A 57049-nucleotide genomic window follows, 5' to 3' on the forward strand; every position below is an offset into this window, starting at 1 on the left:
CGCGACCGACATCGACCGTGCGGTGCGCGCCGCCCGCAAGGCCTTCGACGACGGTCCCTGGACGCGCATGAAAGCGAATGAGCGCGAACGGCTCATCTGGCGCGTCGGCGATCTGCTCACCGAGCGGGCAGCCGACTTCGGTCAGCTCGAGGCGCTCGACAACGGCAAGGCAGCCACCATCGCCACCGCCGTCGACACCGCGTGGTCGGCCGACATCTTCCGCTACAACGCCGGGCTGGCCACCAAGATCACCGGCAGCACCGTCAATGTGTCCATGCCGTTCGTCCCCGACGGGCAGTTCCACGCGTACACGCTCCGCCAGCCCGTCGGCGTGTGCGGACTCATCGTGCCCTGGAATTTCCCGCTGCTGATGGCGGCGTTCAAGCTGGCGCCGGCGCTGGCCGCGGGCAACACGGTGATTCTCAAGCCCGCCGAGCAGACACCGCTCACCGCGCTGATGCTCGGTGAGATCTTCGAGGAAGCGGGCTTCCCGCCCGGTGTCGTCAACATCGTCACCGGATTCGGCGATGCGGGTGCCGCTCTCTCCGCACACGACGACGTCGACAAGATCGCGTTCACCGGATCGACCGAGGTCGGCAAGAAGATCGTCGACTCCGCCAAGGGCAACCTGAAGAAGGTGTCGCTGGAGCTGGGCGGCAAGAGCCCCAACATCGTGTTCGCCGACGCCGATTTCGAGAAGGCCGTCGCGGGATCGGTGGCCGCCTGGATGTTCAATCACGGACAGTGCTGCGTCGCCGGTACCCGGCTGTACGTCGAGCGCCCGATCTTCGACGACTTCACCGCGGCGGTCGCCGAGGCGGCGTCGCAGGCAAAAATCGGTCCGGGGCTCGATCCCGCCACCGAACTCGGCCCACTGGTGAGCCAGGAACAGTTCGACCGGGTGTCCGGCTACCTGTCCGCGGGCCTCGCCGACGGCGCGCGGGCACTCACCGGCGGAAAGCGTTGGGGCGATGAGGGTTTCTTCATCGAGCCGACCGTCTTCGTCGACGTGGAACCGGACTTCTCGATCGTCCGCGAAGAGATCTTCGGACCGGTCGTCGCGGCGATGCCGTTCGACGCCGAGACCGGTGTCACGGCCGCGGCCAACGACTCCATCTACGGTCTGGCCGCCGGCATCTGGACCACGGATCTGTCCAAGGCCCACAAGACCGCCCGCGACCTGAAGGCGGGTTCGGTGTGGGTCAATCAATACAACGGCTTCGACACCGCGATGCCCTTCGGCGGTTTCAAGCAATCCGGGTGGGGCCGTGAACTCGGCAGCGCCGCAATCGATCTGTACACCGAGACCAAGGCCGTCAACATCGCTCTCTGAGCACCCACCCCCGATAGGAGCACACATATGTCGATCACCACCAAGGCCGCCGTCCTCACCGGACCCGGCAAGGAATTCGAGATCATCGAACTCGAACTCGACGAGCCCCGCGAGGGCGAGGTCCTCATCAAGTACACCGCGGCCGGATTGTGTCATTCCGACCTGCACCTCACCGACGGCGATCTGCCGCCGCGCTATCCGATCGTCGGCGGCCACGAGGGCTCCGGCATCATCGAGGCCGTCGGCCCCGGCGTCACCAAGGTCAAGCCCGGCGACCACGTCGTCTGCAGCTTCATCCCCAACTGCGGCATCTGCCGCTACTGTTCGACCGGCCGACAGAACCTGTGTGACATGGGTGCGACCATCCTCGAGGGGTCGATGCCCGACGGCACGTTCCGGTTCCACGCCGACGGACAGGACTTCGGCGCGATGTGCATGCTCGGCACCTTCTCCGAGCGCGCCACCATCAGTCAGCACTCGGTTGTCAAGGTCGACGACTGGCTTCCCCTGGAGACCGCGGTCCTCGTCGGCTGCGGCGTACCGTCCGGCTGGGGCACCGCTGTCAACGCCGGCAACCTGCGCGCCGGTGACACCGCGGTCATCTACGGCATCGGCGGCCTCGGCATCAACGCCGTACAAGGTGCCGTGTCGGCGGGGTGCAAGTACGTGGTGGTCGTCGATCCGGTCGAGATGAAGCGCGATGCGGCACTCAAGATGGGTGCGACGCATGCGTTCGCCACCGCCGAGGAGGCCGCGACGAAGGTCAACGAGCTGACCTGGGGCCAGGGCGCCGATGCCGCACTCATCCTCATCGGCACCGTCGACGCCGAGACCGTTGCGTCCGCCACCGCGGTGATCGGCAAGGGCGGCACGGTGGTCATCACCGGGTTGGCCGACCCGACCAAGCTCACGGTGCAGGTGTCGGGCACCGATCTCACCCTGAATCAGAAGACGATCAAGGGTTCGCTGTTCGGATCGATGAACCCGCAGTACGACATCGTCAAACTGCTGCGACTCTATGATGCGGGTGAACTCAAGCTCGACGAGCTCATCACCAAGCAGTACACCCTCGATCAGGTCAATGACGGCTACCAGGATCTTCGCGACGGCAAGAACATTCGTGGCGTGATCATTCACGACAGCTGATCCTCGACACTCACGGCCGCCCTCCATTGCTCCCCTTCTGGAGGGCGGCCGGTCCGTGCGATCTAGTCGTTCAGCGCGTAGGTGAGGACCGCGTTCCCCTTCGGGGTCACCGTCGAGTCGACCAGCTTCAGCCTCGTGATGGGCACCGACTCGTCGAAGAGTCGACGACCCTCGCCGATGGCCGGGTGTGTGGTCAGGGTCAGGGTGTCGATCACGCCGGCCAGGAAGAGGCTGCGTACCGTCTCGACACCGCCCGCCACGGTGATGTCACCGTCAGTGCCGTTGTCGCGCAACGCCTTCACATAGTCGATGGGGTCACCGTCGATGGCCACGCTGTTCCAGTCCAGTTCGCCGCTGCGCGTCGACGACACCACATGCTTGCGCACCGGATTGATGAACTGGCCGAATTCGTCGTCGCTGGTCGGCCAGTACTCCGACCACTCCTCCCAGAGCTTGCGACCGATGATGACGTCGGTGACGCCACCGATCGTGGCATCCATCATCTCGCCCTCCTCCGGGCCGAAGCTGTCGAACTGCCAGAGGTGCGGGGACTCGACGACCCCGTTGATCGAATTGAACAGGTGTGCGACGACCTTGCGTGCCATGATGGCGCCTTTCTCCTTATGTGCTGGACAACAAGTACGACTCACCGCCGCGGTGAAACTCATCGCTGACGGGGAGTGTGCAGGTGGACGTCATCAGATCGCAGTTGCATCTCGTTTTCTCGATCCTGCTGTGTCCCACGGTAGCCCGGGGGTCCGACAAACCCGTTCGGCCCTGCGCTCCGCCCGGTTCTGTCATACCGCCGCGGTATGGTGAAACCAGGCAGGATCAGACGATGGAAGTCGCACCGCATCAACCGTATTGACCACCGTCATACGAGTGACGCGGGCCGGAACGATGACGAACGCCTTGTTGCACCGAGCACCGTTCACCGACCGGAGATGCCATGTCCACCGTCACCACACTCGAATCGATCATCGACCACCTCCACGCCCTGGATCCCGCATCCGACGTCACCCCGAGCGAATCCTCCTCGTTTCCCGATCTCACCGCGATGCTCCGCTCTATCGCCCTGGCCCGCAACCTCATCGAGCATCACGCGACAACTGTGATCGGTCACATCGACCGCCACGGTATGGCACGGCAACACGGCATGGCCACGCGGGAGCTGGTGATCTCTCTCGGATTCGCTCCCGCCGTTGCGAATCGCTTGATCCGAATCGCGACCGCCGATCTTCCCGCCCTACGCGATCATGCCCGCGATGGCGCTGTCAGCTCCGAGCACGCCGATGCCATCGGCCGCGGAATGTCGCACCTCGCCCACAGATCGGCGGAACCGATGGACGAGTCCGTGCGTCTCAATCACATGACAAACCTTCTCGCCCAACATTTCTCCGGAGCCACCCCGGCCGAGATCACCACTCATGCGCGTGTTCTGGGCAACCGGCACGCGGCCGATACCGGCGGTCTGCCCGCCGCCGAGGACCGCAACCTCAACGCGCTGAACCACACCATCACGACCGACGGCCGGCTGCAGGTGCGCGCCGATCTCGACATCGAAGTCGGCGAAAAGCTCACTGCGGCCATCGAATCACTATCCGCACCACGTGCGGAACCGGATGGTTCCGCTGACGTCCGATCAGTTGATCGACGCCGGGCCGACGCCCTCGAGGCCGTGCTGGACATCGCTGCGCGTGCCACCGACGTCGCGGCGAGCCCACCACGCACCCAGGTACTTCTGACGGTCCCGGCCGACACACCGGACCTGGCTTCCCTGCAGTTCATGGGGTCGGTGACCGCAGCCACGTTGCAGGCACTCACCTGCGACTCCTCCGTGGCGATGATGATCGTCGATGATGAGCGGGTACCCATCGACATCGGCCGCGACAAGAGGTTGTTCCCCGCTCACCTGCGCCGGGCCCTCTACGTCCGCGACGGAGGCTGCATCAAATGCGGGGCGCCTGCCCATCGCACTCACGCCCACCACATCGTCCACTGGGCGGAAGGAGGTGATACACGCCTGTCGAATGGATGTTTGCTCTGCCCCGCCTGCCACGCCGACATCCACCACAACGGTTGGGATGTCACCATCGGTTTCGACGGCCATCCCTGGCTCATCCCGCCCGCGACGGTCGACTCCAGGCGTCGGCCACGGCCCGCCTATAACCGGCGCACGCTTACCGCCGACACCGTCGCAGCCTGACGCCCGCCAGGGTTCTGTTCGCGTTCCTTGACAATTCCACAGTGTGTGAGACCGGTGCGGCTCCGGCCCACGCGACCGAGATCAGTCGCGACCACCCGAATCCAGTGCTGCGGTCATCAATTCGGTCCACGTCGCCACGACCTGGGCACGTCGTTTGGAATCGTCCGACAAGGTGTCGGCGAGACCGAGACCGCGCGCGAGGTCGAGCGTGACCTGGGCGATGCGATGCGCATCCGGGTTGGTGCCGTTCGGGTCGAGCGCCTGGACCGCCATCCGGTGAGCAGCGCGGGCGAACTTCGCCTCCATGGGCAGGATGAGTTCACGCAAGGCCGGATCCGACGCGGCCGCCGCCCACACCTGAAGGGCTGCCTTGAACTCGGTACCGGTATAGACCGCGACCGCACGTTCGATGGTCGCGGCGACCCGATCACCCTCACCGGGTTGCTCCGCGATCCTCGCCGAGACCGTCATGTCCTCGAAGATCTGCTCCAGGACTGCCGTGATCAGGGCCTCGCGCGTGGGAAAGTGGTGCTGCGCAGCGCCTCTGGATACACCCGCGCGCTCGGCAACCGCTGCCACGGTGGCCGCCGCCCAGCCGTCCTTGGCAAGGGCCTCGATCGCCGACGCCAGCAGCCGGTCCCGGGTCATACGGGACCGTTCCTGCTGCGGCTCCCGGGTGACGCCCGTCTTGCGCGTGCTCGCCGTCACCGCGAATCCTCGGTCAGGTCCCAGGCGGGGCGTCGCCTCGACAAGAAGGCCGTCATGCCTTCGCGAGCCTCGTCGGTACCGAACAGGGCCGCCGATTCGGCTGCGCGGCGAGTGGCGAGCTCATCGAAGGAGGACAGCAGGCTTGTGGTTGTGAGTTCCTTGGACGCCGCGAGCCCCTGCGGCGAGGCCCGGCGGATGCCGTGCAGCACCGTGTCCACGGCGTCGGCGAGGTCCTCGGACGACTCGAAAGCCTGTGTCACCAGGCCGATCTCGACGGCGGTTGCCGGATCGAAGGTTTCGCCCGTCAGGAAGTACCGTCCCGCCGCACGGGCGGTCATCGTGGGTACCAGCACCAGCGAGATCACCGACGGTGCCAGGCCGAGCCGCGCCTCGGTGAGCGCGAAGGTGCACGACGGCCCGGAGAGCACGATGTCGGCGGCTCCGATCAGACCGAACCCGCCCGCGCGTACATGTCCGTCGATGCGTGCGATGACCGGTTTCGGCATCTCGATGATGGTGCGCATCAATTCGATCATCGAGCCGGTGCCCTGGGCCGAGGCGTCCTCGACGGACATCCCCGACGCCAGGGCCTCGCTGAGATCCGCACCGGCACAGAAGGTACCGCCGGAATGGGTGAGCACCACGGCGCGCACGTCGGGATCGTCGGCGGCCGAGCGCAACCCGCCGAGCAGCTGCTCGACGAGTGTGCGGCCCAGCGCGTTCCGGTTCTTCGGCGAGTCCAGCTCGATGGTCGCCACCCCGGCGTCGACGGTGACGTGGACGAGTTCGGTCATCTTCTACCTCACTGGCTCTCGGACCTCGGACGGTGCTGTCTGCGCGACTCAGTAGGACTTGGGCAGGCCGAGGCTGGTCTGGGCCACGAAGTTCAGGATCATCTCGCGGCTGACCGGTGCGATGCGGGCGATCCGGGCGAGGCTGAGCATCGGTGCCAGGCCGTACTCGGTGGTCAGACCGTTGCCACCCATCGAATGCACCGCCTGGTCGACGATCTTGACCGCGGCCTCGGCACCCGCGTACTTGGCCATGTTGGCGGGCTCCGCGGCGCCCCAGTCGTCTCCGGCGTCGTACAGGCTGGCGGCCTTCTGCATCATCAACTTCGCCATCTCCATCTGCACCTTGCCCTCCGCGAGCGGGTGCGCGATCGCCTGGTGCGCGCCGATCGGGGTTTTCCAGACGGTCCGCTCGTTGACGTAGGCGACCGCCTTGTCCAGAGCGAAGCGCGCCATGCCGACGGCGGATGCGGCAGCCATGATGCGCTCGGGATTCAGGCCGGCGAACAACTGGCTGAGGGCGGCATCCTCGGAGCCGACGAGAGCATCGGCAGGCAGTCGCACGTCATCGAGGAAGAGCTGGAACTGCTTCTCCGGGTTCTGCAGTTCCATGTCGATCATCGTGTACTCGAAGCCGGGTGCGTCGGTCGGCACGATGAACAGCGCGGGCTTCAGCTTGCCGGTCTTCGCGTCCTCGGTCCGGGCAACGATGAGCACGGCCTGCGCCTGATCGACACCCGAGATGTAGACCTTCTGTCCGCTGAGCAGCCACTCGTCGCCGTCCCGGCGAGCGGTCGTGGTGATCTGGTGCGAGTTGGACCCGGCATCGGGTTCGGTGATGCCGAAGGCCATGGTGATCGTTCCGTCGGCGAGACCCGGGATCCAGCGTTCCTTCTGTTCGTCGGTGCCGAACCGCGCGATGATGTTGCCGCAGATGGCCGGCGACACCACGAGCATCAGGAGTCCGGTTCCCGCGGCGGCGATCTCCTCCATCACGATCGCCAGTTCGTACATGCCCGCGCCACCGCCGCCGTACTCCTCCGGCAGGTTCACACCGATGAATCCGAGTTTGCCCGCCTCGGACCACATTTCGTCGGTCTTACGGCCTTCGCGAGCGCAGTCCGCGAAGTACTTCTGTCCGTACTTCCCGGCAAAAGCCGCCACGGCGGCCCGCAGATCGGCGCGTTCCTGGGTTTCCACAAATGGATTGACGGTATCGGTCATATCGGTTCACCTCGTAGTCGGTTGAGAATTGGTCATTCGGATTCGGCGGCGTCGTCGTCCGCGGTGATCACCGCGAGGACATCGCCGACGGAAAGCTGTTGTCCCGGTTGGACGGCGAGGGTCGCCACCACCCCGTCGGCCGGGGCTGCGATGGTGTGTTCCATCTTCATGGCCTCCAGCCACAGCAGCGGCTGGCCCGCACTGACCCGGTCCCCCTCGGTCACCGCGACCCGGATCACCGCTCCCGGCATCGGTGCCAACAGCGATCCGGGGCGCTGCACCGAGGCGGGATCGACGAACCGGGGGACACGTCGCAGGGCGACCGACGTGCCCGGCCCGTCGACGAACACCTCGTCGCCGTGCCGGGAGACCGACAGCGTGGTGCGAACACCGTTCTCTTCGAGCGTCACACTGCCGGGCTCGACGTCCACGACGGTGAGTGTGGGATCGTCGGCCACGTCGAATCCGTTGCGGCCAAGGCGATAACGGATGTCGATCTCATCTCCCGCGCCACCGTTCCCGACGAACCTGCGCGTCAGATAACCGGACGGCAGATTGCGCCACCCGCCCGGCAGACCCGCCTGAACGCGTGCTCCGCGGCGTGTGTGAGCGGCGTCCGCCAGCGCCGCGGCGACTGCCGCCGCACGCGTTTCCCTCTCCCCTGCGAGAGGGGCGGCCAGTTCGCCGAGTCCGATCGAGTCGATGAAAGCGGTATCGGTCTCGCCGGACAGGAAGACCGGGTGTCGCAGGGTCCGCACCAGCATGTCGCGGTTGGTCGTCGGACCGTGGATGTGCGCGTCGGCCAATGACCGGGCGAGCATCGCGGCGGCGCGCGTCCGGTCCGGCGCCCACGCGATCACCTTGGCGAGCATGGGGTCGTAGAACGTGGAGATCTCGCTGCCGTCCTCGATACCGGAATCCACCCGGATGCCGGGACGATCCAGCAGACCGAACGAGACGTCCTCGTCGAGATCGATGGCATGCACGGTGCCGGACTGCGGCTGCCAGTCGGCGGCAGGATCCTCCGCATAGAGGCGGACTTCGATCGCGTGCCCCTGCGCTTGCGGCTCGGTCACGTCGAGGTGGTCGCCCATGGCAACGCGCAGCTGCCAGGCAACGAGATCCTCGCCGGTGGTCAGCTCGGTGACCGGATGCTCCACCTGGAGACGGGTATTCGTCTCCAGGAAGTAGAAGCGGCCGGAGTCGTCGGCCAGGAACTCGACGGTTCCGGCCCCGGTGTAGCCGATGGCGCCCACCGCAGTGCGAGCGGCGGCGTACAGGCGCTCACGCAGATCGCCGCCCAGACGCTCGACGAGTGGCGCGGGCGCTTCCTCGACGACCTTCTGGTGGCGGCGCTGAATGGAGCATTCGCGTTCGCCGACGGCCCAGATCGCACCGTGCCGATCGGCCATCACCTGCACCTCGATGTGGTGTCCGCGTTCCACATAGGGCTCGCAGAACACCGTGGCATCACCGAACGCCGATTCCGCCTCGCGACGCGCACCGGTCACCGCGTCGTCGAGTTCGTCGAGCGTCCGCACGATGCGCATACCGCGTCCACCACCACCGGCGGAGGCCTTGATGAGCAGCGGCAGGTCGTCGGCGGTGACCGCCGCCGGATCGATGTCGCCGAGGACGGGGACACCGGCGTCGGCCATGAGTTCCTTGGCGTTGACCTTGGAGCCCATCGCGGTGATCGCGGACGGCGGCGGCCCGATCCAGGTCAGACCGGCATCGATCACGGCCTGCGCGAATTCGGCGTTCTCCGAGAGGAATCCGTAGCCGGGGTGAATGGCGTCGGCACCCGCCGCACGGGCCGCCTCGATGATGGAGTCACCGCGCAGATAGGTTTCCGCGGAGGTCGATCCGGGCAATCGGACGGCCGCGTCGGCCATCCGGACGTGCGGCGCGTGCTGGTCGGGATCGGAGAACACGGCGACGGTGCGCATGCCCATCGCGCGGGCCGTGGTGAACACACGGCAGGCGATCTCGCCGCGGTTGGCGACGAGAACCGATGTGACAGGTGTGGGGGTTGCAGTGGTCATATCCGCCTCACATCCGGAAGACGCCGTAGTTGGTGGTGCCCTCGACCGGACCGCTGTGAATGGCCGACAGACACAGCCCGAGAACCGTTCTGGTGTCGCGCGGATCGATGACGCCGTCGTCGTAGAGCATCCCCGAGAGGAATGCCGGCACCGACTCGGCCTCGATCTGCGCCTCGATCATCTGTTTCATCCCGGCATCGGCTTCCTCGTCCACGGTGCCGCCGCGCGCTTCGGTGGCGGCACGCGACACCAGCGAGATGACACCGGCGAGCTGCGCGGCACCCATCACCGCCGACTTGGCGCTGGGCCAGGCGAACAGGAAGCGCGGGTCGTAGGCGCGGCCACACATTCCGTAGTGCCCGGCACCGTAGCTCGCGCCGACGAGCACCGAGATGTGCGGCACCGTCGAGTTGGATACCGCGTTGATCATCATCGAGCCGTGTTTGATGATGCCGTTCTGCTCGTACTCCTTGCCGACCATGTAGCCGGTGGTGTTGTGCAGGAACAACAGTGGCGTGTCGCTGCGGTTGGCCAGCTGGATGAACTGGGTGGCCTTCTGCGATTCCTCACTGAACAGGACGCCCTGCGCGTTAGCCAGGATGCCGATCGGATAACCGTGGATACGGGCCCATCCGGTGCAGAGCGAACTGCCGTACTCGGGTTTGAACTCGTCGAAATCGCTGTCGTCGACGATCCGGGCGATCACATCACGCGGGTTGAACGGGATCTTCAGATCGGAGGGCACGATGCCGAGGAGTTCTTCGGAGTCGTACCGGGGTTCGAGAACCTCGGCGACCGGTCCGGGACCCTTTTTGCGCCAGTTCAATCGGGACACGATGCGGCGACCCAACCGGATGGCGTCCTGCTCGTCGGCGGCGTAGTAGTCGGCGAGACCGGACTGGCGTGCGTGCATCTGTGCGCCGCCGAGCGACTCGTCGTCGCTCTCCTCGCCGGTCGCCATCTTGACCAGTGGCGGACCACCGAGGAAGACCTTGGACTGATTCTCGATCATCACGACGTGATCGCTCATGCCCGGGACATACGCGCCGCCCGCGGTGGAGTTGCCGAAGACCAGTGCGACGGTGGGGATTCCGGCGGCCGACAGTCGGGTCAGATCCCGGAACATGCGGCCGCCCGGGATGAAGACCTCTTTCTGGGTCGGCAGGTCGGCGCCTCCGGACTCCACCAGCGAGACCACCGGCAGCCGGTTCTGCAGGGCGATGTCGTTGCAGCGCAAGATCTTCCGCAGGGTCCACGGATTGGAGGTGCCGCCCTTGACGGTGGGATCGTTGGCGACGATCAGGCATTCGACGCCCTCGATGACGCCGATACCGGTGACAACGGACGCGCCGACCTGGAAGTTCGACCCGTACGCGGCGAGCGGGCACAGCTCGAGGAACGCGGAGTCCTCGTCGATGATGAGTTCGATGCGTTCGCGGGCGGTCATCTTGCCGCGCTTGCGATGCCGTTCGACGTACTTCTCGCCGCCGCCGGCGAGCGCCTTGTCGAATTCGGTCTGTAGTTCGGCGAGTTTGGTGGTCATCGCCTCGGCGGCCGCGGTGTAGTCGGCGCCCGCCGGGTCGATGGTGGAGCGGATCGTGGTCATGCCTGGTACCCCAATCGCTTGGCGGCCAGTCCCGTGAGGATCTCGGTGGTGCCGCCGCCGATACCGAGGATGCGCATGTCGCGGTACTGGCGCTCCACCTCGGTGCCGGTCATGTAGCCGAGACCACCGAAGAGCTGAACGGCCTTGTTGGCCACCCATTCACCGGTCTCGACGGCGGTGTTCTTGGCGAAGCAGACCTCGGCGATCAAGTCGTCACCGGAGGTGAGACGGCGCTCGACGAGTGCGCGGGTGTAGGTGCGCGCGATGTCGATACGACGAGCCATCTCGGTGACGGTGTCCTGCACCGACTGCCGGGCGATCAGCGGCTTGCCGAAGGTCTCGCGGTCGCGCGCCCAGGCGAGGGTGAGGTCGAGGCAGCGTTGCGCGCTGCCGTAGGCCTGCACGGCGAGGCCGACGCGTTCGGTGACGAAGGCCGCGGCGATCTGCGCGAATCCCGAGTTTTCCGGGCCGACCAGGTTGGTGACCGGTACGCGCGCGTCGGCGAAGGACAGCTCCGCGGTATCCGAACTGCGCCAGCCCATTTTGTCGAGGCGGCGGGTGACGGTGAAACCGGGTGTGTCCTTCTCGATGACGAGCAGGGAGACACCGGACGCGCCGCTTCCCCCGGTGCGTACCGCGGTGACCACGAAGTCCGCGCGGACCGCCGAGGTGATGTAGGTCTTCGAACCGTTGACGACGAATTCGTCGCCGTCGCGGACCGCGGTGGTGCGCAGATGTCCGACGTCGCTGCCACCGCCGGGTTCGGTGATCGCGAGGCTGCCGATCTTCTCCCCGGCCAGTGTCGGGCGCACCCAGCGGTCGATCTGGTCGGGGTCTCCGGCGCCGATGAGATGCGGCAGCGCGATGCCGTGGGTGAAGAGCGACGCGAACACGCCACCCGCGCCGCCCGCGTAGTGGAATTCCTCGCCCATGATGGTGCTGTCGATCAGGTCACCGCCGGAACCGCCGATGTCCTCCGGGATACCGAGTCCGAACAGGCCGAGGTCGGCGGCCTGCTTGTGCAGTTCACGGGGCAGCAGACCGTCGCGTTCCCAGTCGTCCTGATCCGGCAGCACGTGCCGGTCGACGAATCCACGGACCGTCGAACGCAATTCGGTGCGCTCCGGCGAATCCCATACGGAACTGATGATCGGCACTGAAGGTCTCCTGTCGGTCGAGTCTGGCGAGGGTGGTCAGGCGGGCAGGTAGGACGTGGGGATCGGGAGATGACGCGATCGCAGCCACTCCCCCATCCCCTTGGCCTGCGGGTCGAAGCGGACGTTCTCGGCGACCCCACGGCCGAGGACGCCCTCGATGACGAAGTTGACGGCCGAGAGATTCGGCAGGCGGTGTCGCCGCACCGTCAGGTCCGCCACCTCGGGAAGGAGTTCCTTGAGCAGTGCGACGTCGAGAGTGGCGTCAAGCCAGTCGAAATGCTCCGGATTCCGCACCCACACACCGATATTCGCGCTACCGCCCTTGTCGCCGCTCCGGGCACCCGCGATGGCGCCGAGAGGCGCGGAGGTCGTCGGCCCCCAGTCACCGGTGGACGTCGAGGGTTCGTCGGTGGCGTCGACGGGCACCTCGGTGCGCAGCGGGCTGGGCTCGACGGATTCGACGACGCCGGTCTGCAACGCGACACGGTGATCCACGGCGGTGGCATCGACATACCCGGGCTCGAAGACCCCGTAGGGCGTTCCGTTCCCGGGGGGCGCGGTCATGGTGAAGCCGGGATACGAGGCGAGCGCCAATTCGACTGCGGCTGAGGAGAAGGCACGCCCGACGACCGCCGGATCGGGATCGCGGACCACGCATCGCAGCAGCGCACTCGCCTGCTCCTCGGTGACGGCGTCGGGGCGGTCGAGCCGGGAGAGATCCCAGGTCATCTCGGCGGGCTCGGTACGGAGCGCCTCGGTGAACTGGCGCCGGAAGAGGTCTGCCTTCTCCTCGATGTCGAGTCCGGTCAGGATCAGCGTGATCTCGTTGCGCGTGCCCGCCAGATGGTTGAGCGAGACCTTGGTCGTCGCGGGCGGCGCCTCGCCGCGGACGCCGGAGATGGCGACCCGGTCGGTGCCGTCCTGTGTGAGCTCGATGGTGTCGAGCCGGGTGGTCACGTCGGGGCCGAGATAGCGCGGTCCGCCGACCTCGTACAGCAACTGCGCGGTCACCGTGCCGACGGTCACCGCGCCGCCGGTGCCGTCGTGCTTGGTGATGACGCTCGACCCGTCGGAGGCGACTTCGGCGATCGGGAAGCCGAGGTGACCCATCTGCGGGAGTTCGGTGAAGAACGAATAGTTGCCGCCGGTCGCCTGGGCGCCGCATTCGATGACATGTCCGGCGACGACCGCACCGGCGAGGGCGTCGAGATCGTCGTAGTCCCAGTCGAAAGCGCTCGCCGCGGGACCGACGGTGAGCGATGCGTCGGTGACACGTCCGGTGACCACGATCTCTGCTCCGGCGTCGAGGGCGCGTTTGATGCCGAAGCCACCGAGGTAGGCGTTCGCGGTGAGCGGGGTGCCGAGTCCGAGTTCGGCGGCGCGGTCAACGAGGTCGTCGCCGTGTACGAAGGCCACGTCGGCGGCGACGCCGAGCTTGTCGGCGAGTTCACGCAGGGCGACGGCGAGACCGTGCGGATTGAGGCCACCGGCGTTGGTGACGATTCTGACGCCCTTGTCCATCGCCAGTCCGAGCGTGTCCTCCATCTGACGCAGGAAGGTCTTGGCGTAGCCCAGCTTCGGGTCCTTCATGCGGTCGCGCCCGAGGATGAGCATGGTGAGCTCGGCCAGATAGTCGCCGGTGAGGTAATCGAGTTCGCCACCCTCGAGCATCTCGCGAACGGCCGCGAACCGGTCCCCGTAGAAGCCGGACGCGTTGCCGATACGGATGATCCGGCCGGTGTCGGCGGTGGTCATGCGGTTCCTTTCGCGCCCTGCTGATCGGCGGACTCGGTGGCACTCGGACGGCCGGATCCGGGTGGGCCGGCGAAACATTGGGCGATGGCCGACCATGCGCGGGCGTCGTCGCCGACGAATTCGAGCACGAGATCGGAGACCGCACGACGCTGGGTGACGAGCTCACAGAAGTCGAGCGCGGGCCCGCGCACGATGTCGGTGGCGTCGTCGGGGCCCCACGTCCACACCTCACCGGACGGCGCGGTGATCTCGAACCGGAACGGCGCCGCGGGTGGCGTCAGCCCGTTCACCATGTAGGCGAAATCCCTTGTGCGGACTCCGATGTGGACGACGCCACGGATGCGGTCGGTGGGCTCGAGGGTGACGCCGAGGGCATCGGCGACGTCCAGGCCGTGCGCCCACGTCTCCATCAGGCGCGCGGTCGCCATGGAGGCCGCGGACATAGGAGGTCCGAACCACGGGATCTTGGTGCCGTCCGGGACCGCGCGCAATGCCTCCCCCAGCCGTGCGCGGGCGGCCCGCCAGTCCTCGAGGATGCGGGCGGGCGGCAATTGCGCCCCCGCCTCGGCCGCCTCGTCGACGAACGTCGCGGCGCGCGGCGCCGCCTCGGCGGCCATGCGGCCGAACTCCGCCGGGTCGGTGCACGCCAGGGCCGCGACGCCGTCCGTCCAGGACAGGTGCGCGATCTGATGCGCGACGGTCCATCCGGCCGCAGGCGTGGGCGTAGCCCATCCCGCGTCGTCCAGACCGGCGACGAGATCGTCGAGTTCTGCTGACTGCGCTTCGAGGTCGCCGACGACCCCATCCACGATCGACATGCCGCCCAGGGTCACACACGACGCCAGAAAAAGCAATCACGCATGATTGTTTTTAACCGGGACGCCTGCCGGCCACCCCGTCGTCACCGGCCGTCAGTCGTAATACGTATCCGCAGAAGCGCTGCTGAGCACCGCCCCCTCCGCGGAGCGCATGGTCGCGCGGAACGACCCGATCCGACGGCCCACCTTCACCGGCTCGACCTCGACGACCACGTCGTCGCCGTTCACCGCGGGCGAGCGCAGGAAGGCGATCGCGAGATCGCCGAGCCGATGCCCGGCGCGTGAACCGTCCGGACGTGGCGCCGCGTTGGCGACACCGGCCAGCGCGCACGCCTGCGCGGTGATCGCGGCGATCACTCCCCCGTGCATGGTGCCGAAGAAGTTCGCCATCCACGGCACCGTCCGTGCGGAGAACCGCACGGCCACACCAAGCGGATGGTCGACCAGTTCGACCCGCCCGTTGAGCATGTCGGTGAGCGGCCCCGCGTCGAGGGAGCCGTCCACGATGCGGTCGACGATGGTACGAGCGTCCAGGTCGTCGGGAAGCGGGGCTGGCACGGTGACGTCGGGCAGGTCGACGAGACCGGTGCGTCCCGCCGACGGCGCACGGGTGGCGCTGCGTCCCACGGCCACGCTGCGCGCGGTGCCGGTGCAGAAGAGCCGGCCGTCGGCGGCCCGCAGATCGACACGCGTCGTCGCGTAATCCCCCTCGTGCATCAGCAATTCCGCGGTGCCGGTGACAAGTTCGTCGACGGATACGTCGCCCTGGAACGCCATGGACAGTCGCGCCTGCACACAGGGCGAACCGTCCGGCCCGTAACGGAAGAAGGGCAGCCCGCCGAGATGATCGAAGAGGACGGTGAGCGCCGGCAGGTCGATTCGACCGCGATGGTCCGTCAGACCCGCGAAGATCTGCTGATCGGCCGTGATGATGCCGGGACCGGCCTCGGCGACGTTGAAGATGCCGAAGGCCGCGGCAGGATCGGCAGGTACGTGAGCCATGCATTACGTAGTATCAGCCGACCCGCGTTTCGGACGAATCGACCACGGGCGGCTATTCTGGGGAATCGTCTCGGACGCACGGCAATGCGTGTCACAGCACGGATTCATAACAGTGCGATTCGAGACCTTCACGTACGGCACTCGTTCGGCGACGCTGGACACTTCGAGACCGTGCACCGAACAGATCGAGAAGGGGACTCTTGATGTCTGACCGACGGACCACCATCGCGCGCCGCACCACCGCGGGCGCCCTCCTGGCCGCAGCCGGAATCGCCGGCGCGCTCGTCGCCGCGCCCGCCCATGCCGCTCCCGCCAAGAATCTGGCCGTCAGCCAGGTCCCCAACGCAGGCATCACCGTCACGAGCAGCGGCCTGCACGGCGGCTTCACCGCGACGCTCGCCGCGGCTGCGGTCGGCACCGACGCCACCCAGCTCACCGTTCGCTCGCTGCCGGCCAACGCCTGCCAGACCAACCTCAAGGACGCGCGGGTCGCGGTGACCTACAAGAACGATCGCACCGGCAAGACCGGCAACACCGTCTTCCCGGTGTGCACCGCGGGCAAGCGGTCGGCCGGCGCCACGGTGTCCACCGGCACCGGACGGATCGGCTTCACCACGTCGATCATCAGCAAGAGCAAGAGCACCTTCACGGTGAGCCCGGGTCGCGGCAACTTCGTGCGCTGATCAGTCTGCGACCAGCAGCAACTCGTCCCGGGATGTCCGAATAGACATTTTTGGATAACTGTCCACACGCGGCTCTCACTCGTTTTACAGTGAGTCGTGGCCGACACCGTGACGCAGTTGCTGCAGGAACGCGCGAACGACGACAACCGCGCAATTGCCCATGAGGGTCGTGAGTGGAGCTGGCGGGAGTACGTCGCCGAGGCCGGGAGAACCGCAGCAGCGGTCCTGAACCTCGCCGACGACTCCCGCCCTCTGCATATCGGGGTCCTTCTCGGCAACACCCCGGACATGCTCATCGCACTGGCCGCGGGCGCGCTGGGCGGTTACGTCACCGTCGGCGTCAACAACACGCGCCGAGGCGAGGGGCTGGCCGCCGACATCCTGCGCGCCGACTGCCAGATCCTGCTGACCGACGCCGACCACCGTCCTCTGCTCGATGACGTCGATCTCCCCGGTGTCACGGTGCTGGACGTCTCGTCACCGGAGTGGGCGGAACTCATCGGCGGCTCCGGCGAGTTGACACCGGCCACCGTCCCCACCGCGGCCGACACGTTCATGCTGATCTTCACGTCCGGCACCAGCGGGAACCCCAAGCCGGTTCAGTTCGCGCACATGATGATTCCGTTCGCGGGTCCGGCGCTGGTGAATCGGTACGACATCGGGCCGGAAGACGTCTGCTATCTGTCCATGCCACTGTTCCACTCGGCCGCACTGATGGGCGGCTACTGCGTGGCCCTGTGCAGCGGCGCCGCGATGGTGCCCGCCAAGTTCTCCGCGTCCACGTTCCTCGACGACATCCGGCGTTACGGCGCCACCTACATGAACTATGTCGGCAAACCGCTCGCCTATATCCTCGCCACCGAGGAGAAGTCGGACGACTCCGACAACCCGTTGCGGGTCGCCTTCGGCAACGAGGCCACCGACCGGGACATCGACGAGTTCTCCCGCCGTTTCGACTGCACGGTGTGGGACGGCTTCGGCTCGACCGAGCTCGCGATCATCATCACGCGCGAACCCGGCACCCCGAACGGCTCCATCGGCAAAGGGTTTCCCACTGTGGCCGTCTACAACCCGGAGACCCTCACCGAATGCGAACGCGCCGAGTTCGACGGGAACGGCGCGCTCACCAACGCCGACAAGGCCATCGGCGAGCTGGTCAACGTCGAGGGCGCGGGCATGTTCATGGGCTACTACAACGACGCGTCGGCGACGAACGAACGACTGCGGGACGGCATGTACTGGTCCGGTGATCTCGCCTACAAGGACGCCGACGACTGGATCTATCTGGCCGGCCGCACCGGAGACTGGATGCGGGTGGACGGCGAGAATCTGGCCGCCGGGCCCATCGAACGAATCCTGTTGCGTATCCCCGAGATCAACCGGGTCGCGGTGTACGCGGTGCCCGACGAACACGTCGGTGACGCCGTCATGGCAGCGGTCGTGCTGCAGGATGACGCCGATCTGACACCGGCGGCGTTCGCCGAAGCCCTGGCCGCACAGCCGGATCTCTCCCCCAAGGCGTGGCCGCGCTTCGTCCGCGTCGCAGGCGATCTGCCGACGACGGCAACGAACAAGATCCTCAAACGCAGCCTCAAGGAGGAGGGCGCGACGGCCGGCGACGGCATCCTGTGGACGCGCGACGCCCGTTCCACCGAGTACCGGCGCGCATGACCGGGAGCCGCGCGCTGCTCCCGGAACTCGGGTACTACGCATTGTCGCGCCATCCGGTGACGCCCGCAGAACTGGCGGCAGAGGCACGGATCGCCGACGACGCGGGATTCGGCGCCGCATTCGTGTCCGAGCGATTCAACGTGAAAGATGCCGCCGTTCTCTGCGGTGCACTGGCGGCGGCATCCGAGCGCATGGGAATCGCCACCGCCGCAACCAATCACCACACGCGGCATCCGATCGTCACCGCGACGATGGGCGCCACACTCGCCGAACTCTCCGGTGGACGCTTCGCCCTCGGACTGGGGCGCGGCATCACTCCGCAATGGCAGATCCTCGGGCTGCCCACCGTCACCGGCGCACAACTCGAGGACATGAGCGCGCTGCTTCGGCGACTGTGGTCGGGCGAGATGGTCGTCGGACATGACGGCCCGATCGGCTCCTACCCTCTGCTCACTCTCGGTGTGAACCTGGCTGCGCCGCCGCCCATCATGCTGGTCACGATGAGTCCCCGCACCCTCGAATTGGCCGGACGTATCGCCGACGGCGTTGTCCTGCACACCTTTCTGGACGATCGGGCCACCGCGGAGGCGGTCGCCACGGTCCGTACGGCAGCGGAGAAGGCCGGGCGCGAGCCGGCATCGGTACGGATCTGGTCGGTGCTGGCCACCGTGCCCGACGGCCTGGCACCCGTCGACCGGCTCCGGCGCCTGTACGGCCGACTGGCCACCTACCTGCAGGGCTATCCGGATGTCCTGATGCGCGCGAACCGCTGGGCGACCGCCGATCTCCACGCGGTCCGCGAAACGACCGCCTTCACCGGCGCGCGTGGACCGATCGACGCGACGGGAACGGCCGAGGAGTTCGCCGAACTCGCCGAGGTGATCCCGGCGGCCTGGGTCGCCGACAGCGCGACGGGATCTCCGGAGCAGTGCGCCGCGGCGATCGTCCGGCAGTTCGACCTGGGCGTGGACTCGGTGATCCTGCACGGCGCTACGCCCACAGAATTGCTGCCCGTTGTCGATGCCTACCGGACTATCCGCCCGGATCTGCCTCTGCTCCCGGCGAATCCGGGGCTGACGACCGGGCCGTCGTAGAGAGGTCCTGATGACCACATCCACACTCCCCACCGACCCCGCGGGGCTCACCCCCGCCTTTGTGACCGCACTTCTCGGGAATGCGGGACACGACGTCGAGGTCACCTCCGTCGAGTACGAGTCCGTCGGGTCGGGTCAGATGGCCGGATCGTTCCGGTTGCACCTCGACTACTCCGGCACCACCCGCCTGCCGTCGACCATGGTCGCGAAACTGGCCGTCGGCGAGCAGGCGCAACGCGAATTCGCCGCCGGGGTGTTCCGCAACGAGGTGCTGTTCTATCAGCAGCTGGCCGCCGGTCTGGGAGTGCCGGTGCCGCGCTGCCATGCCTCCGCGATCTCCGGCGACCACACCGAATTCGTTCTCCTACTGGATGATCTGGCGCCGGCCGTGCAGGGCGATCAGATCGCGGGATGCACCCCGGAGCAGGCGCGGGCGGTGGCCGTCGCCGCTGCCGGACTGCACGGGCCACGCTGGGACGACCCGTCCCTGCTGGATGTGCCGGGCATGGCGTTGCCCACCCATCACGATCGGGTGCTCATGGATTCGGTCGCCGGACCGATGGCCGACGCCTTCCGGTCGCGATTCGATCTGTCCGGTCCCGCGGCAGCGACGATCCGGTGGATGGAACGAACATCCGGGACATGGCTGGAGACTCCGCCGTCGCATGTCGCCCTCATCCACGGCGACCTCCGCATCGACAACGTGTTGTTCGCGCCGGACGGGACGGTGACGGTCATCGACTGGCAGACCATCACCCCGGGACATCCGATGCGCGACATCGCATTTCTGCTCGCCACCAGTGTGTCGACGGAGGATCGTCGCCGCGACGAACGAGCGATCGTCGGCGCCTACCTGGATGCACTGGTCGACCAGGGCGTGACGGGGTACTCGTTCGACGACTGCTGGCGTGACTACATCGATTCTCTGATCCAGGCGCCGATGATCATCGTGTTCGGTTGCGCCGCCGCCATGCCCACCGACCGTGGAGACCTGATGTTCACGACGATGCTCGATCGTACGGCCGCCGCGGTGGCCGATCTGTGTCCGGAGGTACTGACATGACATCGATGCGGGCACTGGTGATCGGTGCGTCGGGATTCCTCGGTTCGCATGTGGTCCGGCAGTTGGTCGCCGACGGGCACGACGTCCGAATCCTGGTGCGGGAGAGCAGCGACACCCGCGCCATCGATGACCTCGGGGTGGACCGGATCGTCGGTGAGCTGACGGACACGGAGGTCGTGGCCGCCGCGATGGCCGGTCGCGACGTAGTGTTCTACTGCGCGGTCGACACTCGTGCGTGGCTGCGGGATCCGGCACCGCTCTACCGGACCAACGTGGAGTTGCTGCGCGGCGTCCTGGACGTTGCCGTGAGCGCCGGGCTCACCAGGTTCGTCTTCACCAGCAGCCTCGCGACGATCGGCCGGGTGCGTGGCCGCAGTGCCACCGAGGACGATGCGTTCAACTGGGCCGACAAAGCACCGGAGTACGTGAAATCGCGTGTTGCCGCGGAAGATCTCGTCCTGGAGTATGCCCGCGACCGGGACCTTCCCGCCGTCGCGATGTGTGTGGCGAACACCTACGGCGCCAACGATTGGCAACCCACCCCGCACGGCGCGTTCGTCGCCGGTGCCGCGTTGGGCAAGTTGCCGTTCACGGTTCGTGGGTGCCGCGCCGAGTGTGTCGGCATCGAGGACGCTGCCCGCGCGCTGATTCTCGCCGCCGACCGCGGCAGGCCTGGTGAGCGGTACATCGTGTCGGAGCGCTTCATCGACCTGGGCGAGATCATCGATATCGCCGCTCGCACCGGCGGCCGGCGTACGCCGCGTCTCGTTCTGCACCGGCCGTCGCTCTACGTGGTGGGCGCTATCGGCTCGGTGCTGGCGACGCTGACCGGGAAGTCACGCCAGTTGACCTTCACCTCGGTCCGGTTGATGCACATCATGTCGCCGATGGATCATCGCAAGGCCGAACGCGACCTCGGCTGGCATCCCACACCCGTCACCGACGCCATTGCCGCCGGCGCGCGCTTCTGGGTGAATCGTCGCCGGTCGCGGAACTCGACCGCCGGCAGTACGTAGCGCAGAACGGTGGCGGGTCATCGCGCGTCCAGAACGTCGCAGACCGGTCCTGGGCACCGGTAATCTTCGCGGGTCGACGGGCCCGCAAGCCGACCTCACACTTCGGTGCTCCCGTGCGTCTTCTCTGTGACAATACGAGCAGAGGAGACACACGATGATGACGACGGCACGCAAGCGAGCTGTCGACTGATGGCCGGTGAACCCGCGGCACGCGAACCCTTCGAGCGCATCGTCGAACGGCACGGCGCGACGATCCTGCGCGTCTGCCGGGCGGTCCTCGGTGCAGGTCCCGACGCCGAGGACGCGTGGTCGGAGACGTTCCTCGCGGCGCTGCGTACCTGGGACGACCTGGACACCGGCACCAACGTCGAGGCGTGGCTGGTGCGGGTGGCGCATCGCAAGGCGATCGACGTCACGCGCCATCGAGCGCGGCACGCGATCCCCGTGGAGACCGTCGAGGACGTGACCGAGGCCGACACCGATCCCGCGATCGCCGACACCGATATCTGGCACACGGTCGCAGCGTTACCGGCACGCCAGCGAGAGGCCATCGCCTATCACTACCTCGGCGGCCTCGCCCACGCCGAAACCGCCGAACTGACCGACAGCACCCCGGCCGCCGTACGCCGCGCCGCCGCCGACGGCCTCAAGACACTGCGCCGCATCCACAGCGATTCCCCGGAAGGAGCATTCCGATGACCACCGAACGGCCCACCCCCGAGACACTCCCCGCCGACGCGTTCACCGTCGATCCCGCAGCCCTCACCGCACTGCACGCACGACTGGAAAGCGAAGCGGCACAGGCCGGAACACTCGACATCGCCTATCGCACCGTCGACACGCCGGTCGGGACGCTGCTGATCGCCGCCACCGAACAGGGACTCGTCCGAGTCGCCTACGCCCGTGAGGAATTCGATAACGTCCTCGAGACCCTGGCGGCAAAGATCAGTCCCCGCATCCTGGCGGCGCCCGCCCGCCTCGACGCTGCCGCACGCCAGATCGACGAGTACTTCGCCGGATCGCGGCAGGGCTTCGACCTTCCTCTCGATCACCGACTGTCCTCCGGTTTCCGGCGCGCGGTCCAGGATTACCTGCCGCACATCGGATATGGGCGAACCATGACGTACAAGGAGGTGGCCGAGTCGGTCGGCAATCCTAAGGCGGTGCGAGCGGTCGGCACCGCCTGCGCCACCAATCCCCTGCCCGTCGTCGTTCCCTGCCATCGGGTGCTGCGCAGTGACGGCAGCCCCGGCGGCTACATCGGTGGCCTCGAGGCCAAGACGAGGCTGCTCGACCTGGAGCGGGCGGCATGAGCACCGACGGCACGTGGGCCGCGCGCGTCGACGCCGCCGACTGGCCGTCGATCAGCGGTGAGGTCGATGACTTCGGTGGTGCGCTCCTCCCCCGGCTGCTCATGCCGGAGGACTGCGAGCGACTCCGCAGCCTCTACGACGAGCCGGCACACTTCCGGACCACGGTCGACATGGCGCGCTACCGTTTCGGGCAGGGACAGTATCGCTATTTCGACCGCCCCTTTCCGGAGCCGATTGACGAGCTGAAGCAGGCGCTGTACCCGAAACTGCTGCCCATAGCGCGCGATTGGTGGACGCGACTGCGCCGCGATCCGCCGTGGCCGGACACCCTCGACGAATGGCTGGCCATGTGTCATGCGGCGGGACAACGCAAGTCGACGGCGATCCTGCTCAGGTACGGGCCCGGCGACTGGAATGCGTTACACCGCGATCTCTACGGCGATCTGGTGTTCCCGCTGCAGGTGGTGATCAACCTCAACGAGCCCGGGGTCGATCACACCGGCGGCGAATTCCTCCTCGTCGAACAGCGCCCGCGCGCCCAATCCCGCGGATCGTCGTTCACCATTCCCCACGGCCACGGCTATGTGTTCACCACCAGCGAACGCCCGGTCCGATCCACCCGCGGCTGGTCGGCGTCGCCGGTGCGACATGGTGTTTCGACGCTGCGCTCCGGTGAGCGCCACACCCTCGGATTGGTCTTCCACGATGCCGCGTGATGCAGGCCGGTACACACTGCTCGATCGGGACGGCGTCGACTACAGCTCGGATCGTCCGGGGACCTTCGGTGGTCACCGTCGCGGCCGGATCTACGGACGCCTCGACTGCCCGTCGGCCCTCCGCGCCATCGTCCGCGGCGGATACGTCGATCAACGCGTGTTCTTCGCGGACGAGGCCACCGCCGTCGCGGCGGGCTATCGACCGTGCGGGGTGTGCATGCGGGAAGCGTATCGACGGTGGCGCAACGAGTTCGGCCGGCGGTGATCTCGATACGCCCTCGGCTGGCGCCTCGGGCTACTCGATCAGCGGAGGTTCCGCGCCGGTCGAGTAGCGACGCACGAACGCCATCCGCTGGTCGAGTAGCGGCGCACGAGCGCAGCGAGTCCGCCGCGTATCGAGACCCCGCACCTACGCCAGCAACTCGGTCAGCTCACCCATCGAGTACGGGTCGGAGTCGGCATGATCGCGGTACGCGACGAAGGTCGGCTGGTGCGCGTCGTAGCGCCCGATGAAACCGCCTGAGGCCGTGAAGATCTCCCCCGTGATGCCGGCGGCGGCATCACCGGCAAGGAATGCGTAGAGTACGGCGACGTACTCGGGTGGTGCGGGGTCGAGCGCGATGTCCGCGGTCGCATCGTCGAGAATGCCGCGCCTGCGCAATGATTCGATGTGCTGGACATAGTCGGGCCCTGACGACAGACGGGACAACGCGCCCGGCATGATCGCGTTGACGCGGACCCCGTACTGTCTGAGATCGGCGGCCGCCGCGAGTGTCAACGCGTTGACGCCGCCCTTGGCGGCGGGATAGCCACTGCCACCGAACATTCCGAGCGACGCCGCGGAACCGGTGAGGACGATGCTGCCGGATCGCTGGTCGGCGAAGACCCGCCCGGCGGCCCGGGTCAGATAGAAGGCGCTCATCAGGTGCGCGTCGATCTGTTCGCGGAACTCGGCAGGCGAAATGGACAGGATCGTCGAGCCCGGTGGCTCGGCGATCCCCGCACAGTTGATCGCGATGTCGAGAGCGCCGTACTCACTCAGTGCCGTCGACACCAGACGATCGGCGACGCCGTCCTCGCCCGCCGAGCCGGCCACCGGTATGACTTCTCCACCGCCGGCGCGGATCTCGTCGGCTACGGCGGACAGAGCTTCGGAATCGCGGCCGTTGACGATGACCGACGCCCCGCGAAGGGTCAGCGCCTTCGTCACCGCGAGCCCGATTCCCCGAGTGCCACCGGCGACCACTGCCACACGGCCGATTCGCCCCGCCCCCGACGACGGGGCGGCCGCGGGCATCAGCCTGCGCTCCCGACCGGCAGGATGGGGATGGACCGTCCGCGATCGGTGAATTCGAAACTCGATCCGGAACTGAACCGCGTGATCGCCACCTCGCCGGATTCCTTGTGCGCCTGTTCTCCCCGTGAGATGACGAACTCGGTGGCGTCGTCGCCGCGGGTGGCGGCGCCGGCGGTCAGATAGGGGTCGACCGCGGTGGCCACGGCCTGCAGCGGATCGCTGTGCCCCTCCGACAGCAACGTGATCCAGCCACCGTCGGTCATCGCATCCGACGACGCCGGAACCCGCACCACCACATCGCCGTCCAGGACTGTCGCCGTCACCCCGGTGTATTGGGTCGGACCGAGGACCGGGAGCAATTCGATCACCCGCGCCAGGCCGTCCGCGTCAGCCGCCAGATCCAGTGCGGCGCGGACACGTTCGGCCGCGATGCCGGCGATCCCGGTGAGCTGCTTGAGATAGATCTCCCTCGCCCGCTCCTCATCCTCGGCGACGCGCCGGACCGACCACAGGAAGCCGAGAGCCAGCAATTGATGTTGCAGCGCAATCTCTTCTGCTATCCGTACGAGAGCGGAGTGCGACCACTCCCGGAACTGGAGGTCGGCGACAAGCGGTCCCCGGTAGTCGACGAGACCATCCGTCGCGGTGGCATCGATCGGCGACAACTCGATGGTCCCGGCACGCGTGGCGAACATCTGCTGGGCATCCTCCGGCAACGGAAGTTTGTCACGATCGGGCTCGATGGTGACGGTCCACTCGCAGTGCGGCCGGCGATCGACCGGCATCCGTGGCGGCCGGTGCACCGGACGGATCCGCGCCCGCCGATTGGTGGCGATCGCGGTGGCGTCGAAGGTCGGATCCTCGATGTCGTGGCACATCGTGGTGACGTAATCGTCGCCCATCGGTTCGACATCCATCAGCGCGCCGCAATGAGCGAGTTGGAACGACCCGTGATACTCGTCGTCCACCCGATACCGGAAATCCATGAACTGCGGCGGGGCGCCGATGTCGAGCTGCAGGCATTTGAACATGTCGACCACACCGTCGCCGTCAATGCCCAGCGCGGTGCGCATGCGATGGGTGTAGACGGGGCTGGCCGCCATCCATTCCTCGATGGCGATGCGCCCCATGACGTCTCGGCCGAAGGCGCTGATCAGGTGCGCCATCCCACTGCGGTCGATCAGCTGACCGGTCAGCAGGAGTTCGGGCACCAGGGTGGCGAGCTGCGATTGACTCAGGCCGTGGTAGGCCGAGGCTGGGTGAGTCATCGGCCGATCACCAGAAGGGGACGGGCGCTGTGCCGAACGGATACCAGCCGGGCTGGTCGCCGGTGGCCTTCTCGATGCGCTTGAGCATGCCACCGCTCATCGCATTGTTCTTCAGCATCTCGATGAACAACGCCGACACATTGCCGTAGTCGAAGAAGTCGCGCTGCCACGAGAATTGGAAGTTGCCCGCATACTTGAACCACGATCCCTGAATACCTTCGAGCGCATAATGCGAGCCGTCGTCGCGGGTACCGTCATAGATCTGCTTCCACAGCCCGATCATGTCGCCGGTCCGATCGTCGATGACCCACGCCTGGTAGGGGTACTCCCACCCCTCGAGTCCTTCCATCTCCTGGCCGAGTGCGATGTCGCGGATCTCGGCGCGGCCCACCGCCATGAAGTCCTTGTCCGGTCCGTAATTCCAGCCGTAGGTGGCGTCCTCGGTGTAGAACTCGGCGAGCGGCTTCCAGTCGCCCGCCTTCTCACACTCGATGTTCGCATCCAGCCAGCGCTGCTTCATCTCTTCGAGCTCTGAGCGTTCAAATGCCATGGTGTTTCCGCCTTGTCGTGATTCCGGTCAGTCGTTGATGATCTTGAGTGCCTGCGTGGGGCAATACCGCACGGCCGCTTCGACTTCGGGCCGCAACGATTCGTCGGGATTCTCGTTGCGCACGGTCACGTGATCGCGTTGCGCCTCGAAGACCTCGGGGGCTTCCATCTCGCACATCCCGTGTCCCTGGCAGAGATCCAGGTCGACCTCGATACGCATGCTCAACTCCCCTGCGGAACCCGCCGGCGGTACCGCACGCGGCAGGGCTGCGCCAGCTGCACGACCATCTTCGAATGATCGTTGTGGTACGACTCCGGCGGCTGCGCCAACTCGAACTCGTAGTTCTGCAGTAGCACCGAGAAGATCGCCTTCAACTGCATGATGGCGAATTGTGCTCCCACGCAACGGTGCCGGCCGGCGCCGAACGGAATCCAGGTCCACCGATTCGCCAGATCCTCCTGACGCGGCTCGATGTACCGGTCCGGGTCGAAGGCGTCCGGATTGGGGAAGTCCTCGGGCAGGCGATTGGAGACAGCGGGCGACACCGCGATCGACTGACCGGCCGTCACCTCGAAGCCCTCGACGTGGATGTCCTCCTGCACCACACGCATCAGGATGATGAGCGGCGGATGCAGTCGCAGTGCTTCCTTGAGAGAAGCCTCCAGCTTGGGGATCTGCCGCATCGCGGCAAAGCTGTACTCCGGCTTGCCCTCACCTTTATCGGCATAGATGTCGTCGAGTTCGGCGACGACCTGCGCCATGTACCGCGGGTTACGCAGCAGCTCCAGCAGCGTCCACGCGGCGGTGCCCTGGGTGGTGTGGTGGCCGGCGAACATCATCGAGATGAAGATGCCGGTCACCGTGTCCGGGCTGAACATCGGCGTGCCGTCCTCGTTCTTCAACGAGACGAGCACATCCAGAAGATCCCGATCCTCCTTGTCGGCGGGCGGATTCGCCTCGTACTTCGCCATCACGCCCGCCATGAACTCGACGAGTTCGGCGCGCGCGGCATCGCGACGGCGGAAGCTCTCGATGTCGGCGTGATAGTCGACGTACGCGAGCGGATCGGTGCCCTTCTCCAGGTCGTGATAGAGCTCGGAGATGTGTTTGGACAGCTCCTCCCGGAACTTCCGCCCGATCAGGCACGACGACGAGGTGTACAGCGTCAGCTCGCCGAAGAACTCGAGCAGATCGATCTCGCCCTCGTCGCCCCAGTCCGCGATCATCCGCTCCACCTCGAGCGGGATGGTGATCGCGTGCTGCTTCATGTGGGCGCCCTTGAGCGCCTGGTTGTGCAGCATCTCCGAGCGGCGTTCGGGGCTGGTGTCGAATACCACGCCCTCACCGAAAACCGGTGTCATGAACGGGTATGCGGCGGCCTGGTCGAGCACCTCGTCGGGCGCCCGGAAGAACTCCTCGTTGGCCGCGGCGCCCGAGACAAGCACCACCTCGCGGTCGGCGAGCTGGAACTGGCCGACGTCGCCGCATTCGTCGCGCACCCGCTGGAACAGGGCGATGGGATCGGTGGCCAATTCGTCGAGGTGACCGTGTTCGCCTTCTCCACCGGAGACGCGCTGGGGCTTGGTGAGGGCGGTCATGACTGTTCTCCTTCGGACTTCTTGTCACGCGTGATCGCGCCTTCGGCCTCGACCTCGACGACACGCATATGCGCGCCACGCGGCATCGAAACGATTCCGGTGATGGCCTGCGCGATATGTTCGGGGCCAAGGAAATTGCCGTGCCTGGCCAATCCGTGTCTGATCCAGTCGTTCAGCATGAGTTCGGTGGTCTTCTGGTCGAGATCCATCCCCATACCGGTCAGCGTTTGACCGGGACGGATCACGCTGGCGCGTACACCTGTCCCCTCGAGTTCGAGCTGCGCGGTGGCGACGAGACCGTCGATGCCGGACTTCGCCGCCACGTACGCCGATGACCAGGGGCGCGGGCGGATGGCGACATCGGAGCCGATGAACACGAAATCGCCACGGCCACGGTCGATCATGCCGGGCACGACCGCCCGGTAGACCCGGTGTGCGCCGACGAGGTGGATGTCGACCTGCGACGCGAACTGCTCGGTCGAGACCTCGTAGGAAAGTCCGACCGCGAGGTCACCGGCTCCATTGACCGCTATCTCCAGGTCGCCGAGCGCAGCCTGCGCCTTCGCCACACAGTCGATCACCGAGGCGTCGTCGGTGACATCGAGTGGCACCGCAATCGCCTCCCCGCCGTCCGCGACGATCCGGTCCGAAAGCTCTTGCAGCTTCTCGACGCGGCGAGCCGCCAATGCGACGGGATAGCCCGCTGCGGCGAACATCACCGCGGTCGCGGCGCCGATGCCCGAGGACGCCCCCGCGACCAGCACGGGCCTGCGTTCGGGATGCGGGAAGAAGGCCATCACCGCACCTGCACCTTCACCGGCAGCTCCGCGAAGCCACGCACGTTGACCGAATGCACGCGAACGGCCTTGTCGATGTCGATGTCCACCGAGCGGATCGAACGGATCACCTCGGTCAGACCGATATTCGACTCCAGCCGCGCGAGGTGCGCGCCGAGGCAGAAGTGCGCTCCCATACCGAAACTCATCAGCGACTGGCTGCAGTCCCGTCCGATCGAGTAGCGGCCGGCATCGTCGCCGAAGACCTCTTCGTCCCGGTTCGCCGACCCCACGAGCAACAACACGCGATGTCCCTCGGGGATGACATGGTCGCCGTATTCGGCGTCGGCGAGCACCCGCCGCAGCACCATCTGCGTCGAGTTGTCGTAACGCAGGGTCTCCTCGGTCCAGGCCGGGACGGCCTCCGGATCGGCGAGCGGCTTGGCCAGCTCGTCGGGATTGCGCCATCCCCAGTAGAGCGCGTTGGCAAGGAGTTTCGTCGTCGTCTCGTTGCCGGCGACCACCATCAGCACCATGAAGCCGACGATCTCGTCCTCGGTGAGCGTGGTTTTCTCGCCGGTCTCGTCGTCGTGGATCTCCGCGGAGATGAGCGCGGACACCAGGTCGTCGCCGGGGTTCTTCCGACGGTCCGCGATGAGCGCCGAATAGTATTTGTGGAGTTCGAGATACGCGTAGATCGCCGCCTCGGGGATGTCGAGGACGCCCTCTTCGCGATGCAGCAGCAGATCCGACTGATGCCGCAGGTGTGTGCGATCCGCTTCCGGCACACCGAGCAACTCGGAGACCACATCCATCGGGAGCAGTCCGGCGAAGTCGGCGATGAAATCGAATTCGCCCTTGTCCAGGCAGGCACTCCAGTGCTGATGCGTGAGAGCCGTGATGCGCCCGGCCAATTCGTTCACCCGACGCGGAGTGAAACCCTTGGACACCAGCTTGCGGATGCGCATGTGCTTGGGATCGTCCATGGCCAGGAAGGACATCGACTTGTGGGCGTCCGGCCCGTAGGACGACGGGTCCATCGACACACCCCAGCTGTTGGACAACCGCGGGGTGTCGCGAAATCCGGCCAGCACATCCTCGTGGCGGGCGAGCGCCCAGAAATCCATGTCCGAGTTGTAGTAGACGGGCGCTTCCTGCCGGAGGCGCGCGTACGTCGGATACGGATCCTCGTGGAAGGCATAGGCATACGGGTCGAAGGGAACGAGACCTTGCATCCCCGACACACCCGCGGCGCCGCCCGCGGTCACTTCGGTCATCACTTCTCCATCAATAGATGTGCGGCTGCGACCAGACGGTCCGACGTCTGCTCGTAGGACATGTGGCCCATCCCGGCGTGCACGAGACCGCCGGCGTAGATCATTTCCAGCGCGTCGACCAGCGGGCCGGGATTTTCCGGGTCCACCTCGAGCGCTTCCGCAAGTCGTTTGCGGATGAATCCGCCGATGCGCACCCGCAGATGCTCAACGTCGGGATCGGTACCCAGCAGCGCCATCGTGACGGCGCCGCCGAGCTGCCCCTGACCCGCCACCACCATCGACACCTCGCGCAGCACCTGCGCGACCCGATCGGCCGGTGTCGCGGCCGAATCCGGTTCGGAGACACCGGCACTGAGCCGCCGCCAGAACACCTCCGCGACGAGGTGGCTCTTCGAGGAGAAGTAGGTGTACGCGGTGGCCGGTGCGACCCCGGCGAGTTTCGCGACGGTGCGCACGGTGAGCCCGTCGAACCCTTCGTCGTTGAGGACGTCGACGGCGGCGTCGGTGAGTCGGCCGACCGTTTCCGCCTGCTGTTGCGTCAGCCTGCGGCGCGTGGATTCCTGCGAAACGGGACTGGACATGTGAGCGAGGCTACACTAGCTTTGAACGCGAGTCCAGACACCTGTCCAGATGGAGTTCCAGACAATGTCCCTTCGCCCCGCCTCATCGTCCGATCTCCTGATCGACGGCAAGCTCACACCCGGTTCCGGTGGCACATTCGACGTGGTCAACCCGGCTACCGAGGAGATCATCGGCCGGGCCGCGGACGGCACCGCCGCCGACATGGACGCCGCCATCGCGGCCGCGCGCCACGCCTTCGACACCACCGACTGGTCCCGCGATCCGGCCGTGCGCGCACGCTGTCTCCGGCAGTTGCGCGACGCCCTACTGGCGCATGCCGACGAATTCCGTGAACTGACCGTCGCCGAGGTCGGCTGCCCCTCCTTCCTCACCCACGGACCGCAGTTCGAAGGCCCCGTCACCGACCTCGGATACTTCGCGGACCTCGCCGAGAACTTCAAGTGGACCACCGACCTGGGCGAGGCGAAGCCCATGGGCCTCAACAACTCTCGTGAGGTGCGATTCGAGGCCGCCGGGGTCGTCGGCGCCATCACGCCGTGGAACTTCCCCCATCAGATCAACTTCGCCAAGATCGGCCCGGCACTGGCCGCGGGGTGCACTGTGGTTCTCAAGCCCGCACCCGACACCCCGTGGGCCGCAGCACTTGTCGGCAAGGTCATCGCCGAGGAAACCGACTTCCCGGCCGGCGTCATCAACATCGTCACCTCCAGCGATCATGCCCTCGGGGAACAACTCACCACCGACCCGCGCGTCGACCTCGTCTCGTTCACCGGCTCGACCGCCACCGGCAAGAAGGTGATGGCGGGCGCAGCCGAAAGCCTCAAGAAGGTCTTCCTGGAACTCGGCGGCAAGTCGGCCTTCATCGTCCTCGACGACGCCGACCTGGCCACGGCCTGCTCGATGGCCGCGTTCAACGTCGTCACCCACGCCGGACAGGGCTGCGCCATCACCACCCGGCTGGTGGTCCCGCGCGAGAAGCTGGACGAGGCGATCACCGCCACCCGCGACGCGCTCGCCGGATTGCCCGCGGGCGATCCCACCGACGGCGGAACCATCTGCGGCCCACTGATCTCCGCCGTGCAGCGCGACCGCGTCGAGTCCTACATCCAGCTGGCCAGGGACGAGGGCGGCATCATCGAGATCGGCGGCGGCCGGCCCGAGGGCAAGGACAAGGGATTCTTCGTCGAACCCACGCTCATCTCCGGCCTGGACAACTCGGCGCGCGTCGCCCGGGAGGAGATCTTCGGGCCGGTCCTCGTGATCCTCGCCCACGACGGCGACGACGACGCCATCCGCATCGCCAACGACTCCCCCTACGGCCTGTCCGGCATGGTCTACGGCACCGACCCCGAACGGATCAACAAGGTGGTCAACGGGGTTCGCACGGGAACCATGGGCATCAACGGCGGCATCTGGTATTCCGCCGATGTGCCGTTCGGCGGCTACAAGCAGTCCGGCATCGGGCGCGAGATGGGCGTCGCGGGCTTCACCGAGTATCTCGAGTCCAAGGCCGTGGCGAGGCCCGCATGAGCCCACCCGCTGATCGAGTAGGCCCCGAGCGAAGCGAGGCGCCGTATCGAGATCACCCACCGGGTCTCGATACGCACTCGCCTGGCGGCTCGCGCTACTCGACCAGCGAATGGCGACAGCCATCCGAGCCACCCGCACCCACCGCTGATCGAGTAGGCCGAGCCGCCAGGCGAGGCCGTATCGAGATCACCGCCCCACACCGACCGAAAGGAACAGCAACACAATGAGTTCAGGACGTTTCGACGGCAAGACGATGATCGTGACCGGCGCGGCCGGCGGCATCGGCGAAGCGTATGCCCGTGGCCTCGCCGACGAGGGTGCGAACGTCGTCGTCGCCGATCTCAACGACGAGGCGGGCGAGAAGGTCGCCGCCGACATCGGTGGCCTCTACGTGCATACCGACGTCTCCGATCCGGAGTCGGCCCAGGCGCTGGCCGCGGCGACGGTCGAGCGCTACGGAACCATTCACGGCCTGGTCAACAATGCCGCGATCTACGGCGGCATGAAGCTCGACTTCCTCATCACCGTCCCGTGGGACTACTACAAGAAGTTCATGAGCGTCAATCTCGATGGCGCCCTTGCCGTGACGCGCGCGGTCTACCCGCACATGACCGAGGGCGGCGCCATCGTGAACCAGTCGTCGACCGCGGCCTGGCTGTACAGCGGTTTCTACGGACTCGCCAAGGCGGGCATCAACAACCTCACCTTCCAGTTGGCGACGGAACTGGGCGGCAACAACATCCGCGTCAATGCGATCGCTCCCGGACCGACCGACACCGAGGCCACCCGCACCACCACCCCCAGGGAGATGGTCGCCGAGATGGTCAAGGCTTTGCCGCTCAAGCGATTCGGCCAGGCCGAGGATCACGTCGGAATGTGCAAGTTCCTGCTCAGCGACGAGGCGACCTGGATCACCGGCCAGGTCTTCAACGTCGACGGCGGACAGGTGTACCGGGCGTGACCGCCGAGAACGGCGCACCGCATCTGGGCTATGTCGGCCTGGGCAACATCGGCGGACCGATGGCCGGGTCCCTGGCGACGTGGCCGGGCGGACTGAGCGTTTTCGATCTCTCGGCCGACGCCGTCGCGGCAGTGGTCGAACAGGGTGCGCAGCAGGCCGATTCACTCTCGGACCTTGGCGGACGCGCCGACATCATCGGCATCTGTGTGCTCGACGACGCCCAGGTGCGCACCGTGATCACCGGCGACGGCGGGCTGCTGTCGACGGCCCGTCCGGGCACCATCATCGCCGTGCACTCGACGATCTCCCCGGAAACGGCGGTCGACCTGGCCTCGGTCTGCGCCGAGCGCGACGTACGACTGCTGGACGCACCCATCTCCGGGGGCGCGATGGGCGCGAAGGAGGGCAGGCTCGCGGTCATGGTCGGAGGCGACCGCGAGTCCTACGAGCGACTCAAGGAGCCGTATGCGCTGACCGCCGAGATGATGATCCACGCGGGCGACACGGTCGGAGCGGGTACCGCGATGAAGCTGGCGCGCAATCTCCTCCACTTCATCGCATTCACCGCGACCACCGAGGCCTCCCGACTGGCCGAGGCCGCGGGCATCGACCTCGTCAAGCTGGGCAAGGTGGTCCGGCACACCGATGCGATCACCGGCGGCGCCGGGGCGATCATGCTCCGCGACACCGCCGCTCCCATCGAGCCGGACGATTTCTGGTACGGAGTCTTCACCGGAGTACGTACTCTCGGCGAGAAGGACCTCTCGCTGGCACTCGGACTCGGCGAGAAACTCGGAGTCGATCTGCCGCTCGGTCGGATCGCCCTCCGCGACCTGGCCACCGGACTCGGGGTGCCGCACACCGAAGGAGAGCAGACATGAGCGACGACACCACCGGAGCGGGCCCGAGCGAGGCCCGTCGCCGGGGACTGGACATGATGTCGAAAGTCTACGGCTGGGAGATGTCCGACGGCCCGGGCGACTACTTCGCCCATACGGCCGATCAGGTCTTCGGTGAGGTGTGGTCGCGCGAGGGACTGTCGATCCGGGACCGCAGGCTGATTCTGCTCGGAGCCCTGGCGCAGGCCGGACTCACCGACGTCGCCGAGATCCAGGCCACCGCCGCCCTGGGCAACGACGAACTGACCCCCGAGCAGTTGGAGGAGATCTCCCTGTTCCTCTGCTACTACATCGGCTGGCCGCTGGGCACCAAGTTGCACTTCATGTTCGGCAAGGTCATCGAGCAGCACCGCGCGACAAACGCATGACCGCAGTCCGGTTCACCGAGCTGACGGGCGGTGGCGGCCACACCATCCTGGCCGCCACCCGTGGCCCCGACCTGTCCGCGAACGAGTACACCGAACACGAATACGCGGCTGCCGGAACGGTTCCGGGGTGGACGACCGGGACGGACGGCACTCCCGCCCGGGTTCCCGAACGCGACTACGCGACCCGAATACTGGTACGGCGCCCCGAATCCGCCGACGACTTCAACGGCACCGTCGTCGTCGAGTGGTTCAACGTCTCCAGCGGTAACGACGCCGCACCCGAATACACCTACCTGGCAGCCGAACTGGTTCGCTCCGGATACGCCTGGGTCGGTGTCTCCGCGCAGTACATCGGCATCGAGGGCGGAGCCGATTCGGTGGGCCTGTCGGACACCGCGGCCCACGGCCTCGCGGGCAGGGACCCCGATCGTTATGCGGGACTGCATCATCCCGGTGACGCCTACTGTTTCGACATCTTTGCCGACATCGGCCGCGCCCTTCGCACTCCCGGAGGCCGGCATCCGCTGGACGGATTGTCGGTCCGGCATCTGCTGGCGGTCGGCGAGTCGCAGTCCGCGATGGCACTCACCACCTACACGGCGCTGTTCTCGCGTGATCACGGTGTGTACGACGGCTTTCTCGTGCACAGCCGCTCCGCGGCCGGCATGCCACTCGGCGAGATCGATCGTGGGGTCGAGATCGACACCGTCTTCGGCCGGAGCCGACATTCCTGGGCGACCGTCCGGGTGGACCGGTGTTCGTGGTGCAGACCGAGACCGATGTCCTCACCAACTTCGAATCCCACCTCTCACGCGAACCGGATTCGGATCTGTTGCGCACCTGGGAGATCGCCGGTACCGCACATGCCGACCTGTTCCAGATCGGCAAGTACGAGTACATGCTGGGCTGTGCCGACCCGGTGAACCGCGGTCAGCAGGTCTTCGTGTTGCGCGCCGCGCTGCGCCATCTGCGCGCCTGGGTCGTCGACGGGCCCGCACCACCCTCGGCCGACCCGTTGCGCACCGAATTGACCGGTGGAGCAACCCGATTCATTCTCGACGAAGTCGGTAACGCGCTCGGCGGGGTCCGCAGTCCCGCGGTCGATGCGCCGACCCAGGTGCTCACCGGTGTGGTGAGCGGAGATGTCTCCCGGATCTGTGTGCTGTTCGGCGCGACCCTCGCGGCCGACAAGGCGGTGCTGGCCAGTCACTATCCGGACGTCGGCGCCTACCTCGATCGCTACCGTGCGGCCACGGACACCATGATCGACCGCGGTTTCGCCCTTGCCGACGACCGGGACGACATCCTCTCGGACGCCAGACCCGAACCACTGACCACCCCTGCCGAGGAGTGACATGGAATTCGTCCTGGAGGACATCTCCGATGCGGAGATCGAACGTCGCCGCGCCCTCTACGAACCGCTGGCCGAGGTCGTCCGCGAACTGATCGACGCGACGATCCGCACCGAGGCCGACGACGACACCGTACGCGCCGCCACCGCAGCCATCACCGATGTGGTGGAAACGCTGCGCCACAAACAGATCGACGGACCCTACGGCGTTCGCTACACCCCGGATCTGGTCGGAATGCCGTGGGGCAACGCGGTGGTCGGCCTGCGCAACGCGATCGCCCCGCCGATCCGCACCAACCGGGCCCCCGACGGTCGGGTATCCACCGACTTCCGGCTCGGCGCAGCCTATGAGGGTCCACCGGGATGCGCACACGGCGGCGTCGTCGCGATGATCCTCGATCACGTCCTCGGCGAGGCGGGCAGCGCCGACGAGGTGCCGTGCTACACGGGCACCATCTCCGTCCGCTACCTCCGCCCCACTCCCCTGGGCGATCTGACGGTGTCGGCCGTCATCGTCGAACGGGAGGGCCGCAAGAAGATCGTCCGCGGCGCCATCTCCGATGCCGACGGCGAAACCGCCACGGCCGAAGGCATCTTCATCGTGCCCAAGGACTGGGAAGGCCCGGTGCCGCGGCAGTAGTTCGCCGAATGTCGGTACCGATTCGTGCTGAGCCCATCGCCCCCGCCGGTCGAGTAGTGGCAGGCGAGCCCGCGAGCATGCCACGTATCGAGACCATCGCAACCAATGCTCCGGACCCGGTAAACGCACACCCGACGAATTGTCAGACCCTCCACGTAGACTCGATCCAGATCGACGACCACACCCGATGACGCATACGCGACTGATGACGCACCCGCCCACGCACCACACGGGAGCCATCAATGACCACCACGCTCGTGGACGCCATCCGCAGCATCCGTATTGCCGACGACGCCACGGAGCGTCAACTGTTCGACGCCACCAAGCAGCTCATCGAGGCTCGTAACGCCATCGACCATCAATTGGCGGTGCTTGCCGTGCATCTGGACCGCATCGGCCTGGCCCGCACGGCCGGGGGCACCACGCGATCGCTCCTGATCGAGATGGGCGCCGCGCCCGCTGCTGCCCAGCGGTGGCTCCGCATCGGAGCCGCTCTGCCGGAACTGCTACTAACGCCCGGATACAGCGCCGACGGCGCACTGTCGGCAGAACACATAGATGCGATCGTCCAGGGTGTCAGGCATCTGAAAGTACGCTCAGCTCAACGACTTTCTCCGGATGAGCTGCTGACTCACGAACGGGCTCTGGTCGTCACCGCCGTCTCCAGGGCGCCTCCGTCCGAGGTGTCCCAGAAGGCTCGTGCCATCGCCAACGAGATCGTCGGGGAGTGTGGTGGCCTACCGTCCGCCGAAGACCGGACACTCAACGAGTTCTCCATGGCGCAGAACACCGATGGTCGGCTCCAGCTGCGGGGCGACCTGGACATCGTGCTCGGCGAGAAGCTGACCGCGGCACTTCAATCACTGTCGGCGCCGCGCCCCGAACCTGACGGCCGCGCCGATCAACGCAGCGCCGCTCGGCGCCGCGCCGACGCTCTCGAGGCAATCGTCGACGCCGCTTCAACCGCCGATCCGTTGGTCGCCACACCAGTGAGATCCCATGTGACCATGACGATTCCGGTCGACGCACCGGACCTGGCCCGTTTGCAGTGGCTGGGTCCGGTCTCCCAGGCGACAGCCAAGCTCGTTTCATGCGACGCGGCGATCACCGAGGTAGTCATCGACGGGGAGACCGTTCCACTGGAAATGGGCCGGAGCCGTCGACTGTTCACCGCGGCGCAACGCAAAGCCATCATGATCCGCGACGAGTGCTGCATCATGTGCAGCGCGCCCGCCGGCTGGAACCACATCCATCATGTGGTGTTCTGGTCCGAGGGCGGAACCACCGACATCGACAACGGCTGCCTACTGTGTCCGTCGTGCCACGACCGTATCCATCACACCGAATGGGAGATCATCTTCGGAATCGACCGGCATCCGTGGCTGATCCCGCCGGCCGATGTCGATCCTCACCGTCGTCCACTGCCCGCACACAACCGCCGCACCATGCGACTGGACGGCGTCGCCGCTTGATGCCATGGGGCAACAGCCCGCCACTGCAAAGACCCAACCAGCACCGCTTTTCGCCGCGCACCCGGCACTCTCGGGGCCGCGCACGACCTTTGAGAACTTCACAGAGAAAACCTCATCCGCGCGATGCTCGAGCACCAACACGCGCCCAATGACGGGCGCGCGCCGGATGACTGATTCGCGGACGCGACGTCGGCGCGTCCGGCGCCACGCATCGCGTTTCGACGCGATCGGTGACCGTTCTGTCAGCCGATGGAGAACGGCTTGCCCCACAACACGGTTTCGGACTTCGTGGTGGCCGTCTTGACCTGAATCGTCATGCGGGCGCGGGCCTGTGCGTATCCGGCACAGCCATTCAGCCGCAGCGGTTCCTGGCTGTACGCCACCGAGGCACGGTTCCCGGCGAACTGGTATCCGTCGATGCGGTACATCTCACTGTCGCCGGGAAGCATCGCGTTGGTCTGGCTGATGATCGGCACGTAGGCCGCCTGACCGGGGCCTAGGGTCAGCACGCTGCCCGCGGACGCCGTCGTCACAGCCGACTGCGTGGCGGTCCCGGTGCCGGTGTTGCTGACCCCGGACAGCTGCACCTGACATCCTACGACGTAGCCGCCCTTGATGATTCCGCCCTGCGCCGCACCGGTGACGGACACGCGGAGCTTTCCCGTCACCCACACCTCGCGGCTGGTCGGAACATTGGCGACGTTGCCCGCACCGCGGTGGACGTGTTCCTCGACGAGACGAGCCGTCATCGTCGTTCCGCCGCCGAGATTCGCCGTCACGGAGCCGCCGGGCAGGGGGCCCGACGCCGCTGCTCCGGCGCCGAGTGTGGAGGTGAGTGCGATGACAGCTGCGGCACCGACGACCGCGCCCGCTGCGCGGGTCTGCCGAGCCTTGGTTGTTGAAAGCATTGTGTCCCTTGTTCTTTGTGGCAATTAGTACTTACGTCAGGTGTAGAGCGGTCAGTTCAGATTGAACGGCTGGCCGTAGAGCGTGGACTGGATATACGCTCCGGAACCGCCGATGTTGTTGGCGTACTGCGTGCCCATCGCGTACCCCTCGACGGCCTCGACCTTGGCGTACGACCGCGCCTGGGCGGCACCACCGCAGCCCTGCACCTCGATCTCCACCCCGGAGTACTGGTATCGCGCCTCGCGCGTGGTGATCTGCTGCGTACTCAACTGGACGGCCTTGATCTGTCCCGGCGCGAGCGGGAAGGAGATACTGCCGGTCGCGGTCGGACCGGCCGCACTGATCGTGCCGGTGAGGCCTGCGCTCAGCGTCCCTACCGAGACCTGACAGCCGACGAGGTATCCCACGCGCAGCCGTCCCTGCCCCTTGCTGAGGGTGGTCCTGATGGTTCCGGCGAGCACGGCGGAACGTCCGATACCGTTGCCGGCCATGGAGATTCCCGGTAGAGCCGATTCGCCGGCACGCCACGTCTGTACCGTCATCCCCTGATCGGAGATCTTCTTGTAGCCGTTCGCGAGCGGTCCGGCCGACGCCGATGGCGTGGCGGCGACCGCGGCCGCGCATGCGGCCAGCGCGGTCATCGCGGTGACGAGGCGTTTACTGATCATCTGAACCTCCATAGGGTCGATCGAGCGCCCCGGGGGATGTCCCCGGGGTTGACAAGTCCCCGACGTGTGTCCCGGCGCCCCGGTCGGGAGCCCGGACGGGCATGGATGAGCGCGGGCGCACGGTGATGATGGACGCCCGGTGTGTCAACCGGTCCGCTAGGGCGCGACGACCGGTTTCCGGTCAGCCTCCGAGATAGGCGTGTTCGATGCGCCCGACATCGGCGGCGAGATCGGACGCCTTGTCCTCCAACGCGATCTGTCCGTGTACGAGCACGACCGCACGGTCGGCGATGTCGAGCGCCAGCCGCACATGTTGTTCCACGAGAAGGACGGCAGTACCGTCGGCGGTCGCCACGTCACGCAGCACCGGCAGAATCGATTCCACGATCACCGGCGCGAGGCCCATGCTCAGTTCGTCGATCAGCAGTGCCTTCGGCCTCTGCAGAAGAGCCCGGGCGATCGCCAGCATCTGCTGCTCACCACCGGAGAGCTGGCCTGCGGCCACCCGCAGCCGTGGTTTGAGCGACGGAAAGTACCCGAGCGTGCGATCGATGGCCTCGCCCGCCGCACGACGGCCACCGCCACGGATGGCCAGCTTCAGATGCTGCTCGGTGGTGAGACGACGGAACAGCGCGCGATCGTCGGGAACGAGCACGACACCCGACCGCACCGCGGCCCGCGGATTGCCGGACGGCAGGTCGCTGCCGTCGAGGGTCACCGATCCACCGAGGCGGGCCAGCAGACCGGCGAGCGTCATGAGCAGCGTGGTCTTCCCGGCACCGTTGGGTCCGAGCAGCGCGACGATCTCGCCGGGCTGTAGCGACAGGTCGAGTCCACGCACACAGGGCGCGTTACGGCCGTAGCCGGCATCGAGGCCGGCGGCTTCCAGCACGGTCATCGGGCCACCTCCGTGGTCGGGTTCTGCGCGTCGTGATCTGGCGCCGAATCCGGTTCGGCGCCAGGGGTGCCCAGATAGGCACGGATGACTTCGGCGTTGGCGCGGATCTCCGCGGGTGTGCCGGTGGCGATCATCCGGCCGAGGTCCACGACGACCACCCGGTCACAGATGCTGAGCACCAGGTCCATGTCGTGATCGACCAGGAGCATGCTGACGCCGAGGGCGCGCGCGTCCTGCAATCGTTCACCGAGCCATTGACTTTCGGTACTGTCGAGACCTGCGGCCGGCTCGTCGAGCAGAGCCACCTGCGGCCTGCCTGCCAGCACGCGCGCCACCGAGACGAGCTGCCGCTGCCCCTGGGACAGGTCCGATGCCGCGGTGTCCGCGAGGTGTTCGATCTGCAGGAGTCTCAGCACCTCGGCGACCGTCTCAGCGGTGTCACCCGGAGCGCGCGCCGCGCCGACGGTGACATTCTCGGCGACGGTCAGTTCGTCGTAGAGTTCGATGTCCTGGAACGTGCGGCCGAGGCCGGCGCGGCTGCGGCGATGCGGTGACATGCCACCGATTTCGTTGCCGTTCAGCACGACGCGGCCCTGCGCGGACGCGAAGCCACCGATCGCGTCGATCAACGTCGTCTTGCCCGCGCCATTGGGGCCGATCAGTCCGACGATCTCACCGGACCGCAGCTCGAAGGTGACGTCGTCCACGGCGACGACCTGTCCGTAGCGGACGGTGACGCCGTCGACGGTCAGGACCGCGTCGCCGATGGGCGGGGCGTCGGGAGTACCCGGCACAGGGACGTTGTCTCCCCCGCTCCGCGCGGAGTCGGACCGTCCGCTGATACCGGGGATACGAATACGGTGCAGGTACCCCGCCAGGCCGTCCGGATTGGTGACGACGGTCAGCACCAACAGGATTCCGCTGGCGAGCATGTAGTAGTCGCCGAAGTTCAGGTACCTGTCGATGAGGTAGTAGAGCAGCGCGCCCGGTGCCATCAGCCCGGCGAGCAGGCCACCCGACACCGACGTGACTCCCGCGATGTACATCACCGCGAACAATCCGATACCCGCGAACACGGTGTAGGTGTCGGGGGTGGCGAGAGTCTGTTGATACGCGAGGAGCGAGCCGCCGAGGCCGGCGAGGAACGACGCAATCGCGAAGGCCGCCAGTTTGGTTGCGCCGACGTTGATTCCGGCGGCCGCGGCCGACCGTTCATTGGCGCGCACCGCGAGCATCGATGCTCCGAGCGGACTCGTCCGCAGCTTCGCGACGGACAGGGCCACCACGACCAGCACGATCAGGCACATGATCCCGAAGGCGATACGCGGATAGCCCTCGCCCGCACCGATTCCCAGGTCGATACCGAAGATCGACGGCGATCCCACCGGGGCGCCCTGCAGGCCACCGTTGAGGCTGGGGTTCCGGAACCAGAACGCCTCCAGGAACACCGCGAGCGCCAGCGTCGCGACCATCAGCGGCAGGCCCCGCACACGCAGCGCGGGCAGGCCGACGATCACGCCGATCACCATGGCGGCGAGTCCGGCGAGTAACGGGCCGAACGGGAAGGGGATGTTCATCTGTTCGGCGAAGCGACTGAGACTGTAGGCCCCGACCCCGGCCAGGGTGAGTTGGGCGAGCGACACCTGCCCGGCGTACCCGGTGACGACCACCTGGGAGAGGGCGATGATCCCGAAGATCATCGTCATGATGATCGTCAGGCGCAGGCTGCCGGAGGTGAGGAACAGCGCCGCAACCCCGATGATCAGGCCGATCACGGTGGGCACCAGAAGATTTCCGGGTCTCGGCGAACGGCCGAGATCCTGGCGGGTGATGGCCCCGCGGCCGGGGAGCGGCTGTCCGCGCAGGAGAAGGAATACGAGGATCAGGATCAGCGGAACCGCCTCCACGACACCGGCATCGGGGAACCAGTCGACATTGCTCTGCAGGCGCGTGGCCTGCGACCCGAACATGCCGATGATCACACCCGCACCGACGGTCAGCCCGATGCTGCCGAAATTGCCGACGAGCGCCGCCGCCAGCGCGGGCACGATGAACATCGTGTACGCCACCGGATTCAGCGGCACGATGGGTGCGATCAGAACTCCACCGATGCCGGCCGTCGCCGACGACAGCGCCCAGTTGGCGAGGGCGATGCGATCCGGCGACAATCCGGTGACCAGCGCACCCTTTTCGGATTCGGCAGCGGCTTCGGTCGCGACGCCGAATCGGGTGTAGCGCAACACGAGTCCGGCGAGAACCGCGAGTCCGACGATGACCGCGGCGAGCCACAGCCGGTCCGTGGGCACCGGAAAGTTGCCGATGGTGATGGTGTCGCGCTTGAAGATCGGACCGACGCTCGGCGTCTTGGTGCCCACGCGCAACGAGATGAGCGCCTGGATCACCAGCATCAGGCCGATGGCGGCCACCGCCTTGGCGAGAACGGGCGCGGTGCGCATCTGCCGGAAGACCAGGAGATAGAGCAGAACTCCGAGTAGCGACGAGCACAGGACAGCGACGATCATCGCGGGCAGGACACCCCACGGGCCGCCGACGTCGATGGTGGTATCGAAACCCGGAATCGGGTTGAGCAGCTCGCCGCGCCGCAGGAACGCGAACGTGTAGGCGGCGTACAGGGCAACGGCACCGGTGGCGAAGTTGACCACCCCGGAACTCTTGAAGGTCATCACCAGGGCGAGCCCCAGCGCGGCGTATACGGCGCCGTTGCCGAGCCCGAGGGCGAAATAGGCGAGCAGTTCTGACATGTGCGAGTCCTCGATCGGGGGCCGTAGGCGAGACGGCCCCCGACCTATTGCTAGGTGCCGTAACCGTCATGGCCCGAAAGGTTTTCACCGTCCGGGCCATGCGGCCGGCGTGTGATCCGACTAGTTGTTGACGACGGTGGAGTTCTCGAAGCGACCGTCGTCGGCCACGTCGCTGACCATGATCGACTTGCCGCACAGCGAGGTCAGCGGCGGGAATGCCTTGCCGTCACATGTGAAGGTGATGCCCGGGGCGGCGGGCAACGGGACGTCACGAGCGGAGGACAGCATCGACTTGACCGAGTCCGGGGTGACCGGGGAGGCCAGATTCTTACCAGCGGCGGCGAAGGCCATGATGACCTGATAGCCGATGTACGCCAGGCCCTTCGGGTCGGTGTCGGGTGCGTACTTGGCCATCACGCTGCGATAGAGCTCCACCGACGGATCGTCGGAGTACAGGTTCACGGTGGTGAACGCCTTGGCACCGGCGACGGCCTCCGGGCCGACCGCGTCGGTGACGGTCTTGTCCAGGCAGCCCGCGATCAGGTACTTCTTCACGTCCGGTGCGACGGTCTGCAGCGCCTTGAGTGCGTTGATGCACTGGTTGGTGTCACCGAGGATGGACACGGCGTCCGGCTTGTCGGCCAGCCCGGCGGTCAGCTGCGGCGTCGGATCGGCAACCGAGGTCGGAATGGTGACGACCTTGAGCTCCACACCGGCACGCTTGAACATCGGCTCGCCCAACGCCTTCACCGATGCCGGGGCGCCTCCGGTGTCACCGATGATGAGGGAAACCTTCTTGACGCCGTCCTTGGCCGCGGTCGCGGCCTGTCCGGCCAGGACCGCCACCATGCCGCCGGTGAGCATGAACGCACCGGGAGTCATCATCTCGGCCTGCGAGACGGGGGCCTGCGAGACGAACGGGATGCCGGCCTTGGTGATGATCGGCACCATCACGGCGCCCTGGGCACCGAAGGGCGAGATCACCGCGGCGACCTTCTGCTCCACCATCTGGTTGGCGCACTTGGTCGCCGAGACGGGCTCCTCGTGTTCCTTACAGACGACGAGGTCGATCTTGTGGCCGTTGACGCCGCCACCGTTGTTGTTCAGATACTCGACGGCGGCCTCGCCGCCCTCGCGCACCTGCGGGATCGTGATGGCGCCACCCTCGGGGGTGATGTAGCCGATCTTGATGGGTTCACCGGTCGCCGGGTTGGACGGCAGCGCGCTGGTATCGCCCGCGGCGCCGGAATCGGTGGAATCGTCGGCGCATGCGGTGAGTCCGCCGAGCGCGAGCACACCGGCCGCGCCGAGGGTCACAACCGAACGCAGGGTGCGTTTGACCGAGGTGGATGGTTTCACTGTGGGGCCCCTTCAGATATCTCGAACGGCAGCCGGGGCGAGAGGTCCCGATCGCCGACTGGTCATCGTCGAGCCTCCGTCGGGCCGAACGCGATGACTGCGCAAAACTGTAACGTTTTCTAATTCCGTCTGACCGCAAAACGAAAAAACTAGACAGAAAACCTTTCGAGCAGCACTTTCGGGACGATCGACCCAGTACATGCGTACTCCGATGCGATGTCCGATTCGGCGTCGAACGGCCGGCGCCACGCAGCCGGACGGGTGCCGATGAGTGGTACCGGCGGTACCGTCGATCGGGTGAGCGATGACGTCCGGCACGAGGCAACCCCGACCCCTTTCGGTGACGACGAGCGGGCGGCGGTGCGCGGCATCTGGTCCGGACTCGGCCTTCCCGGACTGATCGATGTGCACACCCACTTCATGCCGAAGCCGGTGATGGACAAGGTGTGGGCCTACTTCGATTCCGCGGGTCCGCTCGTCGGCCGCGAATGGCCGATCACCTATCGCGCCGACGAAGACCTGCGTGTCGCCACCCTGCAGGGTTTCGGCGTACGGGCCTACTCATCCCTCGTCTATCCACACAAACCCGATATGGGTGAGTGGCTCAACGGCTGGGCCGCGGATTATGCCGCACACCATCCGGATTGCCTGCGCACCGCGACGTTCTATCCCGAGGAGTCGGCCACCGGTTATGTCGCCCGCGCCATCGAGGACGGCACCCGGGTCTTCAAGTGCCACATCCAGGTCGGCGACTTCTCACCGATGGATCCACTGCTGACCGGGGTGTGGTCCCAGATCGCCGACAGCCAGGTCCCGGTGATCATCCACTGCGGATCGGGCCCAGCGCCCGGCAACCACACCGGCCCCGAACCCATTCGCCAACTGCTGCAGCGTTTTCCGTCGCTCCCCCTGATCATCGCGCATATGGGTATGCCGGAGTATGCCGACTTCCTCGACCTCGCCGTCGACTACCCGAACGTCCATCTCGACACCACGATGGCCTTCACCGACTTCGCCGAGGAGGACGCGCCCTTCCCCGCCACGTCACACGCGCAGTTGCTCGATGTGGGCGACCGCATTCTGTTCGGCAGCGACTTCCCGAACATCCCCTACACCTATACCCACGCGCTCGATGCCGTGATCCGCATGGACTGCGGCGACGACTGGGCCCGGGGCGTGCTCCACGACAACGCCGCCCGCCTCTTCGGCGTCGGCGCCTAGTCAGAGAACCTGGGACAGGAAGGTCCGCAGCCGTTCGGATTCCGCGCCCTCGAAGATCTGTTCCGGCGCGCCGGTTTCCACGACCGTACCGTGATCCATGAAGAGCACACTGTCGGAAACAGTACGCGCATAACCCATCTCGTGCGTGACGACGACCATCGTCATGCCCTGTTCGGACAGGTCGGCCATCAGCGCCAGCACGCCTTTCACCAGCTCCGGGTCGAGCGCCGAGGTCGCCTCGTCGAAGAACATCACCTGTGGACTCATGGCGAGCGCACGTGCGATGGCGACGCGTTGCTGCTGACCGCCGGAGAGGCTCGCCGGTCGCGCATCGGCCTTGGCGCGCAGTCCGACGATGTCGAGTTGGTCGAGCGCCAACTCCCTGGCCTCGTCCTTGCTGAGGCCGCGCAGCTTACGCGGACCGAGCGCGATGTTGTCCACGGCCGACATGAACGGGAAGAGGTTGAAATGCTGGAACACCATGCCGATTCGGCGTCGCAGTTCGTCCGGGTTGTCCTTCAGCACCGAGCGACCGTCCAGCAGGATGTCGCCGCTGTCGGGTTCGTGCAGACGGTTCAGGACACGCAGGAGCGTCGACTTTCCGGACCCGGACGGCCCGATGACGGTGGTGGTGGATCCGGCATCGACCTGGATGTCGACGCCGCGCAACACATGGTTGTTGCCGAAGGACAGGTGCAGGTCGCGACCCGTCAGGGAGACGGCTTCGCTTGCGGGGACGGCGGATTCGGTCACGGTCAGCCCTTCTCGTCGACGGTGGCCGGCAGTGGCTCGGCGTCGGCGGATTTGCCGGTACGCAGGCGCCGGTCGATGTAGTTGACCAGGTGCGTGAGCGGGATGGTGAGCGCCAGGTAGACGATGCCCGCGGCGACCAGTGGTGACAGGTTTCCGGTCTGCGCGTTCAGGTCCCGGCCCACCGCGAAGAGTTCACGCTGACTCGCCAGCAGTCCGAGGAAGTAGACCAGAGAGCTGTCCTTGATGAGGCTGATGAATTGATTCATCAAGGCGGGCAACACCCGTCGCACACCCTGCGGGATGACGACGAGCCGCATCGACTGCCGGTAACTGAAGCCGATGGCGCGTGAGGCCTCGAGTTGTCCGTCGTCGACGCTCTGGATACCGGACCGGAAGATCTCGCCGATGTAGGCCGCGGCGAGCAGTGACAACGCCACCGCACCGAGCCAGTACGGGTTGTTGCCGGTGATGCCCTTGACGACCGGGCCGATCCCGAGGCCGACGATCAGGATCACCACGACGGCGGGCAGTCCGCGGAAGATGTCGGTGTATACGCGGGCGGGCCAGCGCAGCCACCGGGAGCGGGAGATGCCGGCGACCGCGAGCAGCATGCCGAGGATCGTGCCGAGCACACCGGAGACCAGCGACAGGATGAGCGTGTTGATCAGGCCCGTCTTGATCAGATCGGGGAAGGACTCCTTGTAGAGATCCCAGTTGAAGAACGTGTCCCCGAGTTGCGCGAGAGTGCTCTTCGGTGCCTGCGCCTTCTCCGGCTCGGCCGAGGCGGCGTTCTCTTTCGCGATGGCCGCGAAGTCCGGCAGGTCCGGTTTCGGCGCGGCCTTGCTGCCGGGCTTCCATCCGTCCGGCAGTTCGCGGGGAACCCAGTCGCTGTAGAGCTTGGCGTAGGTGCCGTCGGCGATCACCGCGTCCAGCCCCGAGTTGAGCGCCTCGACCAGTTTCGGCTTGCCCTTGCCGACCGCCCACGCCACGAAGTTGTTGACGCTGAAGGTGTTCTCGACGATGGAGATCCCGTCACCGGGCCGCACCGCTCCTTCGGCCTGTTGTGACGGCGCCACCCAGGCGTCGATCTGATTGGTCTTCAGATTCGCGTAAGCCGTTGCGTAGTCCGGGAACTTGACCGGATCGAGCTTGAGTGTGTTGACGACATAGTCGTCCTGCACGGTGCCCTGGACGACGCCGATGCGCGTGGATTCGGACAGGTCGCCGAAGCCCTTGATCGGGCCGCCCGTCGGCGCGACGAGCGAGAAGTACCCGAAGTCATAGCCATTGGTGAAGTCGACGGTCTTGCGGCGATCGTCGGTGGTGGTGATGGACGACGAGCCGACATCGAATCTGTTGTTGGCCACCTGGGCCAGCAGGCCGGAGAACTCGGTGCCGGAGAACTGGATTCGCAATCCGAGCTTCGCCGCGATGGCCTTGAGGAGTTCGTTGTCGAATCCGGTGAAGTTGCCTTCGCCGTTGACACAGATACTCGGACCGGCATCGGACAGCGTGCCCACCGAGATGACTCCGGGCGCCAGCAGACCGAGTGCGTTGACGTCGATCTGATCGACGGGCGTGGTCGTCGGGGTGGTGTAGCGGTCCTCGCCACCCTGCGCGGCCGCGGCCAGGTTCGTCGGTGCGGCCGACGCCGATGCGACGCCGGCCGGCGCACAGTTGTCCGCCGGTGCCGCCACGGCACGTGGCGCTCCCAGGGCGGTGACCATGCCGATGACGGCCATCACGACCAGCATCGCGATCACCCGATGGGTGCGCGGTGTTCGCGGCTCGTAGTCCGAACGAAAGACTTTCACCAGAGCACCGTAGCGAGCGGACACGGCTTACTCCCAAACATTCCGCGCAGCGTGGTCGGAAGTAGTACGTCGATATTCGGGTAGCGCGCTACTCACGCTGCGTGCGGCTGCCGGGCAGACCATCGAGGTGCCCCACCTCATCGCACCCTCAGGAGACACATCATGGCTACTTTCGACCGTTTGTCCGTCCGGTCCCCGCGACCGTTCGATGTTTTGCCCGGCTGGTTCACGATCACCGGATTCGGAGTCTTCAACGAAGGCGTACTCGGGCGGGTGGAGATCGCGAACGCCGACGGCTCGGTGCTGAACTCGAATGCCATCCGCAGCTCGGCCGGCTTCGGTTTCACGGTCTTCGAGGTCCCGCTCGGTGCCGCCGAACCGGCATCGCTCTACGGGACCGTGACGGTGATCGCGGAGAATCCGAGTGGCGACCCCGCCCGCGAGCTTCGGGTCAGCATTCCGATCACCTTCGGCGAGAAGGTCGTCGCCGGGAACTTCGGTGGCATTCGTCCGTACGCCGTGGTCAAGGGCGATACCTTGTTCGCCATCGCCGAGCGGGAGTACGGCGATGGCAATCGATGGCCGGGTCTGCATGCCGCAAACCGCGACATCGTCCCGGATCCCGACATGCTGAACATCGGGACCGTGCTGCGAATCCCGTTCGAATACCGGATGTAGACCGCTACGACCGCGCAGCGATCCGGGCCCGCACCTCGGGTCGCCGCAGCGGCGGCACGGTCTTCGGTGGCTGCCGACGCGCGGGCAACGAGTCCAGCAGAACCTCGGTGACCTCGGTGACGGCGCGGACCGCCGCCTCGAAGGCCTCCTCGTTGGCGGCCGACGGATGACGGATCCCGCTCACCTTGCGGATGTATTGACGGGCCGCGGCCTCGATCTCCTCATCCGTGGCGGCGGGTTCGAGTCCGCGTAGTTCCGTGATGTTGCGGCACATGGATGCTCCTCGGTAGGGGTTCTCCCGTCCGCGCCACCTCAGTCGGCGATGTGGACGACTGCTTTGCCCAGGATCCGCCCTTCGGCGAGATCGGTCAACGCCTGCGGCAGTTGATCGAGGGAGTACGTGACGTTGACCTGCGGCGCGAGGCCCGCGTCGATCATTTCGGTCAGTTCGTCGTGCAGCAGTTCGGGCACGCCCGGATGGGTGCGCACGTATTCGCCCCAGGCGGCACCGACGATCGCGATGTTGCGGAACAGCACCCGGTTCAGCTTCACCGTGGGGATGCCACCCGCCGCGAATCCAATGACCACGTAGCGGCCGTCGGGTGCGACCTGCCGCAGCGCCTCGTCGAAGACCTCGCCGCCGGAGGGGTCGATCATCACGTCGACGCCCTCGGGGGCGATCTTCTTCAGTTCGTCGCCCCAGCCCTCTTCGAGCTGCACGATGTGATCGGCGCCGGCGCTGCGCAGCAATTCTTCGGCGCCCGTGCGATGGACGATCGCGATGACCTTCGCCCCCATCGCCTTGGCCACCATGATCGATGCGGTGCCGACGCCACCGGCTGCGCCCAGCACGCCGACGATCTCGCCGGGTGCCGTCTGCGCGCGGATCTTCAGTGCGAACAGCGCGGTCTGATAGTTGATGCCCATGGCCGCGCCCTGATCGAAGCTCAGGCCCTGGGGCAGCGGCAACAACTGTTCGGGCATTGCCGCGACCTGCTCGGCGAAACCACCGACGATGGACGCGACGAGCACCTTGTCACCCGGCTGGAACGACGAGCCCTCGGGCGCCTCGCGGACCACGCCGGCCACCTCGGTGCCCGGGGTGAACGGGGTGGGCAGACGCAACTGATACTTGCCCTGACTCATCAGCAGGTCGGGGAAGCAGACCCCGCACGACTTGATGTCGACGAGCACCTGTCCCTCCGTCGGCGTGGGATCGGGAACATCGGTCAGCTCCAGTCCGGCGGGTCCGGTCTCTGCGGTGAGTACTTGGGCTTTCATACGCCTCACCTTACTGTGACTCGGCTTACAGGTGCTCCCGGTGGCACCGATAGGATCGTCGTATGACCGACTCGTCGGCGCCGACGCCGAATGCCCCGTCCCCCGAACGACTGCGCGTGGCCGAGGAAGCTCCCGGCTTCATGCCGACCGATGAGGCGCTCACGCTGTTCGAGATCGCCGGAGAGTATCTGTCGCAACCGGATTCGGTCGGTCTCGGTATCGAGATCGGCACCTACTGCGGCAAGTCGACGGTCTTCCTCGGCGCGGCGGCCGAGGCACACGGCGCCACCATCGTGACCGTCGATCACCATCGCGGGTCCGAGGAGCATCAACCGGGCTGGGAGTACCACGACACCGGCCTCGTCGACCCGCACACCGGGACCCTCGACACGTCGGCCCGCTTCCGCCGCACCATGTTCGACGCCGGACTCGAGGGCACCGTCATCGGCATGCTCGCGCCATCGACGGTCGCTGCGAAGGTCTGGGGCACGCCCGCCGACTTCGTGTTCATCGACGGTGGACACAGCATGGAGGCCGCCCAGAACGATCTCGACGGCTGGGCACCGTGGGTTCGACCCAACGGCGCCCTGCTCATCCACGATGTCTTCCCGGATCCCGCCGACGGCGGCCGTCCGCCGTACGAGATCTATCGCCAGGCCATCGATTCCGGGCACTTCGCCGAGGTCCGCGCCGAAGGCTCGCTCCGCGTCCTGCGCCGCAACCCCTGACCGCGCCAACCAATGTCGTGGTGCGCACGCAGTTCGCGTGTTGTCGCTACGGGTCCGGTTCGCTGAGCGCACGCACGCGGCCCAGCACGTCCGGGTAGCGCTGCAGGTGGGCGCCGCCGTTGACGTCGAAGGCGGATCCGGTGATCCAGCCGGCACGGTCGGAGGCCAGGAAGGCGGCGACCGAGGCGATGTCGGACGGCTGCCCGACGCGGCCGAGTGGCGTGTTCTCCACGTACTCGTCGGTGAGGCCGGGGATGAGTGCGAGCCCGGCGGTCAGCGGGGTGTCGACGACGCCCGGCTGGATCGCGTTGACTCGGATTCGCCTGGGCGCCAACTCGAGTGCGACGACTTCGACGAGCATCGTCACGCCGGCCTTCGAGGCGCAGTAGGCCCCCATGGCGGTTCCGGGCTGTCTGCCGTTCAGCGACGAGATCACCACGATGCTGCCGCCGTCGACGATCCGTTGCCCGCCGTGTTTGAGCACCAGGAAGCTGCCGGTCAAGCAGACGTCGACGGTGGTCTGCCACTGCTCCAGCGGCAGTTCGGTGATCGCGCCGGGCATGGCGAGTCCGGCGCAGCTGACGATGACGTGGAGATCGTCGACGGAGGCGAATCCGGCCCGCACCGATTCCTCGTCGGTGACGTCCATCGCGAGCGCGCGGGCGCCCAGATCGTCGGCGGCCGTGTGTGCCGCGTCGACGTTGACGTCGGCGATCACCACGTCGAAGCCGTCGGCGGCCAATGCCCGTGCGGTGGCCAGGCCGATTCCGGACGCACCACCGACGACGACCGCCGTCCGCGATGTCATCCTACTACTCCGGCCTTCTCGATCAGATGCCGTCTCAGGAACGAGAGCTGGTGCGCCACAGCGGGTTCGAACCAGTTGCGACCCTCGAAGATGTCGAAGTGATCGCAGGGGTAGTGCCGCACCTCGGCGCGCGCCTTCACACCGGCCTTGACGGCGGCCTGCGGCGGCGCGCCCTGATCGAAGTCCGCGATCTGCAGGAGCACCGGAGCGTTGATGCGATCGGCGTGTTTGTCGGCCCGATAGCTGCCGAGTTCCAGACCGATCGACGCGTCGATCTCGTTGCGCCACGTCGGCCCCGCGATCGCGAGGTAGTCCTCGTAGAAGCCCGGCGACGTAAGCGCGGCCTTCTCCCCCGGCCGACCGACGACCCGCATCATCGTGCCCGGACGCCCCAGCTTGCCCGCGATGGCGCTGCCGATCCCGGCCAGCGTGGACCTCGCCATGCCGACCGCGCCGACCTGCGGGTAATGATGCACGCCCGCGGCCAGGCCACTGATCAGCGGCACCATCGAGATGACCGCGCAGACGTCGTCACGATCGGCGCCCACCGACAGCACGTGACCACCGGATTGCGACAAGCCCCACAGGATGATCCGCGATCCGTCGACGCCGGGTTGCGCCGCGGCCGCCGCGATGGCGGCCCGATAGTCGTCGGCCTGACCGGACATCGAAATCGTTTGTCGCGGTTCGCCGTCCGAGGCGCCGAAGCCGCGGTAGTCGAAGGCCAGCACGGCCAGGCCGGCTGCGGCGAGCCGTCGGGCATAGGCGTCGAGACCGGAATCCTTGGTGCCCGCGAAGCCGTGGGCCATCACCACCGCCGGACGGCCCGACGGCCCTTCGAAGGGTGAGTTCTCGGCGCCGGGGTAGAACCATGCCTCACACCGGGTTCCGTGTGAGTCGAAGCGCAGTGTCTGCCGGTTTGTCGTTGCCTGGGCGGTCATGCGGTCACCTCGGTTGCGGCGAGATCGTCGGTGGGCAGGTCGGCGACACGAGCCCAGGTCGGCGGCCCCTGCGTGGCAGCGCGTTTCACGCCCGCGGGAATCTCCTTGGCGCGCATGTTGTGTTCGTACAGGTAATAGTCGAGCTGCTGGGTGTGCCGTGGTCGGTCCAGGATGTGGCCCATGTACAGCTCGGTGTCCGCCTTGATGCCTCGATGCATCTCGTCCACGGTCGGTGGTCGGTAGCGTCCCACCGCGTAGGCGCCGACGAGCCTCGCCTGGGATTCGACGAATGGGAAGAGGGTCGGTGTCGCCTGCGCGAAGCCCACGAACATCAGGTCGTCGATGCCGGGATAGAAGATCCGCTTGTACAGGTCGATCCGGTTGTCCGGGGCGCTGATGAAGTCGGGGTCGAAGAACGGGAAGGTGATGTTGTATCCCGTGGCGTAGATGATGATGTCGAAGTCGTCGGAGGTGCCGTCCTCGAAATGGACTGTGTCGCCGTCGAATCGCGTGATGTTCGGTTTGGGGATCACATCGCCGGAACCCAGCCGGAGCGGCAGTTCCACCGATTGCGTCGGATGTGCTTCGAAGAACTTGTGGTTCGGGGTGGGCAGACCGAAGTCCTCCGGACGTCCCGCCGTCATCGGCTGCATCACCTGCATGACCTTCCGCTGCCAGGAGAACGGGATGTACGGCGACGTGTGGTAATACTTGTCGGCCGGTTTGCCCGCGAAGTACTTCGGGACGATCCAGGCGCCCGAGCGGGTGGACAGGGTCAGCGTGTTGCCCAGGGCCTTCGATGACAGCTCCACGGCGATGTCGGCGGCACTGTTGCCCAGACCCACCACCAGGATGCGTTTGTTCGAGAAGTCATGGGGCGTCGACGGATCGATGTAGTGATGCGCGTGCATCGTGGTGCCGTTGAAACCGCCGGGGAAATCCGGGTACCGCGGATCCCAGTGGTGCCCGTTGCCGACGATCAGCAGATCGAACCGACGCGTCTCGCCGCGCTGTGTCTCCAGTTCCCACCCGCCGCCGTCGAGGCGACGCGCGTGGGTGACGCCATTCTGGAATTCGATCGCGTCGAGGAGCCCGAAGGCGTCGGCATAATCGTCGAGGTACTGCTTGACCTGGGTGTGATGCGGGAAGTCCGGGTAGCTCTCCGGCATGGGGAAATCGCGGAACGACAGTTGATGCTTGGACGTGTCGATGTGCAGTGACCGGTAGGCACTGCTGTGTCCGTTCGGGTTACCGAAGGCCCAGTTCCCGCCGATCCGGTCGGAGGATTCGAAGCAGGTGTAGGGCACGCCGTAGTCGGCGAGCATCTTTCCTGCCGTGAGCCCGCTGATGCCGGCCCCGATGATCGCGGTACGCGGAAGGTATGTGCTCATGGTTCCTCACCGAACGGCCCGTGCGCGGCCGGGCTGTAGACAGATTCCATGTTCTGTCTACAGCATGGGATGTCGCGGTGTCACCGAGATCGGTGAATTTGCTAGGGTTCGGGTCGTGAGCGAGGCCCCCATCACCGCGCAGCCCGGCGACACGGTCACCGCACGTCTGCTCGACGCGGCCGAGAAATTGCTCGCCGACAAGGGAATTCGATCGACCACCATGCAGCAGGTCGCCGAACAGGCAGGTGTTTCCCGCGCCTGGCTGTATCGCCACTTCCCCGATAAACCAACCCTCGTTGGTGCCGCGATCGTCCGTCTGAACACCGCGTTCTGGACCGGTGCGCAGTCCCAACTCGACGACATCGAGGGTTTCGATCGGCAGCTCGCGGCCGGCGTGCGTATCGGCCGGGGCGCTTACGACGACCCCGGAGCGCTACTCCTCCGCCTGCGCACCGACGAACCCGAGGAGTTCGCGGCGTGTGCGGGAGCGGGCATCACCGGCCTCGTCCCGGATCTCGGCCTGTTCTGGTATCCCTACGTCGAGGCCGCGGCGCGCAACGGCGAGATCCATCCCGGGCACGACCTGACCGAGGTCTCGGAATGGCTTGCGCGCGTGCTGATCAGCCTCGGCACGGTGCCCAGCAATACCGTCGATCCCGACGACCCGGACCGCGTGCTCGCCTACGTCCGCCGCTACCTCATGCCCGGTCTCGTCGCCGATCCCGGCGCAGCGTAGGGTCAGCCCTCAGGCCGACCCGAGATCCAGCTTGCCTGCGAGCTTCTCGAGGTAGGCGGAGGCACGCTCGACGCTGTCGTCGGGCAGGCCGTAGAGCACCGTGGTCACCCCGATCTCACGCCATTTCTCCAGCTTCTCGGGCACCGGCCGGACATCGAGGACGACGAGCTGTGGTGCACCCTCACGACCCGCTTCGGCCCAGATCTTCTTCAGGAGTTCGACCGACCCCTCGATGTCGGCCTCGCCCGGCGTGGTGATCCACCCGTCGGCACTCCGCGCGATCCACCTGAAGTTCTTCTCGTTGCCCGCCGCACCGACGATCACCGGGATGGGCGACTGCGGCGGCTTGGGCCACACCCAGCTCGGGCCGAATTCGACGAATTCGCCGTGGTATTCGGCCTCCTCGTCGGTCCAGAGTGCGCGCATGGCCTCGAGATATTCGCGGAGCATGGTGCGGCGCTTCTTGATCGGCACCTTGTGGTCGGACAGTTCGTCGAGGTTCCAGCCGAAGCCGACACCGAGAGTCACCCGCCCGCCGGATACGTGATCGAGCGTGGCGAGCGTCTTGGCCAGCGTGATCGGGTCGGACTGCACCGGCAGTGCGACCGCGGTGCCCAGCCGGATGTGTTCGGTGACCGCCGCGGCGGCCGCGAGGGTGGTCCACGGATCAAGGGTGCGCATGTAGCGATCGTCCGGGAGTGACGAGTCGCCGGTACCGGGATGTGCCGCGTCGCGGCGTGTGGGGATGTGACCGTGTTCGGGCACGAAATATGACGCGAAGCCGGCCTGCTCGATGAGCGGCGCCAGCACCTGCGGCTTGAGTCCGCGATCGCTGGTGAACTGCACGATTCCGAATTCCATGAATCCTCCACGTAGCACGCCGACCACCCCTGGACGGCTGACTGGACACTAGTCCAGGTGATGCGGTGGGCCGGGGTCCAGGGTTAGGGGTTGTCGAGGGGGATCTCGATACGCAGACTCGCTACGCTCGCCTGCTACTCGATCAACGGGTGGGTACTCGCCTGCCACTCGCTCAACGGGGCACTCCCCTGCTACTCGATCAACGGGGGCGCTCGCCTGCTACTCGATCAGCGTCAGGCACGACTGTCCGCGGTCTGCCGCACGTCCCGGAAAATCCCGTTGCCCGGGGTCGTACGGCTCACCGCATCGGCGGCCAGGACCACGGCCGCCGACGTCCAGCAGGATTTCTCGACCGGCCAGCGCTTCCCGTCGGCGAAGACCAGACCCGTCCAGTATGAGCCGTCCGGATCCCGCAGGTGCTGAATCGATTCGATGAGGCGGACCGCGTCGGTGGTGTCCCCGAGGGCGTCGACGGCCAGTGCCAGCTCACAGGTTTCCGCCCCGGTCACCCACGGCCGATGATCGACGCAGCGAATCCCCTTGCCGGGCACCACGAATTCCTCCCACCGCCGGGCGATGTGCTCCTGCCCGGCCCTACCGCGCAGCGCACCGCCCAGGATCGGGTAGTACCAGTCCATCGAGTGCTCGCCGGGCGGCTCGAAGATCTCCGGCCGGTCCCGGATCGCTGCACCCAGGTCGGCATGTGCCCGAACCCATTCCGGGTCCGGCTGATCCATCTCGTCCGCGATGTGCACCGCACAGTCGAGCGACTGGAAGATGCTGGCGTTGCCGGTGATCTGCGCCTCGGCGAACATGTTCCCGGCCTCGTCGCCGCCCCAGCGGAACGCACCGTCCGGGCGTACGTATCGCATGACGAGGTTGATCGCCGACCACACCGTCGGCCACATGCGTTCCAGGAAATCGCGGTCCCGCGTGATCAGGTAGTGATGCCACACCCCCACCGCGATGTAGGCGCAGAAGTTGCTGTCCACGTTGGGATCCTCGACGTGACCGATGACGGTCCGGATCGGCCACGAGCCGTCGGCGCGCTGATGCCGCCGCGACCAGTCGTACGCTGCCTCGGCCTCCGCGATCCGGCCGGTGACGGACAGGGCCATTGCCGACTCGACATGATCCCAGGGGTCGGTCTGACCGCCCGGAAACCACGGCAGCGCTCCCGAATCCTCTTGCATCGCGGCGATGGCCGCACCCGTCGCATCGACCTGCGCCGCGGTCAGCACTCCCGCCACCGCGGGCATCGGGGTCACGTCGCGGCGGCCTCGGCGGGCTTACGCAGGTACAGCGCCACCGACTTGCCGATGAAG

55 protein-coding genes and 1 pseudogene (2 of these 56 only partly in view) are annotated in these 57049 nt (G+C 66.8%); 23 read left to right on the forward strand and 33 right to left on the reverse strand.

Features of this window, described 5'->3' with window-relative positions; translation table 11 throughout:
- Positions 1-1333, forward strand: partial view of an aldehyde dehydrogenase family protein gene (locus AC4JJG_RS17525; protein ID WP_495401748.1) — the 3' portion only. 164 nt of this gene lie to the left of the window's left edge; the window shows 1333 of its 1497 coding nt (coding positions 165-1497); the start codon falls outside the window, past its left edge; its stop codon occupies positions 1331-1333.
- Between the two features lie 27 nt (positions 1334-1360).
- Positions 1361-2479, forward strand: coding sequence for an NDMA-dependent alcohol dehydrogenase (locus AC4JJG_RS17530; protein ID WP_495401749.1), 1119 nt, complete (start codon positions 1361-1363; stop codon positions 2477-2479).
- A 62-nt stretch (positions 2480-2541) separates the two neighbouring features.
- On the opposite strand, the gene AC4JJG_RS17535 is transcribed toward AC4JJG_RS17530, so the two are convergent.
- Positions 2542-3084 (reverse strand): dihydrofolate reductase family protein, encoded by a 543-nt coding sequence (locus AC4JJG_RS17535; RefSeq protein WP_495401750.1) that lies wholly within the window; start codon positions 3082-3084, stop codon positions 2542-2544.
- 344 nt (positions 3085-3428) lie between these two features.
- Here AC4JJG_RS17535 and AC4JJG_RS17540 point away from each other — a divergent pair, with 344 nt between their 5' ends.
- Positions 3429-4685 (forward strand): HNH endonuclease, encoded by a 1257-nt coding sequence (locus AC4JJG_RS17540; protein WP_495401751.1) that lies wholly within the window; start codon positions 3429-3431, stop codon positions 4683-4685.
- An 81-nt stretch (positions 4686-4766) separates the two neighbouring features.
- Here the strand turns inward: AC4JJG_RS17540 and AC4JJG_RS17545 are convergent, their stop codons facing one another.
- The 9 genes from AC4JJG_RS17545 to AC4JJG_RS17585 all read right to left on the reverse strand — a co-directional run bounded on the left by AC4JJG_RS17545 (position 4767) and on the right by AC4JJG_RS17585 (position 15791).
- Positions 4767-5393 carry a TetR family transcriptional regulator gene (locus AC4JJG_RS17545; RefSeq protein ID WP_495401752.1) on the reverse strand — a complete coding sequence of 209 codons (627 nt, stop codon included), beginning with the start codon at positions 5391-5393 and terminating at the stop codon, positions 4767-4769.
- The gene (locus AC4JJG_RS17550; RefSeq protein ID WP_495401753.1) at positions 5390-6187 is read right to left on the reverse strand and encodes an enoyl-CoA hydratase family protein; all 798 of its coding nucleotides are present in this window, start codon (positions 6185-6187) and stop codon (positions 5390-5392) included. Before AC4JJG_RS17550 ends, AC4JJG_RS17545 begins: the two co-directional genes overlap by 4 nt.
- 48 nt (positions 6188-6235) lie before the next feature.
- The gene (locus AC4JJG_RS17555) at positions 6236-7408 is read right to left on the reverse strand and encodes an acyl-CoA dehydrogenase family protein (protein ID WP_495401754.1); all 1173 of its coding nucleotides are present in this window, start codon (positions 7406-7408) and stop codon (positions 6236-6238) included.
- Positions 7409-7440: 32 nt separating this feature from the next.
- Complete coding sequence (locus AC4JJG_RS17560) at positions 7441-9453, reverse strand: acetyl/propionyl/methylcrotonyl-CoA carboxylase subunit alpha (protein ID WP_495401755.1); 2013 nt, start codon at positions 9451-9453, stop codon at positions 7441-7443.
- A gap of 7 nt (positions 9454-9460) precedes the next feature.
- A complete protein-coding gene (locus AC4JJG_RS17565) occupies positions 9461-11059 on the reverse strand; it encodes an acyl-CoA carboxylase subunit beta (protein WP_495401756.1) in 1599 nt (532 codons plus the stop codon).
- Positions 11056-12216 carry an acyl-CoA dehydrogenase family protein gene (locus AC4JJG_RS17570; RefSeq protein ID WP_495401757.1) on the reverse strand — a complete coding sequence of 387 codons (1161 nt, stop codon included), beginning with the start codon at positions 12214-12216 and terminating at the stop codon, positions 11056-11058. Before AC4JJG_RS17570 ends, AC4JJG_RS17565 begins: the two co-directional genes overlap by 4 nt.
- A gap of 36 nt (positions 12217-12252) precedes the next feature.
- Positions 12253-13971 carry an acyclic terpene utilization AtuA family protein gene (locus tag AC4JJG_RS17575; RefSeq protein ID WP_495401758.1) on the reverse strand — a complete coding sequence of 573 codons (1719 nt, stop codon included), beginning with the start codon at positions 13969-13971 and terminating at the stop codon, positions 12253-12255.
- A complete protein-coding gene (locus AC4JJG_RS17580) occupies positions 13968-14789 on the reverse strand; it encodes a TIGR03084 family metal-binding protein (RefSeq protein WP_495401759.1) in 822 nt (273 codons plus the stop codon). Before AC4JJG_RS17580 ends, AC4JJG_RS17575 begins: the two co-directional genes overlap by 4 nt.
- 93 nt (positions 14790-14882) lie before the next feature.
- Positions 14883-15791 carry a hotdog domain-containing protein gene (locus tag AC4JJG_RS17585; RefSeq protein WP_495401760.1) on the reverse strand — a complete coding sequence of 303 codons (909 nt, stop codon included), beginning with the start codon at positions 15789-15791 and terminating at the stop codon, positions 14883-14885.
- 203 nt (positions 15792-15994) lie between these two features.
- Between AC4JJG_RS17585 and AC4JJG_RS17590 the strand changes: the two genes are divergently transcribed.
- From AC4JJG_RS17590 to AC4JJG_RS17630, 9 genes are all read left to right on the forward strand, one after another.
- Complete coding sequence (locus AC4JJG_RS17590; protein ID WP_495401761.1) at positions 15995-16474, forward strand: hypothetical protein; 480 nt, start codon at positions 15995-15997, stop codon at positions 16472-16474.
- Between the two features lie 96 nt (positions 16475-16570).
- Positions 16571-18145 carry a fatty-acid--CoA ligase FadD1 gene (fadD1, locus tag AC4JJG_RS17595; RefSeq protein WP_495401762.1) on the forward strand — a complete coding sequence of 525 codons (1575 nt, stop codon included), beginning with the start codon at positions 16571-16573 and terminating at the stop codon, positions 18143-18145.
- Positions 18142-19239, forward strand: coding sequence for a TIGR03857 family LLM class F420-dependent oxidoreductase (locus AC4JJG_RS17600; RefSeq protein WP_495401763.1), 1098 nt, complete (start codon positions 18142-18144; stop codon positions 19237-19239). Before fadD1 ends, AC4JJG_RS17600 begins: the two co-directional genes overlap by 4 nt.
- A 10-nt stretch (positions 19240-19249) precedes the next feature.
- On the forward strand, positions 19250-20302 hold the full coding sequence (locus AC4JJG_RS17605) for a phosphotransferase family protein (protein WP_495401764.1): 1053 nt from the start codon (positions 19250-19252) through the stop codon (positions 20300-20302).
- A 5-nt stretch (positions 20303-20307) separates the two neighbouring features.
- Positions 20308-21318, forward strand: coding sequence for an NAD-dependent epimerase/dehydratase family protein (locus AC4JJG_RS17610; protein ID WP_495401855.1), 1011 nt, complete (start codon positions 20308-20310; stop codon positions 21316-21318).
- A gap of 189 nt (positions 21319-21507) precedes the next feature.
- Positions 21508-22017, forward strand: coding sequence for an RNA polymerase sigma factor (locus tag AC4JJG_RS17615; protein ID WP_495401765.1), 510 nt, complete (start codon positions 21508-21510; stop codon positions 22015-22017).
- A complete protein-coding gene (locus AC4JJG_RS17620; protein WP_495401766.1) occupies positions 22014-22631 on the forward strand; it encodes a methylated-DNA--[protein]-cysteine S-methyltransferase in 618 nt (205 codons plus the stop codon). The genes AC4JJG_RS17615 and AC4JJG_RS17620 overlap by 4 nt, the downstream gene beginning before the upstream one ends.
- Entirely contained in the window at positions 22628-23347 is a 720-nt protein-coding gene (locus AC4JJG_RS17625) for a 2OG-Fe(II) oxygenase (protein ID WP_495401767.1), read from the forward strand. Before AC4JJG_RS17620 ends, AC4JJG_RS17625 begins: the two co-directional genes overlap by 4 nt.
- Positions 23337-23612: an Ada metal-binding domain-containing protein gene (locus AC4JJG_RS17630; RefSeq protein ID WP_495401768.1), complete on the forward strand. Its 276-nt coding sequence runs from the start codon at positions 23337-23339 to the stop codon at positions 23610-23612. The genes AC4JJG_RS17625 and AC4JJG_RS17630 overlap by 11 nt, the downstream gene beginning before the upstream one ends.
- Before the next feature lie 144 nt (positions 23613-23756).
- Here AC4JJG_RS17630 and AC4JJG_RS17635 read toward each other — a convergent pair whose 3' ends face one another.
- Genes AC4JJG_RS17635 through AC4JJG_RS17670 form a run of 8 tightly spaced genes read right to left on the reverse strand, consistent with a single transcriptional unit; the run spans position 23757 to position 30694 of the window.
- Positions 23757-24644 (reverse strand): SDR family NAD(P)-dependent oxidoreductase, encoded by an 888-nt coding sequence (locus tag AC4JJG_RS17635; protein WP_495401769.1) that lies wholly within the window; start codon positions 24642-24644, stop codon positions 23757-23759.
- Complete coding sequence (locus AC4JJG_RS17640) at positions 24644-25912, reverse strand: hypothetical protein (protein ID WP_495401770.1); 1269 nt, start codon at positions 25910-25912, stop codon at positions 24644-24646. The genes AC4JJG_RS17635 and AC4JJG_RS17640 overlap by 1 nt, the downstream gene beginning before the upstream one ends.
- 7 nt (positions 25913-25919) lie before the next feature.
- The gene (locus tag AC4JJG_RS17645; protein ID WP_495401771.1) at positions 25920-26462 is read right to left on the reverse strand and encodes a nuclear transport factor 2 family protein; all 543 of its coding nucleotides are present in this window, start codon (positions 26460-26462) and stop codon (positions 25920-25922) included.
- 27 nt (positions 26463-26489) lie between these two features.
- Positions 26490-26681: a ferredoxin gene (locus AC4JJG_RS17650; protein WP_495401772.1), complete on the reverse strand. Its 192-nt coding sequence runs from the start codon at positions 26679-26681 to the stop codon at positions 26490-26492.
- A gap of 2 nt (positions 26682-26683) precedes the next feature.
- Positions 26684-28060 (reverse strand): cytochrome P450, encoded by a 1377-nt coding sequence (locus AC4JJG_RS17655; protein ID WP_495401773.1) that lies wholly within the window; start codon positions 28058-28060, stop codon positions 26684-26686.
- Complete coding sequence (locus AC4JJG_RS17660) at positions 28057-28857, reverse strand: SDR family oxidoreductase (RefSeq protein ID WP_495401774.1); 801 nt, start codon at positions 28855-28857, stop codon at positions 28057-28059. Before AC4JJG_RS17660 ends, AC4JJG_RS17655 begins: the two co-directional genes overlap by 4 nt.
- On the reverse strand, positions 28857-30113 hold the full coding sequence (locus AC4JJG_RS17665; RefSeq protein WP_495401775.1) for a cytochrome P450: 1257 nt from the start codon (positions 30111-30113) through the stop codon (positions 28857-28859). Before AC4JJG_RS17665 ends, AC4JJG_RS17660 begins: the two co-directional genes overlap by 1 nt.
- The gene (locus AC4JJG_RS17670) at positions 30113-30694 is read right to left on the reverse strand and encodes a TetR/AcrR family transcriptional regulator (protein ID WP_495401776.1); all 582 of its coding nucleotides are present in this window, start codon (positions 30692-30694) and stop codon (positions 30113-30115) included. The genes AC4JJG_RS17665 and AC4JJG_RS17670 overlap by 1 nt, the downstream gene beginning before the upstream one ends.
- A 64-nt stretch (positions 30695-30758) precedes the next feature.
- Between AC4JJG_RS17670 and AC4JJG_RS17675 the strand changes: the two genes are divergently transcribed.
- The 7 genes and pseudogenes from AC4JJG_RS17675 (at position 30759) to AC4JJG_RS17705 (ending at position 37916) form a co-directional block, all read left to right on the forward strand.
- Positions 30759-32225 (forward strand): aldehyde dehydrogenase, encoded by a 1467-nt coding sequence (locus tag AC4JJG_RS17675; RefSeq protein ID WP_495401777.1) that lies wholly within the window; start codon positions 30759-30761, stop codon positions 32223-32225.
- A gap of 223 nt (positions 32226-32448) precedes the next feature.
- Entirely contained in the window at positions 32449-33186 is a 738-nt protein-coding gene (locus AC4JJG_RS17680) for an SDR family oxidoreductase (protein ID WP_495401778.1), read from the forward strand.
- Complete coding sequence (locus AC4JJG_RS17685) at positions 33183-34067, forward strand: NAD(P)-dependent oxidoreductase (RefSeq protein ID WP_495401779.1); 885 nt, start codon at positions 33183-33185, stop codon at positions 34065-34067. Before AC4JJG_RS17680 ends, AC4JJG_RS17685 begins: the two co-directional genes overlap by 4 nt.
- Complete coding sequence (locus tag AC4JJG_RS17690; RefSeq protein WP_495401780.1) at positions 34064-34453, forward strand: carboxymuconolactone decarboxylase family protein; 390 nt, start codon at positions 34064-34066, stop codon at positions 34451-34453. The genes AC4JJG_RS17685 and AC4JJG_RS17690 overlap by 4 nt, the downstream gene beginning before the upstream one ends.
- A pseudogene (locus AC4JJG_RS17695) lies at positions 34450-35807 on the forward strand (alpha/beta hydrolase domain-containing protein). The gene AC4JJG_RS17690 and the pseudogene AC4JJG_RS17695 overlap by 4 nt, the downstream one beginning before the upstream one ends.
- Position 35808: 1 nt before the next feature.
- Positions 35809-36444, forward strand: a complete 636-nt coding sequence (locus AC4JJG_RS17700) for a PaaI family thioesterase (protein ID WP_495401781.1) — start codon at positions 35809-35811, stop codon at positions 36442-36444.
- A gap of 242 nt (positions 36445-36686) precedes the next feature.
- Positions 36687-37916 carry an HNH endonuclease gene (locus AC4JJG_RS17705; protein ID WP_495401782.1) on the forward strand — a complete coding sequence of 410 codons (1230 nt, stop codon included), beginning with the start codon at positions 36687-36689 and terminating at the stop codon, positions 37914-37916.
- A gap of 242 nt (positions 37917-38158) precedes the next feature.
- Here AC4JJG_RS17705 and AC4JJG_RS17710 read toward each other — a convergent pair whose 3' ends face one another.
- The 5 genes from AC4JJG_RS17710 to AC4JJG_RS17730 form a co-directional block, all read right to left on the reverse strand.
- Complete coding sequence (locus AC4JJG_RS17710; RefSeq protein WP_495401783.1) at positions 38159-38824, reverse strand: MspA family porin; 666 nt, start codon at positions 38822-38824, stop codon at positions 38159-38161.
- Between the two features lie 51 nt (positions 38825-38875).
- Complete coding sequence (locus AC4JJG_RS17715; RefSeq protein ID WP_495401784.1) at positions 38876-39493, reverse strand: MspA family porin; 618 nt, start codon at positions 39491-39493, stop codon at positions 38876-38878.
- Between the two features lie 181 nt (positions 39494-39674).
- A complete protein-coding gene (locus AC4JJG_RS17720; protein ID WP_495401785.1) occupies positions 39675-40391 on the reverse strand; it encodes an ABC transporter ATP-binding protein in 717 nt (238 codons plus the stop codon).
- Positions 40388-43153 (reverse strand): ABC transporter permease subunit, encoded by a 2766-nt coding sequence (locus AC4JJG_RS17725; RefSeq protein ID WP_495401786.1) that lies wholly within the window; start codon positions 43151-43153, stop codon positions 40388-40390. Before AC4JJG_RS17725 ends, AC4JJG_RS17720 begins: the two co-directional genes overlap by 4 nt.
- A gap of 120 nt (positions 43154-43273) precedes the next feature.
- Positions 43274-44512, reverse strand: coding sequence for an ABC transporter substrate-binding protein (locus tag AC4JJG_RS17730; RefSeq protein ID WP_495401787.1), 1239 nt, complete (start codon positions 44510-44512; stop codon positions 43274-43276).
- 267 nt (positions 44513-44779) lie between these two features.
- Between AC4JJG_RS17730 and AC4JJG_RS17735 the strand changes: the two genes are divergently transcribed.
- A complete protein-coding gene (locus tag AC4JJG_RS17735; protein ID WP_495401856.1) occupies positions 44780-45733 on the forward strand; it encodes an amidohydrolase family protein in 954 nt (317 codons plus the stop codon).
- On the opposite strand, the gene AC4JJG_RS17740 is transcribed toward AC4JJG_RS17735, so the two are convergent.
- Complete coding sequence (locus tag AC4JJG_RS17740) at positions 45734-46486, reverse strand: amino acid ABC transporter ATP-binding protein (RefSeq protein ID WP_495401788.1); 753 nt, start codon at positions 46484-46486, stop codon at positions 45734-45736. It abuts the gene before it with no gap.
- Positions 46487-46488: 2 nt separating this feature from the next.
- A complete protein-coding gene (locus tag AC4JJG_RS17745) occupies positions 46489-48240 on the reverse strand; it encodes an ABC transporter substrate-binding protein/permease (RefSeq protein WP_495401857.1) in 1752 nt (583 codons plus the stop codon).
- 222 nt (positions 48241-48462) lie between these two features.
- Between AC4JJG_RS17745 and AC4JJG_RS17750 the strand changes: the two genes are divergently transcribed.
- The gene (locus AC4JJG_RS17750; protein WP_495401789.1) at positions 48463-48978 is read left to right on the forward strand and encodes a LysM peptidoglycan-binding domain-containing protein; all 516 of its coding nucleotides are present in this window, start codon (positions 48463-48465) and stop codon (positions 48976-48978) included.
- A gap of 4 nt (positions 48979-48982) precedes the next feature.
- Here the strand turns inward: AC4JJG_RS17750 and AC4JJG_RS17755 are convergent, their stop codons facing one another.
- The gene (locus AC4JJG_RS17755) at positions 48983-49252 is read right to left on the reverse strand and encodes a DUF2277 domain-containing protein (protein ID WP_495401790.1); all 270 of its coding nucleotides are present in this window, start codon (positions 49250-49252) and stop codon (positions 48983-48985) included.
- Between the two features lie 38 nt (positions 49253-49290).
- Positions 49291-50259: an NADPH:quinone oxidoreductase family protein gene (locus tag AC4JJG_RS17760; protein ID WP_495401791.1), complete on the reverse strand. Its 969-nt coding sequence runs from the start codon at positions 50257-50259 to the stop codon at positions 49291-49293.
- 62 nt (positions 50260-50321) lie between these two features.
- Here AC4JJG_RS17760 and AC4JJG_RS17765 point away from each other — a divergent pair, with 62 nt between their 5' ends.
- Positions 50322-50987, forward strand: a complete 666-nt coding sequence (locus tag AC4JJG_RS17765; RefSeq protein ID WP_495401792.1) for a class I SAM-dependent methyltransferase — start codon at positions 50322-50324, stop codon at positions 50985-50987.
- A 46-nt stretch (positions 50988-51033) separates the two neighbouring features.
- Here AC4JJG_RS17765 and AC4JJG_RS17770 read toward each other — a convergent pair whose 3' ends face one another.
- From AC4JJG_RS17770 to AC4JJG_RS17780, 3 genes are read right to left on the reverse strand one after another with little or no spacing between them, the layout of a single operon-like run.
- On the reverse strand, positions 51034-51795 hold the full coding sequence (locus AC4JJG_RS17770; RefSeq protein ID WP_495401793.1) for an SDR family NAD(P)-dependent oxidoreductase: 762 nt from the start codon (positions 51793-51795) through the stop codon (positions 51034-51036).
- Positions 51792-52736, reverse strand: a complete 945-nt coding sequence (locus AC4JJG_RS17775) for an alpha/beta hydrolase (protein WP_495401794.1) — start codon at positions 52734-52736, stop codon at positions 51792-51794. Before AC4JJG_RS17775 ends, AC4JJG_RS17770 begins: the two co-directional genes overlap by 4 nt.
- Complete coding sequence (locus tag AC4JJG_RS17780) at positions 52733-54127, reverse strand: flavin-containing monooxygenase (RefSeq protein WP_495401796.1); 1395 nt, start codon at positions 54125-54127, stop codon at positions 52733-52735. Before AC4JJG_RS17780 ends, AC4JJG_RS17775 begins: the two co-directional genes overlap by 4 nt.
- 115 nt (positions 54128-54242) lie before the next feature.
- Between AC4JJG_RS17780 and AC4JJG_RS17785 the strand changes: the two genes are divergently transcribed.
- The gene (locus AC4JJG_RS17785; protein WP_495401797.1) at positions 54243-54863 is read left to right on the forward strand and encodes a TetR/AcrR family transcriptional regulator; all 621 of its coding nucleotides are present in this window, start codon (positions 54243-54245) and stop codon (positions 54861-54863) included.
- Positions 54864-54872: 9 nt separating this feature from the next.
- On the opposite strand, the gene AC4JJG_RS17790 is transcribed toward AC4JJG_RS17785, so the two are convergent.
- The 3 genes from AC4JJG_RS17790 to AC4JJG_RS17800 all read right to left on the reverse strand — a co-directional run.
- Positions 54873-55724 (reverse strand): LLM class F420-dependent oxidoreductase, encoded by an 852-nt coding sequence (locus AC4JJG_RS17790; protein ID WP_495401798.1) that lies wholly within the window; start codon positions 55722-55724, stop codon positions 54873-54875.
- A gap of 233 nt (positions 55725-55957) precedes the next feature.
- Positions 55958-56992, reverse strand: a complete 1035-nt coding sequence (locus tag AC4JJG_RS17795) for a prenyltransferase (protein ID WP_495401799.1) — start codon at positions 56990-56992, stop codon at positions 55958-55960.
- A protein-coding gene (locus tag AC4JJG_RS17800; protein ID WP_495401800.1) for a class I SAM-dependent methyltransferase crosses the window boundary here: on the reverse strand, positions 56989-57049 show its 3' portion. It continues 668 nt past the right edge of the window; only the last 61 of its 729 coding nucleotides appear in the window; its start codon lies off the right edge, out of view; the stop codon is at positions 56989-56991. The genes AC4JJG_RS17795 and AC4JJG_RS17800 overlap by 4 nt, the downstream gene beginning before the upstream one ends.

Source organism: Gordonia sp. B8661-1 (genome assembly GCF_059427765.1).

Coding starts and splice junctions, on each gene's coding strand:
- AC4JJG_RS17690 (WP_495401780.1), top strand. CDS start 34,064: ATGAGCGACGACACCACCGGAGCGGGCCCGAGCGAGGCCCGTCGCCGG.
- AC4JJG_RS17535 (WP_495401750.1), bottom strand. CDS start 3,084: ATGGCACGCAAGGTCGTCGCACACCTGTTCAATTCGATCAACGGGGTC.
- AC4JJG_RS17640 (WP_495401770.1), bottom strand. CDS start 25,912: ATGACTCACCCAGCCTCGGCCTACCACGGCCTGAGTCAATCGCAGCTC.
- AC4JJG_RS17625 (WP_495401767.1), top strand. CDS start 22,628: ATGAGCACCGACGGCACGTGGGCCGCGCGCGTCGACGCCGCCGACTGG.
- AC4JJG_RS17530 (WP_495401749.1), top strand. CDS start 1,361: ATGTCGATCACCACCAAGGCCGCCGTCCTCACCGGACCCGGCAAGGAA.
- AC4JJG_RS17635 (WP_495401769.1), bottom strand. CDS start 24,644: ATGCCCGCGGCCGCCCCGTCGTCGGGGGCGGGGCGAATCGGCCGTGTG.
- AC4JJG_RS17670 (WP_495401776.1), bottom strand. CDS start 30,694: ATGTCCAGTCCCGTTTCGCAGGAATCCACGCGCCGCAGGCTGACGCAA.
- AC4JJG_RS17790 (WP_495401798.1), bottom strand. CDS start 55,724: ATGGAATTCGGAATCGTGCAGTTCACCAGCGATCGCGGACTCAAGCCG.
- AC4JJG_RS17540 (WP_495401751.1), top strand. CDS start 3,429: ATGTCCACCGTCACCACACTCGAATCGATCATCGACCACCTCCACGCC.
- AC4JJG_RS17605 (WP_495401764.1), top strand. CDS start 19,250: ATGACCACATCCACACTCCCCACCGACCCCGCGGGGCTCACCCCCGCC.
- AC4JJG_RS17675 (WP_495401777.1), top strand. CDS start 30,759: ATGTCCCTTCGCCCCGCCTCATCGTCCGATCTCCTGATCGACGGCAAG.
- AC4JJG_RS17630 (WP_495401768.1), top strand. CDS start 23,337: ATGCCGCGTGATGCAGGCCGGTACACACTGCTCGATCGGGACGGCGTC.
- AC4JJG_RS17660 (WP_495401774.1), bottom strand. CDS start 28,857: ATGGCCTTCTTCCCGCATCCCGAACGCAGGCCCGTGCTGGTCGCGGGG.
- AC4JJG_RS17770 (WP_495401793.1), bottom strand. CDS start 51,795: ATGACATCGCGGACGGCGGTCGTCGTCGGTGGTGCGTCCGGAATCGGC.
- AC4JJG_RS17650 (WP_495401772.1), bottom strand. CDS start 26,681: ATGCGTATCGAGGTCGACCTGGATCTCTGCCAGGGACACGGGATGTGC.
- AC4JJG_RS17750 (WP_495401789.1), top strand. CDS start 48,463: ATGGCTACTTTCGACCGTTTGTCCGTCCGGTCCCCGCGACCGTTCGAT.
- AC4JJG_RS17645 (WP_495401771.1), bottom strand. CDS start 26,462: ATGGCATTTGAACGCTCAGAGCTCGAAGAGATGAAGCAGCGCTGGCTG.
- AC4JJG_RS17560 (WP_495401755.1), bottom strand. CDS start 9,453: ATGACCACTGCAACCCCCACACCTGTCACATCGGTTCTCGTCGCCAAC.
- AC4JJG_RS17760 (WP_495401791.1), bottom strand. CDS start 50,259: ATGAAAGCCCAAGTACTCACCGCAGAGACCGGACCCGCCGGACTGGAG.
- AC4JJG_RS17745 (WP_495401857.1), bottom strand. CDS start 48,240: ATGCTGGTCGTGATGGCCGTCATCGGCATGGTCACCGCCCTGGGAGCG.
- AC4JJG_RS17755 (WP_495401790.1), bottom strand. CDS start 49,252: ATGTGCCGCAACATCACGGAACTACGCGGACTCGAACCCGCCGCCACG.
- AC4JJG_RS17655 (WP_495401773.1), bottom strand. CDS start 28,060: ATGACCGCCCTCACCAAGCCCCAGCGCGTCTCCGGTGGAGAAGGCGAA.
- AC4JJG_RS17705 (WP_495401782.1), top strand. CDS start 36,687: ATGACCACCACGCTCGTGGACGCCATCCGCAGCATCCGTATTGCCGAC.
- AC4JJG_RS17585 (WP_495401760.1), bottom strand. CDS start 15,791: ATGGCTCACGTACCTGCCGATCCTGCCGCGGCCTTCGGCATCTTCAAC.
- AC4JJG_RS17735 (WP_495401856.1), top strand. CDS start 44,780: ATGAGTGGTACCGGCGGTACCGTCGATCGGGTGAGCGATGACGTCCGG.
- AC4JJG_RS17565 (WP_495401756.1), bottom strand. CDS start 11,059: ATGACCACGATCCGCTCCACCATCGACCCGGCGGGCGCCGACTACACC.
- AC4JJG_RS17710 (WP_495401783.1), bottom strand. CDS start 38,824: ATGCTTTCAACAACCAAGGCTCGGCAGACCCGCGCAGCGGGCGCGGTC.
- AC4JJG_RS17610 (WP_495401855.1), top strand. CDS start 20,308: ATGCGGGCACTGGTGATCGGTGCGTCGGGATTCCTCGGTTCGCATGTG.
- AC4JJG_RS17550 (WP_495401753.1), bottom strand. CDS start 6,187: ATGACCGAACTCGTCCACGTCACCGTCGACGCCGGGGTGGCGACCATC.
- AC4JJG_RS17725 (WP_495401786.1), bottom strand. CDS start 43,153: ATGTCAGAACTGCTCGCCTATTTCGCCCTCGGGCTCGGCAACGGCGCC.
- AC4JJG_RS17575 (WP_495401758.1), bottom strand. CDS start 13,971: ATGACCACCGCCGACACCGGCCGGATCATCCGTATCGGCAACGCGTCC.
- AC4JJG_RS17715 (WP_495401784.1), bottom strand. CDS start 39,493: ATGATCAGTAAACGCCTCGTCACCGCGATGACCGCGCTGGCCGCATGC.
- AC4JJG_RS17580 (WP_495401759.1), bottom strand. CDS start 14,789: ATGTCGATCGTGGATGGGGTCGTCGGCGACCTCGAAGCGCAGTCAGCA.
- AC4JJG_RS17700 (WP_495401781.1), top strand. CDS start 35,809: ATGGAATTCGTCCTGGAGGACATCTCCGATGCGGAGATCGAACGTCGC.
- AC4JJG_RS17765 (WP_495401792.1), top strand. CDS start 50,322: ATGACCGACTCGTCGGCGCCGACGCCGAATGCCCCGTCCCCCGAACGA.
- AC4JJG_RS17600 (WP_495401763.1), top strand. CDS start 18,142: ATGACCGGGAGCCGCGCGCTGCTCCCGGAACTCGGGTACTACGCATTG.
- AC4JJG_RS17590 (WP_495401761.1), top strand. CDS start 15,995: ATGTCTGACCGACGGACCACCATCGCGCGCCGCACCACCGCGGGCGCC.
- AC4JJG_RS17680 (WP_495401778.1), top strand. CDS start 32,449: ATGAGTTCAGGACGTTTCGACGGCAAGACGATGATCGTGACCGGCGCG.
- AC4JJG_RS17775 (WP_495401794.1), bottom strand. CDS start 52,736: ATGACCGCCCAGGCAACGACAAACCGGCAGACACTGCGCTTCGACTCA.
- AC4JJG_RS17620 (WP_495401766.1), top strand. CDS start 22,014: ATGACCACCGAACGGCCCACCCCCGAGACACTCCCCGCCGACGCGTTC.
- AC4JJG_RS17720 (WP_495401785.1), bottom strand. CDS start 40,391: ATGACCGTGCTGGAAGCCGCCGGCCTCGATGCCGGCTACGGCCGTAAC.
- AC4JJG_RS17780 (WP_495401796.1), bottom strand. CDS start 54,127: ATGAGCACATACCTTCCGCGTACCGCGATCATCGGGGCCGGCATCAGC.
- AC4JJG_RS17555 (WP_495401754.1), bottom strand. CDS start 7,408: ATGACCGATACCGTCAATCCATTTGTGGAAACCCAGGAACGCGCCGAT.
- AC4JJG_RS17665 (WP_495401775.1), bottom strand. CDS start 30,113: ATGACCGAAGTGACCGCGGGCGGCGCCGCGGGTGTGTCGGGGATGCAA.
- AC4JJG_RS17615 (WP_495401765.1), top strand. CDS start 21,508: ATGGCCGGTGAACCCGCGGCACGCGAACCCTTCGAGCGCATCGTCGAA.